This window comes from Euzebyella saccharophila (assembly GCF_014855495.1).
Classification (GTDB): Bacteria; Bacteroidota; Bacteroidia; order Flavobacteriales; family Flavobacteriaceae; genus Euzebyella; species Euzebyella saccharophila.
Map to the genome: position 1 here is coordinate 692,057 of NZ_JACYFJ010000001.1, position 57,671 is coordinate 749,727.

Annotated in this window: 59 protein-coding genes and 1 tRNA gene (2 of these 60 running past the window's edge); 22 read left to right on the forward strand and 38 right to left on the reverse strand. The window is 40.2% G+C overall.

The window, feature by feature from the left end; all coding sequences use genetic code 11:
* From IL355_RS02795 to IL355_RS02825, 7 genes are all read right to left on the reverse strand, one after another.
* Positions 1–131 carry the beginning of a DUF5690 family protein gene (locus tag IL355_RS02795; RefSeq protein ID WP_192460671.1) on the reverse strand. 1,168 nt of this gene lie to the left of the window's left edge, so the window shows 131 of its 1,299 coding nt (coding positions 1–131); it begins with the start codon at positions 129–131; its stop codon lies beyond the left edge, outside the window.
* A gap of 581 nt (positions 132–712) precedes the next feature.
* Positions 713–2,221 (reverse strand): ATP-binding response regulator, encoded by a 1,509-nt coding sequence (locus IL355_RS02800; protein WP_192460672.1) that lies wholly within the window; start codon positions 2,219–2,221, stop codon positions 713–715.
* Positions 2,214–2,711, reverse strand: a complete 498-nt coding sequence (locus tag IL355_RS02805; protein ID WP_192460673.1) for a Rab family GTPase — start codon at positions 2,709–2,711, stop codon at positions 2,214–2,216. The genes IL355_RS02800 and IL355_RS02805 overlap by 8 nt, the downstream gene beginning before the upstream one ends.
* The gene (locus IL355_RS02810; protein WP_225621092.1) at positions 2,698–3,519 is read right to left on the reverse strand and encodes a cell envelope biogenesis protein OmpA; all 822 of its coding nucleotides are present in this window, start codon (positions 3,517–3,519) and stop codon (positions 2,698–2,700) included. Before IL355_RS02810 ends, IL355_RS02805 begins: the two co-directional genes overlap by 14 nt.
* Before the next feature lie 58 nt (positions 3,520–3,577).
* Positions 3,578–3,934, reverse strand: a complete 357-nt coding sequence (locus IL355_RS02815; RefSeq protein WP_192460674.1) for a fructose 1,6-bisphosphatase — start codon at positions 3,932–3,934, stop codon at positions 3,578–3,580.
* 237 nt (positions 3,935–4,171) lie between these two features.
* A tRNA-Ala gene (locus tag IL355_RS02820) sits at positions 4,172–4,248 on the reverse strand.
* Positions 4,249–4,319: 71 nt separating this feature from the next.
* Complete coding sequence (locus IL355_RS02825) at positions 4,320–5,120, reverse strand: universal stress protein (protein ID WP_192460675.1); 801 nt, start codon at positions 5,118–5,120, stop codon at positions 4,320–4,322.
* Positions 5,121–5,174: 54 nt separating this feature from the next.
* Here IL355_RS02825 and IL355_RS02830 point away from each other — a divergent pair, with 54 nt between their 5' ends.
* The 4 genes from IL355_RS02830 (at position 5,175) to IL355_RS02845 (ending at position 9,369) form a co-directional block, all read left to right on the forward strand.
* Positions 5,175–5,675, forward strand: a complete 501-nt coding sequence (locus tag IL355_RS02830) for a GNAT family N-acetyltransferase (RefSeq protein ID WP_192460676.1) — start codon at positions 5,175–5,177, stop codon at positions 5,673–5,675.
* A 9-nt stretch (positions 5,676–5,684) separates the two neighbouring features.
* The gene (locus tag IL355_RS02835; RefSeq protein ID WP_192460677.1) at positions 5,685–7,019 is read left to right on the forward strand and encodes an MATE family efflux transporter; all 1,335 of its coding nucleotides are present in this window, start codon (positions 5,685–5,687) and stop codon (positions 7,017–7,019) included.
* Between the two features lie 31 nt (positions 7,020–7,050).
* The gene (locus IL355_RS02840; protein ID WP_192460678.1) at positions 7,051–7,818 is read left to right on the forward strand and encodes an enoyl-CoA hydratase/isomerase family protein; all 768 of its coding nucleotides are present in this window, start codon (positions 7,051–7,053) and stop codon (positions 7,816–7,818) included.
* Positions 7,819–8,169: 351 nt separating this feature from the next.
* Entirely contained in the window at positions 8,170–9,369 is a 1,200-nt protein-coding gene (locus IL355_RS02845; protein WP_192460679.1) for a CehA/McbA family metallohydrolase domain-containing protein, read from the forward strand.
* A gap of 1 nt (position 9,370) precedes the next feature.
* On the opposite strand, the gene IL355_RS02850 is transcribed toward IL355_RS02845, so the two are convergent.
* A complete protein-coding gene (locus IL355_RS02850) occupies positions 9,371–10,015 on the reverse strand; it encodes a 2OG-Fe(II) oxygenase (RefSeq protein ID WP_317175466.1) in 645 nt (214 codons plus the stop codon).
* An 88-nt stretch (positions 10,016–10,103) separates the two neighbouring features.
* Between IL355_RS02850 and IL355_RS02855 the strand changes: the two genes are divergently transcribed.
* A complete protein-coding gene (locus tag IL355_RS02855; RefSeq protein WP_192460680.1) occupies positions 10,104–10,556 on the forward strand; it encodes a 6-pyruvoyl trahydropterin synthase family protein in 453 nt (150 codons plus the stop codon).
* Positions 10,557–10,595: 39 nt separating this feature from the next.
* On the forward strand, positions 10,596–11,363 hold the full coding sequence (locus IL355_RS02860; RefSeq protein WP_192460681.1) for a UDP-2,3-diacylglucosamine diphosphatase: 768 nt from the start codon (positions 10,596–10,598) through the stop codon (positions 11,361–11,363).
* Here the strand turns inward: IL355_RS02860 and IL355_RS02865 are convergent, their stop codons facing one another.
* From IL355_RS02865 to IL355_RS02880, 4 genes are all read right to left on the reverse strand, one after another.
* Positions 11,364–12,623, reverse strand: a complete 1,260-nt coding sequence (locus tag IL355_RS02865; RefSeq protein WP_192460682.1) for an MFS transporter — start codon at positions 12,621–12,623, stop codon at positions 11,364–11,366.
* Between the two features lie 358 nt (positions 12,624–12,981).
* On the reverse strand, positions 12,982–14,670 hold the full coding sequence (gene recJ / locus IL355_RS02870) for a single-stranded-DNA-specific exonuclease RecJ (RefSeq protein WP_192460683.1): 1,689 nt from the start codon (positions 14,668–14,670) through the stop codon (positions 12,982–12,984).
* 97 nt (positions 14,671–14,767) lie between these two features.
* Positions 14,768–15,121, reverse strand: a complete 354-nt coding sequence (locus IL355_RS02875) for a four helix bundle protein (protein ID WP_192460684.1) — start codon at positions 15,119–15,121, stop codon at positions 14,768–14,770.
* Positions 15,122–15,161: 40 nt separating this feature from the next.
* On the reverse strand, positions 15,162–15,590 hold the full coding sequence (locus IL355_RS02880; protein WP_192460685.1) for an OsmC family protein: 429 nt from the start codon (positions 15,588–15,590) through the stop codon (positions 15,162–15,164).
* 51 nt (positions 15,591–15,641) lie between these two features.
* Between IL355_RS02880 and IL355_RS02885 the strand changes: the two genes are divergently transcribed.
* Positions 15,642–16,244, forward strand: a complete 603-nt coding sequence (locus IL355_RS02885; RefSeq protein WP_192460686.1) for a carboxymuconolactone decarboxylase family protein — start codon at positions 15,642–15,644, stop codon at positions 16,242–16,244.
* 62 nt (positions 16,245–16,306) lie between these two features.
* On the opposite strand, the gene IL355_RS02890 is transcribed toward IL355_RS02885, so the two are convergent.
* From IL355_RS02890 to IL355_RS02905, 4 genes are all read right to left on the reverse strand, one after another.
* Complete coding sequence (locus tag IL355_RS02890; RefSeq protein ID WP_192460687.1) at positions 16,307–16,876, reverse strand: uracil-DNA glycosylase family protein; 570 nt, start codon at positions 16,874–16,876, stop codon at positions 16,307–16,309.
* A 5-nt stretch (positions 16,877–16,881) separates the two neighbouring features.
* Positions 16,882–17,226 (reverse strand): HopJ type III effector protein, encoded by a 345-nt coding sequence (locus tag IL355_RS02895; protein ID WP_192460688.1) that lies wholly within the window; start codon positions 17,224–17,226, stop codon positions 16,882–16,884.
* A gap of 3 nt (positions 17,227–17,229) precedes the next feature.
* Positions 17,230–17,901, reverse strand: coding sequence for a 16S rRNA (cytidine(1402)-2'-O)-methyltransferase (gene rsmI / locus IL355_RS02900; RefSeq protein ID WP_192460689.1), 672 nt, complete (start codon positions 17,899–17,901; stop codon positions 17,230–17,232).
* A gap of 87 nt (positions 17,902–17,988) precedes the next feature.
* Positions 17,989–18,702 (reverse strand): hypothetical protein, encoded by a 714-nt coding sequence (locus IL355_RS02905; RefSeq protein WP_192460690.1) that lies wholly within the window; start codon positions 18,700–18,702, stop codon positions 17,989–17,991.
* Between the two features lie 174 nt (positions 18,703–18,876).
* Between IL355_RS02905 and IL355_RS02910 the strand changes: the two genes are divergently transcribed.
* The 6 genes from IL355_RS02910 to IL355_RS02935 all read left to right on the forward strand — a co-directional run bounded on the left by IL355_RS02910 (position 18,877) and on the right by IL355_RS02935 (position 25,710).
* Entirely contained in the window at positions 18,877–19,527 is a 651-nt protein-coding gene (locus tag IL355_RS02910) for a thymidine kinase (RefSeq protein ID WP_187456748.1), read from the forward strand.
* Complete coding sequence (alr, locus tag IL355_RS02915) at positions 19,514–20,623, forward strand: alanine racemase (RefSeq protein ID WP_192460691.1); 1,110 nt, start codon at positions 19,514–19,516, stop codon at positions 20,621–20,623. The genes IL355_RS02910 and alr overlap by 14 nt, the downstream gene beginning before the upstream one ends.
* 90 nt (positions 20,624–20,713) lie before the next feature.
* The gene (gene mscL / locus IL355_RS02920; protein ID WP_192460692.1) at positions 20,714–21,127 is read left to right on the forward strand and encodes a large conductance mechanosensitive channel protein MscL; all 414 of its coding nucleotides are present in this window, start codon (positions 20,714–20,716) and stop codon (positions 21,125–21,127) included.
* 195 nt (positions 21,128–21,322) lie between these two features.
* The gene (locus IL355_RS02925) at positions 21,323–22,312 is read left to right on the forward strand and encodes an aspartate-semialdehyde dehydrogenase (protein ID WP_192460693.1); all 990 of its coding nucleotides are present in this window, start codon (positions 21,323–21,325) and stop codon (positions 22,310–22,312) included.
* 166 nt (positions 22,313–22,478) lie between these two features.
* Complete coding sequence (locus IL355_RS02930; protein ID WP_192460694.1) at positions 22,479–24,635, forward strand: prolyl oligopeptidase family serine peptidase; 2,157 nt, start codon at positions 22,479–22,481, stop codon at positions 24,633–24,635.
* 85 nt (positions 24,636–24,720) lie between these two features.
* Positions 24,721–25,710, forward strand: coding sequence for an ABC transporter ATP-binding protein (locus tag IL355_RS02935; protein WP_192460695.1), 990 nt, complete (start codon positions 24,721–24,723; stop codon positions 25,708–25,710).
* 6 nt (positions 25,711–25,716) lie between these two features.
* Here IL355_RS02935 and IL355_RS02940 read toward each other — a convergent pair whose 3' ends face one another.
* Together IL355_RS02940 and IL355_RS02945 are read right to left on the reverse strand one after the other, a co-directional pair.
* Positions 25,717–28,188: a TonB-dependent receptor domain-containing protein gene (locus IL355_RS02940; protein WP_192460696.1), complete on the reverse strand. Its 2,472-nt coding sequence runs from the start codon at positions 28,186–28,188 to the stop codon at positions 25,717–25,719.
* A 75-nt stretch (positions 28,189–28,263) separates the two neighbouring features.
* On the reverse strand, positions 28,264–29,082 hold the full coding sequence (locus tag IL355_RS02945; protein WP_192460697.1) for an AraC family transcriptional regulator: 819 nt from the start codon (positions 29,080–29,082) through the stop codon (positions 28,264–28,266).
* Positions 29,083–29,310: 228 nt separating this feature from the next.
* Between IL355_RS02945 and IL355_RS19355 the strand changes: the two genes are divergently transcribed.
* The 3 genes from IL355_RS19355 (at position 29,311) to IL355_RS02960 (ending at position 31,384) form a co-directional block, all read left to right on the forward strand.
* A complete protein-coding gene (locus tag IL355_RS19355) occupies positions 29,311–30,159 on the forward strand; it encodes an AraC family transcriptional regulator (protein ID WP_192460698.1) in 849 nt (282 codons plus the stop codon).
* Between the two features lie 264 nt (positions 30,160–30,423).
* Complete coding sequence (locus tag IL355_RS02955; protein ID WP_192460699.1) at positions 30,424–30,969, forward strand: carboxymuconolactone decarboxylase family protein; 546 nt, start codon at positions 30,424–30,426, stop codon at positions 30,967–30,969.
* A 37-nt stretch (positions 30,970–31,006) separates the two neighbouring features.
* A complete protein-coding gene (locus tag IL355_RS02960) occupies positions 31,007–31,384 on the forward strand; it encodes a cupredoxin domain-containing protein (protein ID WP_192460700.1) in 378 nt (125 codons plus the stop codon).
* A 51-nt stretch (positions 31,385–31,435) separates the two neighbouring features.
* On the opposite strand, the gene dinB is transcribed toward IL355_RS02960, so the two are convergent.
* Positions 31,436–32,536 (reverse strand): DNA polymerase IV, encoded by a 1,101-nt coding sequence (dinB, locus tag IL355_RS02965; RefSeq protein WP_192460701.1) that lies wholly within the window; start codon positions 32,534–32,536, stop codon positions 31,436–31,438.
* Positions 32,537–32,564: 28 nt separating this feature from the next.
* On the opposite strand from dinB, the gene IL355_RS02970 reads away from it, so the two are divergent.
* From IL355_RS02970 to IL355_RS02980, 3 genes are read left to right on the forward strand one after another with little or no spacing between them, the layout of a single operon-like run.
* Positions 32,565–33,233, forward strand: a complete 669-nt coding sequence (locus IL355_RS02970; protein WP_192460702.1) for an NAD(P)H-binding protein — start codon at positions 32,565–32,567, stop codon at positions 33,231–33,233.
* Positions 33,230–33,697 (forward strand): CYTH domain-containing protein, encoded by a 468-nt coding sequence (locus IL355_RS02975; protein ID WP_192460703.1) that lies wholly within the window; start codon positions 33,230–33,232, stop codon positions 33,695–33,697. Before IL355_RS02970 ends, IL355_RS02975 begins: the two co-directional genes overlap by 4 nt.
* The gene (locus tag IL355_RS02980; RefSeq protein ID WP_192460704.1) at positions 33,691–34,191 is read left to right on the forward strand and encodes a YciI family protein; all 501 of its coding nucleotides are present in this window, start codon (positions 33,691–33,693) and stop codon (positions 34,189–34,191) included. The genes IL355_RS02975 and IL355_RS02980 overlap by 7 nt, the downstream gene beginning before the upstream one ends.
* Positions 34,192–34,229: 38 nt before the next feature.
* Here IL355_RS02980 and IL355_RS02985 read toward each other — a convergent pair whose 3' ends face one another.
* From IL355_RS02985 to IL355_RS03070, 18 genes are all read right to left on the reverse strand, one after another.
* Entirely contained in the window at positions 34,230–34,802 is a 573-nt protein-coding gene (locus tag IL355_RS02985; RefSeq protein ID WP_192460705.1) for a TetR/AcrR family transcriptional regulator, read from the reverse strand.
* Between the two features lie 10 nt (positions 34,803–34,812).
* Positions 34,813–36,213, reverse strand: coding sequence for an efflux transporter outer membrane subunit (locus IL355_RS02990; RefSeq protein ID WP_225621094.1), 1,401 nt, complete (start codon positions 36,211–36,213; stop codon positions 34,813–34,815).
* Positions 36,214–36,223: 10 nt separating this feature from the next.
* Positions 36,224–39,376 carry an efflux RND transporter permease subunit gene (locus IL355_RS02995; RefSeq protein WP_192460707.1) on the reverse strand — a complete coding sequence of 1,051 codons (3,153 nt, stop codon included), beginning with the start codon at positions 39,374–39,376 and terminating at the stop codon, positions 36,224–36,226.
* Positions 39,377–39,398: 22 nt separating this feature from the next.
* Positions 39,399–40,475, reverse strand: a complete 1,077-nt coding sequence (locus tag IL355_RS03000; RefSeq protein WP_192460708.1) for an efflux RND transporter periplasmic adaptor subunit — start codon at positions 40,473–40,475, stop codon at positions 39,399–39,401.
* A gap of 18 nt (positions 40,476–40,493) precedes the next feature.
* Positions 40,494–40,979, reverse strand: coding sequence for a GbsR/MarR family transcriptional regulator (locus IL355_RS03005; RefSeq protein WP_192460709.1), 486 nt, complete (start codon positions 40,977–40,979; stop codon positions 40,494–40,496).
* Positions 40,980–41,079: 100 nt separating this feature from the next.
* The gene (locus IL355_RS03010; RefSeq protein WP_192460710.1) at positions 41,080–41,481 is read right to left on the reverse strand and encodes a hypothetical protein; all 402 of its coding nucleotides are present in this window, start codon (positions 41,479–41,481) and stop codon (positions 41,080–41,082) included.
* A gap of 9 nt (positions 41,482–41,490) precedes the next feature.
* Positions 41,491–42,510 carry a phenylalanine--tRNA ligase subunit alpha gene (gene pheS, locus IL355_RS03015; protein WP_192460711.1) on the reverse strand — a complete coding sequence of 340 codons (1,020 nt, stop codon included), beginning with the start codon at positions 42,508–42,510 and terminating at the stop codon, positions 41,491–41,493.
* 164 nt (positions 42,511–42,674) lie between these two features.
* Positions 42,675–43,301 carry a carbonic anhydrase family protein gene (locus tag IL355_RS03020; RefSeq protein WP_192460712.1) on the reverse strand — a complete coding sequence of 209 codons (627 nt, stop codon included), beginning with the start codon at positions 43,299–43,301 and terminating at the stop codon, positions 42,675–42,677.
* Positions 43,302–43,362: 61 nt separating this feature from the next.
* Complete coding sequence (locus IL355_RS03025) at positions 43,363–44,955, reverse strand: SulP family inorganic anion transporter (RefSeq protein ID WP_192460713.1); 1,593 nt, start codon at positions 44,953–44,955, stop codon at positions 43,363–43,365.
* Positions 44,956–45,031: 76 nt separating this feature from the next.
* The gene (locus tag IL355_RS03030) at positions 45,032–45,334 is read right to left on the reverse strand and encodes a hypothetical protein (RefSeq protein ID WP_192460714.1); all 303 of its coding nucleotides are present in this window, start codon (positions 45,332–45,334) and stop codon (positions 45,032–45,034) included.
* 57 nt (positions 45,335–45,391) lie between these two features.
* On the reverse strand, positions 45,392–46,150 hold the full coding sequence (locus IL355_RS03035) for a tetratricopeptide repeat protein (protein WP_192460715.1): 759 nt from the start codon (positions 46,148–46,150) through the stop codon (positions 45,392–45,394).
* An 8-nt stretch (positions 46,151–46,158) separates the two neighbouring features.
* A complete protein-coding gene (locus IL355_RS03040) occupies positions 46,159–47,940 on the reverse strand; it encodes a BatD family protein (RefSeq protein WP_192460716.1) in 1,782 nt (593 codons plus the stop codon).
* Positions 47,941–48,804, reverse strand: coding sequence for a tetratricopeptide repeat protein (locus IL355_RS03045; protein WP_192460717.1), 864 nt, complete (start codon positions 48,802–48,804; stop codon positions 47,941–47,943). It abuts the gene before it with no gap.
* Complete coding sequence (locus IL355_RS03050) at positions 48,804–49,850, reverse strand: VWA domain-containing protein (protein WP_192460718.1); 1,047 nt, start codon at positions 49,848–49,850, stop codon at positions 48,804–48,806. The genes IL355_RS03045 and IL355_RS03050 overlap by 1 nt, the downstream gene beginning before the upstream one ends.
* 19 nt (positions 49,851–49,869) lie before the next feature.
* Complete coding sequence (locus IL355_RS03055; RefSeq protein ID WP_192460719.1) at positions 49,870–50,868, reverse strand: vWA domain-containing protein; 999 nt, start codon at positions 50,866–50,868, stop codon at positions 49,870–49,872.
* The gene (locus IL355_RS03060; protein WP_225621095.1) at positions 50,868–52,532 is read right to left on the reverse strand and encodes a hypothetical protein; all 1,665 of its coding nucleotides are present in this window, start codon (positions 52,530–52,532) and stop codon (positions 50,868–50,870) included. Before IL355_RS03060 ends, IL355_RS03055 begins: the two co-directional genes overlap by 1 nt.
* Positions 52,532–53,398 (reverse strand): DUF58 domain-containing protein, encoded by an 867-nt coding sequence (locus IL355_RS03065; protein ID WP_192460720.1) that lies wholly within the window; start codon positions 53,396–53,398, stop codon positions 52,532–52,534. The genes IL355_RS03060 and IL355_RS03065 overlap by 1 nt, the downstream gene beginning before the upstream one ends.
* Before the next feature lie 88 nt (positions 53,399–53,486).
* Entirely contained in the window at positions 53,487–54,488 is a 1,002-nt protein-coding gene (locus tag IL355_RS03070) for an AAA family ATPase (RefSeq protein ID WP_187456719.1), read from the reverse strand.
* A gap of 157 nt (positions 54,489–54,645) precedes the next feature.
* On the opposite strand from IL355_RS03070, the gene IL355_RS03075 reads away from it, so the two are divergent.
* The 3 genes from IL355_RS03075 to IL355_RS03085 all read left to right on the forward strand — a co-directional run bounded on the left by IL355_RS03075 (position 54,646) and on the right by IL355_RS03085 (position 57,543).
* Positions 54,646–55,518, forward strand: coding sequence for an aldo/keto reductase (locus tag IL355_RS03075; RefSeq protein WP_192460721.1), 873 nt, complete (start codon positions 54,646–54,648; stop codon positions 55,516–55,518).
* 9 nt (positions 55,519–55,527) lie between these two features.
* Positions 55,528–56,286, forward strand: a complete 759-nt coding sequence (locus IL355_RS03080; protein WP_192460722.1) for an SDR family NAD(P)-dependent oxidoreductase — start codon at positions 55,528–55,530, stop codon at positions 56,284–56,286.
* Positions 56,287–56,406: 120 nt separating this feature from the next.
* Positions 56,407–57,543, forward strand: a complete 1,137-nt coding sequence (locus IL355_RS03085; protein ID WP_192460723.1) for an ATP-binding protein — start codon at positions 56,407–56,409, stop codon at positions 57,541–57,543.
* Here IL355_RS03085 and IL355_RS03090 read toward each other — a convergent pair.
* Positions 57,540–57,671, reverse strand: partial view of a carbohydrate kinase family protein gene (locus IL355_RS03090; RefSeq protein WP_192460724.1) — the 3' portion only. Its footprint extends 822 nt past the window's final position; only the last 132 of its 954 coding nucleotides appear in the window; the start codon falls outside the window, past its right edge; the stop codon is at positions 57,540–57,542. The two genes, IL355_RS03085 and IL355_RS03090, sit on opposite strands and share 4 nt — an antisense overlap.

The following is a 57,671-nucleotide window of genomic DNA, read 5'->3' on the forward strand; positions in this document are numbered from 1 at the left end:
CCCAAGAAGGAAAGATTCTCAAATGTGGCCACCGTAAAGGGTTTTCTAAAGGCATACATACAAAAGTAGGTGCCAAAAGAGGCCAGAGATCCATATAGGATGAAATTGATATTTTTTTGGTTGATTTTCAACTTCTATTCTTTACAAATAGTAAATAATAAAATACAATATTCGAAATATATTTACAAATAGTAAATATTATAACGTTAAGAAATACTTATGCACTATTTAAGTTAAAGTGAATTTAGGGATTTATACCAGAAAGAATGTAGATATAGAGAAAGAGATAAGCTATAAAAAAAACAAAGGGACATTTCAAGTAAACTTGAATGTCCCTGGGGGAACATTATTATAGACTACTTTCCTAACCCTATACCATAGCCTATAATTGTTCGGGTCTCCTTCAATCCAAAAAAAGTCAACCAATCACTACTAAAAATCCAAACTGTCTAAGTAAAGGGGGAACTTTACTTTATTCTTTTTTAGCGCTGTTTTTCCCGGGATTTACAGATTCGCTATTTCTTTAGCTTTAAAACATGGTTAGTGTCAGTATAGCTTAGTACTATATTTTCTAAAGCTTTGTAAAAGTAGGGGGAGTGTTACAAAACAAAGAATCTGAAATCACAAGTTGTAAAATATCGATGAAAGGTAGTATTAAATCGACAAAAAACATAATTATAAAGAAAATTCCTACATTTAATAATGTTGCTATCTATTTTAGAAGCTTGTATATATTTGTGAGCAATTCCTTATCGTCAAAAGGTTTGGAGAGTACCACGTTCATTCCGGCTTTTTTGTAGGCTTTAATTTGAGCTTTATAAGAATTGGCAGTAATACCAATAATGGGAATGGATTTAATATTCTTAAATGGAAAGCCTCGAATAACTTTAGCTAATTGATCTCCCGTAATATTTGGAAGATTTACATCCATTAAGACAATATCGTAACTTTTGTTTACAATTTCTTGCATTACCAAGGCACCATCGCTAACAATATCTATAAAAAAATCGCCAGTGTCTATTAGTGACTTTAACAGACTGGTCTGTACTCCTTCATTGTCTTCCACTAACAATACCTTGTATTTTTTTTGTTTTTGGACTGTATTCTTTTTTGATGTTTTTTCAGATGTTTCCTTTTCCGGATTATGAAGAGGAAACTGCAGGTTAACATCAAAGAAGAAATGTGAACCTTTTCCTGAGGTTGATTCAATTTGAATTCTGGAGCCCATGAGGTTGAGCAGTCCTTTTACAATTGAAAGACCCAAGCCCACACCCTCCGTATTTCCCAGTTGTTCGAAGCTTTCTAAGACTGTTTCTAATTTTTCCTCCGGAATGCCAATTCCGGTATCCTTTACTCCCAAACGTAAATTGACCTTGTTGGCCCTTCTTTGATTTTGAATCGCATATAAAATTATTTTACCGTTAGGGGTATATTTTATGGCATTATCACATAGGTTGGTAAGTACTTGCAATAGCCTTAGGCGATCACCTTCAATATATTCAGGAATGCTTTCATCTGCCGTAATGGTAAAAATCAATCCTCTTTCCTTTGCCCTTGTGTTATACGTGAGCTTTAGGAATTCGATTAATTGTTTAAAATTAAATACGGTAGGATTTAGGGCAAGTTTACCTTTGGAAATCATGGCCAAACTTAAAACATCCTCTAACATGAGTTTAAGGTTGGAAGTAGAGTCTTTTAATACGTTTAGGATATTGCTCTGTTCGTCATCAAGTTGACTTCTTTGGAGTATGTTGGTGAGGGCTATGATATTGGTAAGAGGGTTTCTTAGTTCATGGCTAAAGTTCTGTATAAAGTCATTTTTGAAGCGTTCCCTTTCCTCTAGTTCATGATTTTTTAATAGGATGAGCTCAGAATCAATAATAGATTCATTCCTTGCTTGTGCAATGGATTGATAGGATACATAATGTTCAGTAAGGTTTTCTATGGCAATGAGAAATTGGCCGTTTTGTTTAGTAATTTCAATATCAACGGTCAATTCTTCTGCAGAATTACCCAACTGAACGCAGTGAAATATGGTCTTTTTTCGATTGGGTCCTATAATATCTGCAATGCTGAAAAAGAACGGGTGTATTTCACCAAGGTCTTTTCCTTTCTCGGCCTTAAACAAGGTTTGATCACTTTCAATTACCTTGCCCTCTAAGTCCGTGAGGATAAATTGAAATTTATTGTTCTTGTAATTCTCCCTAAATTCCTTAAGCATTGATAGCTAGCATTTTTGCCAATTCTTCAAATAGTTGATTTACCTTATGTCCCGTTTTGGCACTCGTTATATAATCGTATGATATATTTTTTTCCGATAAGACTTGATCTAGCTCTTTTGCGTCTACCAAATCAGATTTATTTCCTACAATTTTCACCGGTACATCATTGGTCTTTTCTTTTAAGGTAATTAAGTCTTTCCCCAAATTTTGAAACGTGGTTGGTCTGGCGACATCAAAAACAAAGATAATTCCATGGGAACCCAAAAGATAGGATTCCCTTATATGTGAAATATCATCGGTTCCTTCCAAATCCCATAGAATAAGGGTTACACTCTCATCTACAGAGAACTCAATGGTTTTTTTGGTGATGTGTACCCCTATGGAAACTTTATAATTATCAGAAAAGCTATCCTCTACAAAACGACGGATTAAAGAAGTTTTGCCTACTCCAAAATGGCCTAGAACAACTATTTTCTTAGAGATCTGCATGACCAAAATTTTGAGCTAATTGTTGATTGATTCTTTCTGTATTCAAAGTGTGATAATCTTCTTTTTTAGTTAGGTTTTCAAAGAAATCGAATATGAGGTCTTGAACCTTATCCTTTGCTTGGGTTGTGTAATTTCCGGAAAGTACAATAGCTATGTAAAATCGGTTAAAGCTCTGAAGGTGAATATGGTAAAGTTCATAATCTATAAGCTCCAGATTTTGGTCTTTTCTTCCAAAAGCATCCTCAACAAAACTTTTTATGGCAGTTAACATACCAGATATCATATCCTCATCTATGGTTTCCGTAACGGAATAACTGGCTTTTAAAATTCCGGAATCCTTTTCGATCAACAGTACTTGTTCAATTTTTGAAGCAGCGAGTTCATCAATAATTTCCTTTTTCGTAGAGGAACTATTGAACCATGTTTTTATCTTATTCTTAAAACTGAGTTGCTTATTGATTTTCTCCGAAAGCAATTTGATTTCATGGGCTATATATTTTTTGATCATTTTGCCTAAAATGGGGAATAGTGCCTCTACCACCTCATCCTTATTTTTTTTGATTTCGGTTTTAAGCGCGGCCGTAATGGTAGGGCCTAAGGTAGTAGGTATGCTAGTTTTGAATTCCTCCAATTGGTCATGTATTATAGGGTCCACTTTATGGGTAAACTTCTGCTTGTCATTGAGCGTGCTTTCCAAGTTTTCTAATCTATGGGCAATCTTTTCAATATACACACTGTCCTCTGCGAAAAGAATATCCTTTAAAATTTGAATTTTTTCGTTTTCGTTCATCAGCGCTTTATTGCCCAAAAGCAACTATTTTTAATTCTAGGGGGAGTGTTTTATGAGGATAACCTAAATGAAGAAATTACTTTTCACTTACTTTCTCTCCTAGGTCTATCAGTAATTTACCCAGTAGTTTTTTGTCTACTTTTTCGGTTTCTAAGGCTTCAATTTTATCTTCTACCTTGTCTTCAAGCTCCGTTATTCGAATGTTAACATCGGTTGCCACATTGTCTATGGCCGTTTTTAGATCTTGCCTTACCTCCTCAATTAGTTCTTCTAAAATTTTCTTTTTGTCAAGAATATCTTTTTTAAGTGTTTCAAACTCAGAGTCGTAGGTTTTTATGTTTTCGCCAAAAATGAGGTTTTTGATGATTTCAATCTTGGATGATGCCTCATCTTCAGTGCCATTAAGCTGTACCACCTTTTCGTTCTTACTCATGTTATGTGTCTTTTGGGTATAGAGATTTCTTTGATAAATCAATGCTAAAACGGGGGAGAGCTGTTCAAAGGAATGACCTCTATAAGCGTGACTCCCTTTGTTTTAAACTACTAATATAGGAAAATAATCCATGCAAATTATATGAACGATATTACGGAAACCCTGTCTTTTATAGGGGGTTGAAATAGAGAATGTTGAAAAGTCCAAAAACAAAAAAAGCACCGCTTACACGATGCTTGGTGGAGAATACCGGAGTCGAACCGGTGACCTCTTGCCTGCCAGGCAAGCGCTCTAGCCAGCTGAGCTAATCCCCCGTTTTTGGATGCGCAAAGGAAATACATTTTCACAAAGTATCAAAATACTTTATGAGGTTATTTTTTGGCGCTTAATCCTTTTTAACACTCAACACAAGAACTGGAATACGTGCCGAGAATTCCGATTTTTGGATGGTATTCTTTTCCCATAACTTCTTGAAAAAGCCGCGTTTGCGCCTAAAAACACATAAAACATCAGGGTGCTGTGCCTGCATATGCTCCAACACGCCAAGGTATGTGGTAGGTGCCTCTGTCAAGGTCAACTGCGAACTAATATCCATTAAAGCGGTATTTACTTGCAAGTCATCATCGGTATAACCAGGTGTTTTTACCAATAACAAATTCACTTTTGCACCAAATTTGTTTTTTATTTCAATCAACGGATTTAAAATGCGCTTTCTTTTTAAGATACCGGACTTAAATGCCGTAAGTATGTTTTCAAAAGGTTGATAATCCATCCCTCGGGGTACTATTAAGGTAGGTATATTGGTTCTTTTGATGATCCTGCCAGAAGTATTCCCTAAGAAAAGCGCTTCGTTAATTTCATTGCTTCGGGGAGCCATAATAATCAAATCGATACCCAGTTCTTTATTGATGTCGTTGAGCCCGTCAACAATGTCGCCATTGTATGAGGCAATTTGAATATCTACATTCTTGGCATCTACCTTTTCAATGATTTCCTTCAGGCGCTCAATACCGCTTTCTGCCACCTTTTCGGTTACGTTGGATAACCCTTTTCCTGCACCGACCGAAACACTAAAAACTTCCATCAAAAATATTTTTGAAGAAAATTCAGTCGCAAAATCAATAGCGTATTGTAAGGTTTGGTGGGCATCGGGTGAAGTGCCGATAGGTACAAGAATGTGTTTCATGGTTTATCTGTTTTAACCTTAAATTTACAATTTAATTGCAACCTACCTAATGAAATGATCCGACTAGCAAACAAATCTGATATTCCTGAAATCCTTGAAATGACCGGTGCCTGTGCTCAACACATGATTTCCAATGGCATCTACCAATGGAACGAGCACTATCCTTCTGAAAAGGCCTTTGTAAAAGATATTGATAGGGGCGAATTATATGTTTTGGTAATGGACGAAAAAATCATCGGTTCCATTGTTATTTCCACATTAATGGATGAGGAATATGTGCCCATAGAATGGCTAACACCCAATGGAAATAGCGTTTACATCCATAGATTGGGTGTACATCCAAGAGAACAGGGAAAAGGTTGCGCCCAGCAAATGATGCAGTTTGCGGAAGAATATGCCCGTAACCAAAATTTTGTTTCCGTTAGACTTGATACCTTCAGCCAGAATAAGCGTAACCAACGATTTTATGAAAAACGCGGGTTTCAACGTTTGGGAGACATATTTTTTCCAAAACAGAGCGAGCATCCTTTTCATTGTTATGAATTAGTGCTGTAACTTGCGCGCTTGAAAGCGAAAATCAACTTTTCATCCATCAATAAACTGGCAATTCCCGCTACGGTAGCAGGAATTGCGGAACCGCTTTTATCAATTACCGATACCGCTATTGTGGGCAATATACCTGTAGATGGGTTGGAGTCTTTGGCAGCTGCTGGAATCGTTGGTTCTTTTTTGTCGATGTTGATTTGGATTTTAGGCCAGACCCGTAGTGCCATTTCGGCCATTATTTCGCAATACTTAGGTGCAGGTAGGTTGGAAGAAGTAAAAACCCTGCCCGCTCAAGCCATCTATTTGAATATCGCCCTTAGCATTCTCATTTTGCTTTCTACCATTTTTGTGGTACGCGAAATATTTGAGTTGCTCAATGCCTCGGGTAAGATATTGGAATATTGTATTAGTTATTATTCCATAAGGGTTTGGGGCTTTCCGCTAACGCTTTTTGTTTTTGCTGTCATGGGAATTTTCAGGGGGTTACAGAATACGTACTATCCCATGCTCATAGCTATCACAGGTGCCATTTTAAATATTGGCCTCGATTTTTTGTTGGTCTATGGCGTTGACGGATATTTAGAACCCATGTATTTGGAAGGTGCTGCTTGGGCCAGTTTAATTGCCCAAGGCATAATGGCTATTATGGCTTTCGTGCTGCTTTTGGTAAAAACGGATATTAGCTTAAAACTTCAGTTGCCGTTAAATAAAGAATTGGGCCGATTGGTAGTCATGAGCCTGAATCTGTTCGTTAGGGCTCTGGCCTTGAACACCGCACTGATTTTGGCCGTAAGGGAAGCCACGGATTTAGGGGCCCAGTACATTGGTGCACATACCATCGCCATTAATATATGGTTGTTTTCGGCCTTTTTTATTGATGGGTACGCTGCTGCAGGGAATATTATGGGAGGTCGCTTATTGGGAGCACAGGATTATGCGGGCTTGTTTACCTTGGCAAAGAGAATCATTAAATACGGACTACTCATTAGCTTGGTTTTAATGCTTTTTGGATTTGTTTTTTACAAGCCAATCGGCCTGTTATTCTCCAAGGAGACTTTGGTGCTGGAAACTTTTTATACTGTATTTTTCATTGTAATCCTCAGTTTACCCATGAACACCGTGGCCTTTGTTTTTGATGGCTTGTTCAAAGGTTTGGGAGAAATGAAGTATTTGAGAAACACCCTGCTCGCCGCTACTTTTCTTGGTTTTGTACCTGTTTTGTTTTTGGGAAAGTATTTGGATTGGGGGCTCTACGGAATTTGGGCGGCTTTTACTATATGGATGGTCATTCGCGGAGGTGCGTTGGTTTGGGAGTTTAGAAGAAAGTTTCTGCCCCTCTTGCAAAATAGTTAATTTTAAGGTACATCTTTAAACTTCAATTTTTATGGGAACCGATAGGGAAAACGGAAGTCTCTACACCAAAATAGACGGAAAGGTAGCAACGGTAGAATTCGGCCACCCGGCCGGTAATTCGTTTACGGCAGAACTGCTGAATAGGTTGGTCAAAGAACTCGATCAGCTTTCAAATAATGATGCCATTACGGTGATTGTTTTAAAATCAGAGGGAGAACGCGCCTTTTGTGGCGGGGCTTCTTTTGATGAACTATTGGCGGTTTCCAATTTGGAGGAAGGTAAAGTGTTTTTCAGTGGGTTTGCCCATGTAATCAACGCCATGCGTACCTGTAAAAAAGTGATTGTCGGTAGAGTGCAGGGCAAGACAGTTGGCGGAGGTTTGGGCCTGGCGGCGGCATGTGATTACGTTTATGCCAGTGAAGCAGCAGCCATACGGTTATCAGAGCTTTCAATAGGGATTGCCCCTTTGGTGATTGCCCCGGCGGTAGAACGTAAAATTGGCACCGCGGCATTATCAGAACTTTCATTGGCCCCAACCGAATGGAAAAGTGCCTATTGGGCACAGGAAAAGGGACTATTTTCAAAGGTGTTCGATAGTTTAAAGGAATTGGATAAGGAACTGGATTTCTTTGCTAACAAATTATCGGGCTACAACCCGGAAGCCCTTTACGAGTGGAAAAAAGTATTATGGAACCAAACCGACCATTGGGATGAGCTTTTAGTGGAAAGGGCGTCCATTACCGGAAAATTAGTACTTTCCAATTTTACAAAAGAGGCATTAAACAAATTTAAAAAATAGACAATGGCAGAATATTTAAGTGGAAACCTGATATTTTTAATTTTGGCCGTGGTAGTCGTGGTCGTTTATATTATCAACAGAATCAGAGGAAATAAAAAGTTCAAAAGGTAATAAGTTAGGGTTACCATCGTTCTTCCATAAAAACATACTTAATGGATATTCTTACATTCCTGAACGGAGACCTTATTTTCCCCCTGCTGGCCCTCTTTGTAGTGGTAATTTATTTTTTTAATCGAGTTCGAGCACGTCGCAAGTACAAGCGTTAAGTTTTAGTCTCTGTGTACTTAATGCTAAATTAAAATTGGAAGTCCGTTATATTGCTATATTTGGTAACCACCAAACCGCAATAGCATGAGAGTCTTACCATTAGTTCTAGTTTCTTTCTTTGTAGTCATCAGTTGTACCGAAAAAAAGGCACCCAAAGCCAAACCTCAAAAATGGTTCAAGGGCAATTTGCATACCCATTCCTATTGGAGCGATGGAGATGAATTCCCCGAGGTAATTTTAGATTGGTACAAAAATCACGATTATCAATTTTTAGCCTTATCGGATCATAATACTATGGCCAAGGAAGAAAAATGGATTGCCATTCGGGAAAATTCCATTTATCAAAAGGCGTTTCAATCTTACTTGAAAACGTATGGTGAGGATTGGGTCAACTATAAAATCGATTCAGGAACTACCAGGGTAAAGCTAAAAACCTTTAAAGAATACAGTGAGTATGCCCAATTGGCCGGTGAGTTTTTGGTAATCCCCTCTGAGGAAATTACCGATAGGTTTGAGGACAAGCATATTCACATGAATGCCACCAACATACAGGAAATGATAAGTCCAAAAGGCGGAAATAGTGTCTTGGAGACCATGCAAAATAACTTGAACCAAGTTTTGGAGCAACGCCAACGTACCGGTGTTCCTATGATTCCGCATATCAATCACCCCAACTTTTTCTACAGTATTGATTTGGAGGATATGAAGGCCTTAAATGGTGAGCGGTTCTTTGAGGTGTACAATGGGCATCCTATGGTGCACAATATGGGCGATTCCGTTCATATTTCTACTGAAGAAATGTGGGATTTGATAAATATCGATTATCTCGAAAATAATAAACAATTGATGTATGGCCTGGCAACGGACGATTCCCATAGCTATCACCAAATAGGAAACAAGTGGAGCAATGCCGGCCGCGGTTGGATCATGGTTCAATCAGATACACTTTCCGTTACTAGCTTAATCGGGGCCATGGAAGCGGGTCATTTTTATGCCAGTACGGGAGTGACTCTAAAGACGGTTACCATGGATGCTAATGTGTTAACCGTTGAAGTAGATGCACAACCCAATGTGGATTATGAAATTACCTTTATTGGGTGTGAAAAAGGCGCCTCTGAAACCAAAGTTCTGCATACGGTAATTGGGGCCAGCGCTTCCTATGAGCTGGATGAAAATTTATTATTTGTTCGTTCAAAGGTTGTATCCACCAAAAAACAGGAAAACCCCATTGAGGAACTGTTTTTTGAAATGGCATGGACGCAGCCAGTACAGTTTATGGAGTAACTTACTGCGTTTTTAACCAGCCGGTAATGCTCAAACGCTCTCGGTTGGCAGGTTTTACTTCGTGTTCCAGTATACGGCTTTCAAAAATAACCGCCCTTCCCGGAAATGGATAGATGCTTAGGGGTTTTTCGGCTCCGGCCCCATCCTTTAAATAAATGACCAATTCCCCGCCATGTTCCGGTTGCCAGTCGTCCTCATTCAAATAACAAACAATGGATAGCTTTCTACGGTCATCATTTTGAAAGGCATCCAAATGTCTTTTGTAAAACTTACCTTCCGGATAGAGTGCGTAGTGAAACTCCTTCCTGAAAATACCTAAATAGCAAGTACGGTTCAGGTATTGTACCATGTCGTTTATCCTGCTAAAAAATAACTGCTGTGGGCCGTTGGCAGTGGTTTCGTCCATCCAAAGAATAAAATCACCTCTAATACCACTTTTAATAATCTCATTGGTGCGGTTACCAATGGCCGCCTTTTTAAATTGGTCGTCTTCATATTGCCAAAGTAAATCGTTTCGCAAAAGGGCAACGGTAGATGCGGATAAAAAATTATCCATTACGCAATAGCCTTTTTCAAGCACATCTGTAATGATGGTTTCGTAAGTGGCGTCTTCCAATGTAATTGGCTGACCAATAGGTTCTTTCACTCGAAGGGTTTATAAAAAATCGGGCAAATGTAATCTAGAAATCAATTGGTTTTTTAAAATCTCTACCTTTGCCGAACAAAATGTTTTTATGGCCAATATTAGGATTACCAAACAATTTAATTTTGAAACGGGACACGCGCTCTATGGGTACGACGGAAAGTGTAGAAATGTACATGGGCACAGTTATAAGCTCTCAGTTACGGTCATAGGTCAGCCAATCACAGATTCTTCAAACGTTAAATGGGGTATGGTCATTGACTTTGGTGATCTTAAAAAGATTGTTAAGGAAGAGATTGTAGACAAGTTCGATCATGCTACGGTCTTCAATAAGAATACACCTCATATTGAATTGGCCAATGAATTGATCAGTAGGGGCCACAATGTTATTTTGGCAGAATATCAACCTACCAGTGAGAATATGGTCATTGATTTTGCCAAGAAAATTGGCGACAGGTTACCCGATAACATCAAACTACATTCCTTAAAGCTTCAGGAAACCGATACTTCCTATGCGGAGTGGTATGCAAGTGACAATTCCTAAATTCTAGCTTATCTCACTAATATCTATATTTGCCCAAGTATGAAAACCATAGACCTTCCACCGGGCAAAAAAGTGTATTTTTCTAGTGACAACCATTTGGGAGCACCTACTATGGAGCAGAGCTTGCCACGGGAAAAGAAGTTCGTGGCCTGGTTGGATGCTATTAAAGAGGATGCGGGAGCTATTTTTTTGCTGGGCGATTTGTTCGATTTTTGGATGGAATACAAAACGGTGGTGCCCAAAGGTTTTACTCGTACATTGGGGAAATTGGCGGAAATCTCCGATGCCGGAATCCCCATTTATTTCTTCGTGGGCAATCATGATCTCTGGATGAACGGTTATTTTGAGGAAGAATTGGGTATCCCTGTCTTTCACAAACCGCAGCAGTTCAAAATCAACGGAACTACTTTTTTTATTGGGCATGGAGACGGACTCGGGCCAGATGACAAAGGTTTTAAGCGAATGAAAAAGGTGTTTACCAACCCCGTCGCGCAGTGGTTTTTTCGTTGGTTGCACCCTGATATTGGCGTCCGCTTGGCAAAACATTTATCGGTTAGCAATAAATTGATTTCCGGTGATGACGATGCCAATTTTTTGGGAGAAGAAAAAGAATGGCTGGTGCTCTATGCCAAAAGGAAATTGGAATCCCAACACTACGATCATTTTATTTTTGGTCACCGGCACTTGCCCTTGGAAATTGATCTTAACGGAAAATCCGAGTACACCAATTTAGGCGACTGGGTAAATTACTATACCTATGCCGTTTTTGACGGAGAGTCCTTAAGCTTGGAAAAGTTTGAGAGGTGATTATTCCTCTTTCTCATGTTCTTCAATATCCCTTGATAAATCGAGTCTTCTAAAAGTAGGCGAAACAAAAGCAGTGGCGCCCACAGTTAAAAGGGTCATGCATCCCCCAAAAACAACAGCGGTAACGGTACCCATCAATTTGGCGGTAAGTCCGCTTTCAAAAGCACCCAACTCATTGGAAGACCCCACAAACATAGAATTTACTGAAGCCACTCTACCTCGCATATGATCCGGAGTTTTTAGCTGAAGAATGGTTTGCCTAATAATCATGGAAACTCCGTCAACGGCCCCACTTACGAAAAGAGCAGCTACAGAAAGCCAAAAATAGGTGGATAGGCCAAAGACAATCATACAAATTCCGAAACCAAAGACGGCCAAAAGCAGTTTTTTTCCGGCGTTTTTATGCAAAGGAAAACGTGTAGAACCCAACATGGTAATAGCGGCCCCTACGGCGGGTGCGGCCCGGAGAATACCAAAGCCTTCGGAGCCTACATGCAAAATGTCTTGCGCATAAACCGGTAACAGGGCAACGGCTCCCCCAAATAGTACGGCTATCATATCCAAAGTCAAGGCACCTAAAATGGCCTTTGTGCTGAAAACAAAGCGCAACCCTTCTTTTAAGCTTTGAAAAACGGGTTCCCCAATTTTAGGGTTGAGAATAGGCTTTCTTTTGATTTGTGAAAGACTGATCAGGGCAAGTACCGAAAAACCAAAAATTAGGCACATGGACCAATGTACTCCCATCCAGCTGATGGAAAATCCCGCCAAGGCCGGACCCAAAACTGCGGCCAATTGCCAAGTGGTACTGCTCCAAGTGGCGGCATTAGGATAAATCTTTTTGGGTACGATTAAAGCAATTAAAGAAAAGATGGTGGGGCCTATAAAAGCGCGAACAATTCCCCCTAAAAATACCAATCCGTATATATTGTATAGGATGACCTGTTGAGATAGGTGTAGCTCAATGGAAGGCCAACTCAACAAAAACAACCCCAAACTAATAATGGAAAACCCAAAAATGCACTTGACCAACAAATTCCGCTTTTCTTTTTGATCCACTACATGGCCGGCAAAAAGAGCCGTGGAAACTGCGGGAATTACTTCCATCAGACCTATGATTCCTAAAGAAAGCGGGTCCTTGGTCATGGAATATACCTGCCATTCGATAACGATAAATTGCATGGACCAAGCAAAAACCATCGCAAAACGGACCAATAAAAAAATGTTGAATTCTCTATAACGAAGGGCTGCGTATGGATCCATAATCGCTAGTTGCGTATGAAATATGGGACAAAGGTATCAACTCTGCACGAGGAAAATCATAAAGAACAAAAGAAATACGCCTGACGTACTCAAAAAGTTAAAACCGACTACCCGGTCGGAAAATTAGTTTCTCCCATCCGTATATTTCAATAAGGCTATCGATAAACGGTAAGATTTTCAAACTCAAATTAACGAAACATCAAGCCTTGAGGTTTGTGGAAAATTAAAACCGACCAAGCGGTTGGTTAAACGGACGTCCTTGGATTGCGGTTTGTTGCTATTAAACTATGCTGATGCCAAGTGAATTTAAAAATTCAGTCTATGAAGCACCATAACATCCATGCCCTGCTGCTTGTTCCTACTTAATATCCCTCAATTTCAGTTGAAGACTCACATTTCCTTGCCATTCGTTTTCATCCAGAGAAAAAGTGGCGCTAAACGGTCGTTGGTTGGCAATCAAGTTTACCTTGTCTCCTAGATTAAAACCGATTCCACCAATGGGGGTACTTCCATTTTGCGTGACCGTTACTTTTAAATGGGCCTGGTTCTCACCAACACCCTTTCCCCAACCGGTATCCCTTAAATTTTCGGCCATAAAGACCGGGGTCATATTACCTGGGCCAAAAGGGGCGAATTGTTTGAGAATGCGCATCAACTTGGGCGTGATTTGTTCCAGTTCGATAGGCGCATCCACTAAAATCTCCGGAGTTAATAGTTGTGGGTCGATAGTTTCTTGAACCACTTTTTCAAATTGTTCCTTAAAATTCTCGAACTGCTCTTCCAATAGGGTGAGTCCTGCCGCATATTTATGTCCTCCAAACTGTTCAATACAATCGGCACAACCTTGCAAGGCATTGTACACATCAAACCCCTTTACCGAACGTGCCGAAGCGGCTAATTTATTTCCACTTTTGGTAAAGACCAAAGTGGGGCGGTAATAGGTTTCCGTCAATCGCGAGGCTACAATACCAATAACCCCTTTGTGCCATGATTCTTTATAAACGACGGAAGTAAAACGTTCCTCCTCCTTATTATCCAGAATTTGCTGAAGTGCTTCTTCGGTAATTTCTTGGTCCAGCCCACGGCGGTCCGTATTAAACCGTTCTATTTCTGCTGCGAAAGTGGTGGCTTGGTCCAAATCGGTTTCCCGTAATAGGTTGACGGCATGCTGGCCATGCTCCATTCTACCGGCTGCGTTGATTCGAGGAGCGATGATAAAAACAACATCGGTAATAGTCAGCTCCGTTTTTTTGACTTGGGCGATAATGGCCTTGAATCCCGTTCTCGGGTTGGAATTGATTACTTTAAGACCGTAGTAGGCCAACACCCTATTTTCCCCGGTAATGGGTACGATATCAGCACCAATGGCAGTGGCCACCAAGTCTAAATAGGGGGTGAGGTCCTCTATAGTTTCCCCCTGTCGGGATGCCAAAGCTTGCACTAGTTTAAATCCTACGCCACAACCGCACAGTTCGTCATACGGGTAGTTGCAGTCATCACGCTTGGGGTCTAGTACCGCTACTGCGTCCGGAAGTTGATCTCCAGGTCGGTGGTGGTCACCGATAATAAAATCGATATTTTTTTCTTGGGCGTATTTCACTTTGTCAATCGCCTTTACTCCACAATCCAGCGCAATGATGAGTGAAAAACCATTGTCGTGCGCAAAATCGATTCCTTGAAAAGACACCCCATACCCTTCGGTATATCTATCTGGGATGTAAGTGGCAATATTCGGGTAAAAGCTTTGTAGATAGGAAGAAACCAAGGCTACGGCCGTAGTACCGTCCACATCATAATCCCCATAAATAAGAATGTTTTCATTGTTGGAAATGGCTTTTTCTATTCGGGAAACGGCCACATCCATGTCTTTCATCAAAAAGGGGTCGTGCAAATCCGACAGTTGCGGTCGAAAGAATTTTTTGGCTTCTTCATAAGTGGACACCCCACGTTGCAACAGAAGATGCGCCACCAATTCCTCCACCTTAAGGGCTTCAGCTAGGGCACGTATTTTCAGTTCTTGCGGTTTGGGTTTTATGGTCCAGCGCATGGGTAAAGTTAAAGTTTCAAGTTCAAGAAGCAAGACTAAAGCTCAAGACTAAAGCTCAAGTTCAAATCTTAAGTTCAAGTTTAAAAGTTCTAGTGGTCTATTTTTTGTTTTTTATGATGGTGGCTATAATCTTTGTTAACTGTTCTACTTCGTCTAATAGGTATTCTCTTTTGGTGGTGTTACCGTAGCCGATTTTATTCAATATTTTAAGGTTTACCCTAGATTCTTTCAATTCTTTTAAGGAGATACTTGCCTTATGGATATAGTCCCTAACGGTATTTGTACCCTGGGCTTCACCAAAATTTAGAGCGGAACTTCCACCCGAGCGCAACAACTGATTTCCGTAATAGTCGCCCGTAAAATCTTTGGGCAATTCACTACAAAAAATAGCAATATCAGCAGCAAAATTTACCAACCTGTCCTCTAGATCGTATTTCTTGTCCTCTGACACTAGCGATTTGAACTTAAAACTTGAACTTTAAATTTGTTTTTTAAACATGATGAAAAATAGTCTTAATTTCCATTTTAGCAAATTGTCGGAACATTTCCATAACGCCACAGTACTTTTCTACGGAAAGATCCACTGCACGTTGTAATTTTTTCTCTGCAAGGTTGGAGCCATGAAAGTGGTATTCAACTACGACCGAATCATAAAATTTTGGGTGCTCATCAGTTAAATTGGCAATGGTTTCAATATGAAAATCATCTACTTCCAACTTCATTTTTTTGATAAGTGCCGCCACATCTAGTCCGGAACAACCTGCGAGACCGGAGAGCATAAGGGCCTTAGGCCTGAGTCCTTTTCCTTCGCCTCCATCATCCGGACTTGCATCTATGTTAAGGGTTAAACCGGATGGGTTCGTGCTTTCAAAAGCCATTTTTCCTAACCACTTGGTGGTAATATGATTTGTGCTGGGCATAATTTTTTCGTTATTTGTTCAACAACAAAAATAACTTAAACTAAAGACTTTATGGCCCTAGTAACTCCCCTTGATCGCAACCATGATTTGGAAACCAAGCAATTAGCGGAATTCTTTAACGAAACCTTGGGCTTTTGCCCCAATTCGGTTTTGACCATGCTGCACAGACCCGCCATATCAAAAGCCTTTATTAATCTTAATAAGGCGGTAATGGCGAATGAAGGTAGGGTCACTTCGGCCTTAAAACGCATGATTGCCTGGGTAAGTAGCAATGCTACAGGTTGCCGATACTGTCAAGCACACGCCATTAGGGCCGCGGAACGCTATGGTGCGGAGCAGGAACAACTGGACAATATTTGGGAATATAGAACGCATCCGGCCTTTTCGGAAGCAGAAAGGGTGGCGTTGGACTTTTCCCTAGCGGCCTCACAAGTGCCCAACGCGGTGAACAAAGAAATTAAAGACAGTCTCTATCAATACTGGAGCGAGGGGGAAATTGTTGAGATGCTGGGTGTTATCTCCCTATTTGGCTATCTCAACCGTTGGAACGATTCCATGGGAACTTCTATAGAAGAAGGTGCCGTAAAAAGCGGTAATCAATATTTAGGCAAACATGGTTGGGAAAAAGGGAAGCATGATGGGAGTGTTTATTAAAACTTAGTTTGGTAATTTAAGTACACTACTAAAGTCACCTTAAGGGGAAAATAGGTTATATCTCAAAGAATAGTTGCAATCAGTTCTCTCAACTCTGGCAACACATCAGTATCGAACCACTGATTTTTAACCATCCAAAAACGGTTGACAGGCGAAGGGTGCGGTAACGGAAAATAGTGAGGTAAGAAATCCTTATATGAAGAAACATTCTCGGTAAGGTTTTTTTTGGAGATGGTTTTTAAATACCTGTCTTGGGAGTATTTTCCAATGAGTAAGGTCAGTTTCACATTTTGTAAGTGATCCCAGAAGGGTTCATGCCAAAGGGGGGCGCATTCTTTTCGTGGTGGTAAATCTCCTGTTTTTCCTTTACCGGGATAGCAGAAACCCATGGGTAAAATGGCAAAATTATTAGGGTTGTAAAATTCCTCATCCGTAACACCCAACCACTCCCGTAGTTTTTTGCCGCTGGGGTCGTCCCATGCTTTATGGTGGTTATGTGCTTTTCGGCCAGGGGCTTGGCTTACCAAAATAATTTTTGATTTTGAGGTGCCCGCTATTATGGGTCTAGGACCCATAGGTAAATGCTCGCTGCAAACCGTACAATCACGAATTTCGGAAAGCAACTTTTGCATCAATATTATTTTTTCTTTAACGGAAATCGGTCAAAATGGACTCCTCCAAAACCTGTTTTCATAAAGTTTCTAATATTCTGGTGTCCTTTGCCGTTAGGGTCTTCAAGCACATCGTCAAAATAAAAACCACCAAAACAAGCCAAGGTTTCTTCTTTACTTAAATTTTGGTCGTAAGCAAAGGCCAATAACTTACATGAACCCGAATTTTCGTCTGCCTTATTTGTCATTTCCCCGTTTTTAAACGAGGTAGGCTCAAAATAATAGTTTGCCTCAATAACCGCCATGGTATCGCTGAATTCCAATGTTTCAGGCGATTCTTTTAACTTTTTTAAAAATCCCGGTATATGCATGTTTTATTTTTTACCCTCTACTATGATTACAATTTCGCCTTTGGGAGGTTTTTCGGTATAATGTCCCATAATTTCCTGTAAGCTGCCTCTAACTGTTTCCTCGTAAAGCTTGGTCAATTCTCGTGATACGGAAGCATTTCTGTCGGAACCCAAATATTCGGCTAAATGCCCTAGCGTTTTTACCAATTTATAGGGAGATTCATAGAAAATCATGGTTCTGTTTTCTTCGGCTAAAATTTTTAATCGAGTTTGTCTTCCTTTTTTGGGAGGAAGAAAGCCTTCAAAAACAAATTTGTCATTGGGGAGACCACTATTGACCAAAGCGGGCACAAAGGCCGTTGCTCCTGGCAAGCACTCTACCTCAATGTTGTTTTCCACACAGGCACGGGTCAATAAAAATCCGGGATCGGATATTGCCGGTGTGCCTGCATCAGAAATTAGGGCAATGGTTTCACCACCTTGCAAGCGTTTTACCAATTGATCAACTGTTTTATGCTCATTGTGCATATGGTGGCTTTGCATGGGACTGGCAATTTCAAAGTGTTGAAGCAACTTTCCGCTTGTTCTGGTGTCTTCTGCCAAAATAAGATCGACTTCCTTTAGTACACGAATGGCCCTCAAGGTCATATCCTCTAAATTACCAATAGGGGTAGGAACTAAGTAAAGTTTTCCCATGTTCATAGTTTTGGCAATAATAAATAAAAAAGACCGGAACCCCTATTGATTTGGACTTCCGGCCTTACTATTTTTTTGTTGGTGGTTTTAACTAAAACGCCTTTCGATTAATTGCATAAAACGCTCAACATATTCCTCTTTTCCGTTCCAATGGTTATAATCTGGTTTTACCATGTTTTCTATAAATGAAACAGAACGTTCGTGGCTGTCAATAGTGTTTAATTGAGAGAGCACTCGGTTATAATCTTCTGTACTGCCTTCAAATAGATGCTTTACAAAGGCTAAACGATTATTGAGGTCCACCTTTATTTCTTTGGTGTTGAACCTGTCATTTAGGGATTTTGCCAGATTTTCCTGTTTTGATGTGGCTTCCGCCGGGGGCATAAACAATTCCTTGTCATTTTTCATATAATCTGGTTGTGAAAGGAACTCCTCCAAAACGTTATCCAGAGGCTTGTCATTAGTGAGAGGCACTTCTTCGCCGTTGGGCATCTCTGAAACTATATCTTTTATGGTGTCCATACCGGGAATCATGATATCCTCTTCATGCGGATTGTTTTCTGGAACGGAAGAATTGGCACTAAGGACGGCCGTGGCCATTTTCTCAAACTTATCCGCAATGACGTTCTTAGAAACATCAATTTCTACATCCTTTAATTTTTCTTCAATGAATTTTAGGACAGCCAGTTTTTCATAGAGGTCCTTGGCCGCCCTGTAGAGATCATCTAAATCGCTCATGTCCCGGCTTGTGATGATATCCGTGGACAACTTTCGTAATTCTTCTTTTAATTTTCTCTTCATCGGTCAAATTTTTTAAGCCCTATTTTACAGGAATGCTATGTACAAAGTTGCTAACTTTAGGCTTTCAACTAAACATACGTTTTTTTCACCCTACATTTGTGATAGCAAAATTGCTTGAACAAGTACTGTACCAATAGGAACGAAAAAGCATGTATTTTCGTCTAAAATTACAAAATGTTTCTCGAAAACACCGTTAATCACAAAGAACAATTCGGGTGGATCGAAGTCATCTGTGGCTCCATGTTCTCCGGTAAAACAGAAGAATTGATCCGTAGGCTAAAACGGGCACAGTTTGCGAAGCAAAAAGTGGAAATTTTTAAGCCTATGGTAGATATTAGATATGATGAGGAGAAGGTGGTTTCCCATGACGCCAATGAAATACCTTCAACTCCGGTACCGGCAGCAGCCAATATTAGAATACTGGGGGATACCTGTGATGTGGTGGGCATAGACGAAGCTCAATTTTTTGATGATGAGATAGTTACTGTCTGTAACGATTTGGCCAACAGAGGGGTAAGGGTTGTGGTGGCCGGATTGGATATGGATTTTAAAGGAAATCCCTTTGGGCCAATGCCTGCCTTGATGGCCACTGCGGAGTATGTTACCAAAGTGCACGCTATTTGTACACGTACGGGTAATTTGGCCAATTATAGTTATCGTAAGTCTGCAAATGATAATTTGGTGCTTTTAGGAGAGACGGAAGAATATGAGCCTTTGAGCAGAGCGGCATTTTACAAAGCTATGTTAAAGGAAAAGGTTAAAAAGATGGATGTAGAAGGAGAAGAAGTAAACCTTAAAACTAAAAATACGGATGCCAAAAGCTAAGGAAACGGTTCTTGAGATCGATCTTAAGGCCTTAGCGCACAATTACGCTTTTTTAAAGGCTAAATTAGTACCCGAAACTATGTTTTTGGGGGTGGTGAAGGCATTTGCATACGGAAGCGATTCTATAGTTATCGCCAAAAAATTACAAGAGCTGGGTGCAGATTATCTGGCAGTTGCCTATACAAAAGAAGGAGTGGCCCTTCGCAAAGCGGGAATTACCCTGCCTATTTTAGTTCTCCACCCTTTACCCACAAGTTTTAAAAAAATCATTAAGCACAGGTTGGAGCCCAATATCTATTCCTTTAAAATCTTAAAGGAATTTATGGCAGTGGCCGAAAAAAGGGGAGAAAAGAAATATCCTATACACATAAAATTCAATACAGGATTGAACCGATTGGGATTTGTGGAAGAGGATGTGGACGAAATCTGTAAACTTGCAGAATCTCAAGATGCAATTGAAATAGCATCTGTTTTTTCACATTTGGCCGCTTCGGAAGATTTGAACGAAAAGGAATTTACGTTAAGGCAGCTTTCCATATTTGATAGCATTTCAAATAAAATGCGCGCTAAGTTGTTGCATAAGCCTTTTAGGCACACACTAAATACTTCCGGTATCATCAATTATGGTAAAAGGGCGCAATTTGAAATGGTCCGCAGCGGAATTGGACTGTATGGTTACGGAAACGAAGCCGCTGTAGATAAGGAGTTGATGCCAGTAGCCACCTTAAAAACCATCATATCGCAAATTCATGAGATCAAGGCAGGAGAATCCATTGGTTATAATAGAAAGTACAAGGCAGAAGCTTCAATGGTCACGGCCACTTTACCTGTAGGTCATGCAGATGGCATTGGTAGAATTTATGGCAATAGGAATGGATTTGTCTGGATCAACGGAAAAAAAGCTGAAATAATTGGTAACACCTGTATGGATATGATTATGGTGGATGTAACGGGAATAAATTGTCAAGCTGGAGACGAAGTCATTGTTTTTGGTCCTAAAGCCAGTGCGGAAGATTTAGCCAAGGGAGCCTCTACTATATCGTATGAGTTGCTAACGGGAATTTCCCAACGGGTGAAGCGTTTGATTTTAGAATAAAAAAAAGTTTTTAACATTTCCTGTGAATAGGTTTTTTTAAGTAATTTGCAGAGAACTATAAATAATTAACATTTAAAAAACACATAAACCATGTTTAAAGAATTTAAGGATTTTATCATGACTGGCAACGTTATTGATTTAGCAGTTGCTGTAATTTTGGCCGGAGCCGTAGGCTTGGTCGTTAACGGATTCGTAAACGACATAATGATGCCTATAGTAGGTTATTTTGCCGGTGGAATGGATTTTGCCGATATGAAAGTCATACTTTCAGAGGCCGTTGTTGCTGCCGATGGTACGGTTGAAAAGCCAGAAAGTGCTATTCGTTACGGTGCATGGATCAACTCCATCATCAACTTGATCATCGTTGGTTTTGTATTGTTCATGATTGTAAGGTCTTACAATAAAGTTCGTACTCCAGAAGTGGTTGAAGAGCCAGCTCCAGCAGGTCCTACAGCAGAAGAACTTCTTGCTGAAATTCGTGACGAATTGAAAAAGAAAAACTAAGGCATAACCGGGTCTTTGGACTCGGAAACCGCTACACTAATATAAAACCGCCAGTGAGTCCCTCAAATTCACTGGCGGTTCTTTTTTGTCAATTTGTTATTTTTAAAACAAATTGTTATATATTTAAATATTTTATGTCTTGCGTTTGCTAACTCGTTGGTCTTGCACTACATTTGCGGCTCTAAATTAAAAAAGATGAAAGTAGCTGTTGTTGGCGCCACTGGAATGGTGGGCGAGGTTATGTTAAAGGTGTTGGCTGAACGCAAGTTTCCCATTACCGAATTGCTATTGGTGGCATCCGAGCGGTCAGTAGGTAAAAAATTGAGTTACGACGGTAAAGAATATACGATTATTGGATTGGCCGATGCGGTAGCACAAAAACCGAACATCGCCATATTTTCTGCAGGAGGTGATACATCACTCGAGTGGGCACCCAAATTTGCTGAAGTTGGAACTACTGTGGTCGATAATTCTTCAGCCTGGAGAATGGATGCAACCAAAAAATTGGTGGTACCGGAAATTAATGCCGATGTACTTACCAAAGAAGATAAGATTATCGCCAACCCTAACTGCTCTACCATTCAGTTGGTCATGGCCTTGGCTCCTTTGCACAAAAAATATAAAATGAAGCGTGTTTTGGTATCAACATACCAATCGGTATCAGGGACGGGAGTAAAGGCGGTGCAACAATTGGAAAATGAAATTGCCGGAGTAGAGGGCGAAATGGCCTATCCTTATCCTATTGGCAGAAATGCACTGCCCCATTGCGATGTTTTCTTGGAAAATGGCTACACGAAAGAAGAAATGAAATTGGCACGTGAACCACAGAAAATTTTGGATGATAGAACATTCTCGGTAAGTGCTACTGCCGTACGTATTCCAACCGCTGGTGGACACTCGGAGTCCGTGAACGTAGAGTTTGAAAACGATTTTGATTTGCAGGATGTGCGTCAATTGTTAAGCGAAACCCCCGGTGTAGAGGTACAGGATAATCCTCAAACCAATACCTACCCAATGCCTATCTACGCCCATGATAAAGATGAGGTATTTGTTGGCCGGATCCGTAGAGATGAAACCCAACGAAATACCTTGAATATGTGGATTGTGGCAGACAACCTAAGAAAGGGTGCGGCAACCAACGCAGTACAAATTGCAGAATACTTGGTGGCCAATGAATTGGTGTAACATCATTTAGATACCTAATTTTACGTTAAAACCCGTATCATTCAACAAATGTGCGGGTTTTTTTATTTTACTTTTGAGTGCTTCGATTCAAAAATCGGATGCAAAAAATAATGCCCTTTTTGACCTCGTAGTTTTATAATGAGTTCAGTTTATTAAAATCGTTCCCATGAAAAGAACTTTACTTCTTCTATCAGCAACCTTGATCATAGTTTCATGTGAAAATCAACCCTCAAAAAATAAGATTGAAGTGACATATCCTACAACAAAGAAAGTTGATACCGTAGACACTTATTTTGGTAATAACGTTGCTGACCCCTTCAGATGGTTAGAAGATGACCGAAGCGAGGAGACAGGAGAATGGGTAAAAGCACAAAACAAGACTACCTTCGGCTATTTGGAAAAAATTCCTTTTCGAGAGGATATCAAAAACCGATTGGAGAAACTTTGGAATTTCGAAAAGCTTAGTGCTCCCTTTAAAGAAGGTGATTATACCTATTTCTATAAAAATGACGGGCTACAAAATCAATATGTGGTCTACCGTAGTAAAGATGATGGAACACCCGAAATTTTTCTGGATCCCAATACGTTTTCAGAAGATGGAACCACTTCTTTAGCAGGTCTTAGCTTTACCAAAGACGGCTCATTTGCCGCTTATTTGATTTCTGAAGGAGGTAGCGATTGGCGCAAGGCCATCATCATTAATGCCAAAACCAAGGAGGCCGTTGAAGACACCTTGGTTGATATTAAATTCAGTGGTATTTCGTGGTTGGGGAACGAAGGTTTCTTTTATTCCAGTTATGATAAACCGGAGGGGAGTGAACTTTCTGCCAAAACGGATCAACACAAAGTATATTACCACAAACTGGGTACCCCACAAAAGGAAGACAAAGTAATTTTTGGGGCTAAGCCTAGTGAAAAACACCGGTATATTGGGGCGTCGGTAACAGAAGACCAAAAATACCTTTTGGTATCCGCGGCGACTTCCACTTCCGGAAATAAGTTGTTCATTAAAGATTTGGGAGGTTCCAATTCAGAATTAGTGCCAATTGTCAATGATACGGAATCGGATAATTACGTGATAGACAATGTAGGCTCAAAACTGTACATCGTTACGAACCGAAATGCTCCCAATAAAAAAATCGTTACCGTTGATGCCAGCAATCCTGGTGTAGAAAATTGGGTAGATTTTATACCCGAAACAGAAAATGTACTTTCACCGGGTACCGGAGGCGGTTATTTCTTTACCGAATATATGGTTGATGCTATTAGCAAGGTATATCAATACGATTACGAAGGAAATTTAGTGAGGGAAATTAAATTGCCCGGTGTGGGCAGTGCTTCCGGATTTGGGGGTAAGAAAGAGGATAAGGAATTCTATTTTTCCTTCACCAACTACATTATGCCCGGTTCCTCTTTTAAATATAATGTAGAAACGGGGGAATATGAACCCTATTGGAGTCCTGATATCGATTTTGATTCTTCTGCTTACGAGAGCAAGCAAGTGTTTTACACCTCCAAGGACGGTACAAAAGTGCCCATGATCATTACCCACAAAAAAGGGTTGGAACTGAACGGTAAAAATCCCGCGATTTTATATGGCTACGGCGGTTTCAATATTAGTTTGACACCTTCTTTTAGTATCGTAAACGCAATTTGGCTCGAGCAAGGCGGAATTTACGCCGTACCTAATTTAAGGGGTGGTGGAGAATACGGTAAAAAGTGGCATGTGGCAGGTACCAAATTGCAAAAGCAAAATGTATTTGATGACTTCATAGCTGCTGCAGAATATCTAATTGACAAAAATTATACCTCTTCCGATTATTTAGCCATTAGGGGAGGAAGCAATGGCGGATTGTTAGTGGGTGCTACCATGACCCAGAGACCCGATTTGATGAAGGTGGCCTTACCTGCCGTGGGTGTTTTGGATATGCTTAGATACCATACCTTTACCGCCGGCGCTGGGTGGGCCTATGACTACGGTACCGCTGAGGATAACGAGGAAATGTTCCGGTATCTAAAAGGATATTCTCCCTTACACAACGTAAAGGAGGGGGTAGCTTACCCCGCTACCTTGGTGACCACGGGCGATCATGATGACCGTGTGGTGCCGGCACATAGCTTTAAATTCGCGGCCGAACTGCAATCGAAACAAACAGGTGACAACCCAACCCTAATACGAATCGAGACCAATGCAGGTCATGGTGCCGGAACACCGGTAAGTAAGACTATTGAGCAATACGCCGATATATTCGGTTTTACGCTTTACAATATGGGATATCAAGAATTACCCAACCAAGCGGTTTTAAAGGAGTTCAAAGAATAAACGGATAAAGAACCTTTTATTCAATAATCTACCGTATCCTCCGTTTTTAATTTAGTGGAGCTTCTGTCTTCCATAAGAATTCTATATGCTACAAGTAGACCATGTATCTTTTTCTTACCCTGACGGGGAAAGTGTTTTGGAGAATATCAACCTCCGTATCGCCAAAGGCGAACACATTTCGGTTATAGGCGAAAGTGGCTGTGGAAAAAGTACCCTGCTCAAAATTTTATACGGACTTTTAGATATCGAAGTCGGGGAAGTTTATTGGGACGATACCCAAATTCTTGGTCCTGCCTATAACTTGGTCCCTGGGCAGTCATTTATGAAATACTTGGCGCAAGACCTTGAATTAATGCCATTTACGACGGTTAGGGAGAATATTGGGGAATTTCTCTCTGTATTTGAACCCGAGCAGATGGAAGAAAGGATACAAGAACTGATGGAATTGGTAGAAATGACCCAATTTGCAGATACCAAAGTACGATACCTAAGCGGCGGGCAGCAACAACGTGTGGCTTTGGCACGAGCACTGGCCCAAGAACCCAAAGTGATGCTTTTGGACGAGCCTTTCAGCCATATCGACAACTTTCGGAAAAACAGTTTGCGACGTAATGTTTTTGGATATCTAAAAAGGCAGAAAATAACCGTAATTACGGCTACCCATGACCCTATGGATATGCTTCCGTTTGCGGATAGGGTCGTGGTTTTAAAAGACCGATTTATTATTGCAAAGGATACTCCGAAAAATCTTTACGAAAGACCGCAAGACCTGTATATCGCTTCATTGTTCGGGGAAGCCAACCGCATTCCTATAAACATTTTAAAATCGTATGCGGATACCAAAAGACGCATCATCGTGTATGCCCACGAGTTTAAGGTTTCGGGTAAATCAGGTTTAGAGGTGGTCGTAAAAGGCTCATACTACATGGGCAGTTATTATATGATTGGTGGTATTTATGAGGGACATGATATATTCTTTCATCATCACCAGCCCCTAGAAGTAGGTAAAGCCATCTTTTTAAATATTTCGATTGAGACCATCAATCAACGTATGGTCGCGCCAACGAATGTTTAGAGCATACTAAAACTCCTTCTTCCCAAACTCGCTATCGATAAATTTCGATTTGTTCTTGTTGTTGTTAAAGTTGTAAGATAGGTTGAGCAAGACCATATCTACCTCGTACACGTAATTGGTCGTGGTAAAAAACTCGTTATCGCGATAGGTCATGATACGTTGTTCATTGGAACCTAACAGGCCGGCATCTATATTTTGCCATTGTAGGGTGGCGGTGAGTCTCTTGTCTAAAAACGATTTTTTGAAGGTGAGGTTGGGCGAATAGAACCGGGAATCCTCCCCTTGGGCGGTTACCATTTCCGATAGGTAGTTAAAAGTGAACTGCAAAGAAGTGGTCTCCGATAGGGAATAGGTGCTGTTGAGGTTAATGGAATATACGAACGTATCAGTATCTACAGGACGGCCATCGTACGCGCCATCAATAGCATAATTGTAAAGGTTGACACCAATAAAATTGTTCCAGTTTTTCAACGGCTTAAGTTGCGAACCGATTTCGAGTCCGATTGCCTTTGATTTGCCCACATTGGAGTAAATACGGTTAAGGATGGTGTCATTATAAATAGTGTTTACGCGATTCACCAGATTTTGGGTACTTCTATAATATGCCGTAGCAAATAGGGAATTTCCACCCTCAAAACTTTGGGTAATGCCCAACTCTACTAAGTCAATAAATTCAGGTTTTAGGGTAGGGTCACCTTGTTCAAGGGTCTCAGAGTGTTCTCGCTCCGGAAACGGATTCATTTTAAAGGTGGTGGTTCTTTCTACACGCTTACTATAAGCAGCCTTTACTTTGGTTCGGTCAGACATGCTGTATTGTACCGAAGCCGTTGGAAAGGGTTTTACGTAATCGTAGGTATAGGTAGTATCGATAATTCCTACTTTGTCCCTCAGTTCCAATTCACGGTCCATGGCCTCAATTCGCAAACCGGCAGCATACTCCCATTTGTCCCTGGCTCCATTTAATTGTACATAGCCCGAATGAATACTTCGTTGTAGATCTACCTCACTTGAAAATTCCGGCACCAATTCAAAAACGTTGCCCGTTGATTCGTCTTTTCGCTCGTAAACAAAGTCGCCTGTATGGTCTAAGTTTCGGTACTGATAGCCTGTTTCCAATTGTGCGAATTTAAATGGTTTTGCGGCATAATCGATTTGAAACCTAAATCCGTTCAAAGGGTTGTCATTGGTGTTGTATTCTTGTTGATAGACGATGTTTCTGTTGGGCTCCCCAAGGTTGTCACTTTCGGTAGGTCCACCCAAAAGAGTATATTCATAAAGAATGGAAGTGGAAAGACGAGAGTTATTTTTAAAGGTATGGGCGTAATCGAAACTTCCTAAAGCAAAGTCGCTTTTCCGGGTACGCAGGTTGTGGTTATAATATTGAAAGGTGTATAATCGGTCGCCACCGGAGGCGGGTGTAATGGCATGGTTGTCGTAATAAACGATATCTGCCAAGCGGTCTTTTTGACGCTTACCGGCATAGAATCCCAAAGAAAAGGTATTCAAGTTATCGGGCGTATAGTCTACGGTAAACCTTCCACTGTAATTGGTTTCATCAAAACTACGTTCACCAGTTGAAGGAAATTGTGTGAGGGTATCGTTGATAATGGTGAAAACATCTCCTTCACGTCTTCCTCCCAAATCATTGCGCTGAAAACTAGCGCCTAAAGAAATATTCCAGTCTTCTTTTCTAATGTTATAAGTCGCATCGGCACCATAGCGTTGGTGGTATTCATCATTGCCGTAAGTTTCTATGGAAGGAAAACCGCCTTTTACGTTGATTTGGGCAAATGAACCGTCTGTCGCTCCCTTTTTGGTAATGATATTGATAAGGCCAGCCTTGCCCTCTGGGTCGTATTTGGCGGATGGTGCGGTTATGACCTCTACCCTTTCCACGGCGTTCGCCGGAAACTGGTTAAGAAGGTCCGATGCATTGCCCTGAACCGGATTTCCGTTCAACAGCACCACAAAGCCAGAGCTTCCGCGAACACTAATCTCCCCCTGGGCGTCTACAGTTACCGAAGGTATGTTTTTAATAATATCGGTGGCATTGCCCCCCAAACTGTTCTGAAACTTATTGGCATCAAAAACTTGACGGTCAATTTTGTTGATTACCGTAGCCCTTTCCCCTTGAATGACCACCTCTTCGAGCACGGTGCCCCCAATCTTAAGGGGAATACTTCCTACGTCCACCGGTTTACGGTTCTGTACTTTGATGTTCGCAATCGTTTTCGTTTCAAACCCAATAAAGGATGCTTCTAGGTAATAGGTGCCGTTTTTCACATTTTCGATGGTAAAAACCCCATCCATATCGGTAATGACCCCAGTAACCAATTCTTTCGATTCTTGATTAAAAAGTGCCGCTGTGGCATATTCTAATGGATAGTCATTTTCCTGGTCAATAATTTTACCCGTCACCTGTGCCGTGGATATAAAGGGAAGTACGACGAGCAAAAGCAAAAAAGAATATTTGTTCATTTTCAATCAGTGGTTTGGATTTCGATTGCCGAAAGTAGTATGGCCACCTTTTGAATTAGGGTATGTATGAAAAATTTAAGGTACGAGGGTTTCTTTTTTGAACTGTAATGGAGTTTTTTGCTCGAATCTTTTAAAAAATTTAACAAAGTGTGACACATCTCCGAAGCTGAGGTTATAGGCAATCTCGGTTGCCGAGAGATCGGTGTACAATAATTGGCGTTTGGCTTCTTTAATTATATGTTCAGCGATGACGGTTGAGGCCGTTTTATCAAATTTACGTTTGCAAATGGCATTTAAATTCTGAGAAGTAGTGTTGAGGGCTTGGGCATAATAACCTACATCGTTTTTGAGTTCTTTTTCCAAAAGTTCGATGAATAGGTTGTCTATTTCTCCTAAAGTTTGCTTTGGAGATGCCGGGGCGAAGGATAGAATTTTAGATAGAATGGCCTTGAGGATACCTTCCATAATAAAATCCCGTTCGGCACCCAGCGATTTCAGTTCCTTACAGGCAATTTCGAATAGGGGAGAAAGCGACGTATCGCCTTTTGTAAAAATGACACGATGGTTCTCAAGGGCATTTAATTGTAGATTAAGATGCCTGTCCAAGGTCTTTTCTAGAAAATCTTCTTTAATGATGATGACAAAACCTTCAGGAATCGAGTCGATGGCCCAATGGTGTACTTCATCTTTTTTGACCACAAATGCCATAGGGGGTTCTATGGGGTATCCCTCCTCATCCATATAATGCGTACCCGTTCCCTTGGTAAAATACACCAGCTCTAAATATTTATGATGACGGTGTGGTCTGGTATAGCGCTTGTTGACATCAAAAGGTTCTATTTTAATGTTTTCAAAGGCGGAAATTTTGGTATAGGTTTGAATTTCAGTACGCATCAAAAAAACTAGCTTAATTGGTAGTTGGCGCCATCAATTTAGCTGGTCGCTTACAGGGTAGGAGTAAAAGTACAAAACGAAATTTGCATAAGTGTACGACAGTGTCTTTCGTAACAATTTGGATTTTTAATCAATAAATTATAGGCCGCTGCTCTATGTTAAGAACAGAAGCTTTGTAAGTAGTGAACGCTTTTCTAGACCAATAAAACTATAAACTACTTTGAAATCGTGCACTTAGAATTTAAGGATCCGCAGCTAAAGGCCATTTTAGGCATTACCGACGATATTAAGAATGATGAGCGTCGTTTCTCAAATACCGAGAACACCATCAAGTTTTTTTGGAACCGTAATCAAGAGCCAACAACAGTTGAAATTGACGGTTTGCAATTGAATCTCGAGCCCAATCAGATAGTTTCCGTTACCTACCTGCAGCACATATCTTTTAAAAATACACACTTACCTCTTACCGCATTTTTGTTCAATAGGGAGTTCTATTGCATCATTGATCATGATAGCGAAGTGTCTTGCAATGGTATTTTGTTCTTTGGTACTCAAGATATTCCTATCGTTAGCATTCCATCTGAATTACAGCGGCGTTTTGATATGCTATACGAAACCTTTCTAGAAGAGTTTAGCACGCCTGATAAGATTCAGGGCGCTATGCTGCAAATGCTTTTGAAGCGCTTGATCATTATGTGTACCCGATTGGCGAAAGAACAACTGATTGTTAAATCGTTAAACAATGACCAGATCGAAGTTGTCAGAAAGTTCAATTTTTTGGTCGATATACATTATAAGGATAAAAGAAAGGTAAGCGATTATGCCGAGATGCTGCACAAATCACCTAAAACACTTTCCAACCTTTTTTCCATATACGGACAAAAATCACCGCAACAGATAATTTTAAACCGATTGGCGCTAGAGGCCAAAAGGCTCATCCACTTTACTGATAAGCAAAATCAAGAAATTGCTTACGAACTTGGTTTTAACGACCCCGCTCATTTTAGCAAGTTTTTCAAGAAACTTACCCAGCTTACACCTTCTCAATACCGAGAATCATTGACTTTAAAAGCCTAAGGGAAATTTAGGCAAGCGTTCGGGAAATTCATCATAACCCCTGCCCTCTCTTTGTTCACATCTTTGTACTGTAAAAATAACAAAGCAATGAGCAACAAAGAAAATTCACTATTCAACCTCATTTCGATTTTCACTAATAATCGAGCGACTCTCAAAAGAAAGCTAAATGCCTCAGCACATTGTGAAAAGGCATACCATCACGATTTCTATTGTGTTACGGCAAAATCGTTTTAACCCAATTATCAACAATTTAAATATAGTATTATGAGCAATTTTAAACCCTTAAAAAGAGAAGAAGTAAACGAAGCCAATCAGGCTATTTTTGACAACCTTGAAAAAGCCGTGGGCTTTGTACCCAATTTGTACGCTACCTACGCACATTCTAACAATGCCTTGGCCAATTATTTAAATTTTGCGAATACCAAAACTTCATTGAACGCTAAGCAAAAAGAAGTTGTCAACCTCGCGGTTAGCCAAGTAAACAACTGTGAGTACTGTTTGGCCGCCCACACAGCAATCGGAAAAATGAACGGTTTTACAGATGAGCAAATTTTAGAGTTGAGAAGTGGTAAGGCTTCCTTCGATTCTAAATTGGATGCCTTGGCAAAATTTGCCAAAAATGTTACTGAGAATAGAGGTGCAACCGATGAAGAAGTAGGTAACAACTTTTTGAATAACGGATGGACAAAAGAAAACCTCATAGACGCTATCGTTCTTGTAGGTGATAAAACCATCAGTAACTACGTACATAGCACCACTAAGATACCAGTAGATTTTCCCGCTGCACAACCTTTAGAAGCAACTGTTTAATTCTAATCGCTAACATAAATCTTAAAAAATAAATATCGTGAAAAACATTCTATTGATTTTAGCTGTCGTTTTCGGATTCAACGCAGCTTTACAGGCACAAGACACCCAAACAAAGACCATTACCTTGGAGCAAACGCCAGGTGAGTTTACCAAAAAACAATTGACCGTATCAGAAGGTACGTACGTATTTGAAATTGTAAACAATGGTATCGACCACAATGTAGGATTTGTATTGGTAGAAAAGGGAAAGGATATTTCAAAGCCCGAAAACCACGTTCAAACCGCTTATGTAACGGCACCGGTAGCTACCGATTCTAAACAAAATTCAAAGCCAACGGTATTGAGCAAGGGCGAGTATGTATATTTCTGTCCGTTGAACCCTACTGCGACCGATAATATTTTGGTTGTACAGTAATAAATAGAATAGTATAGTAAAACGGCCTTTTAAACAAAGGCCGTTTTTTTGCTAAAATTCAAATTTGAGCTGTACCGATACCGATTCTTTTTTTTCTTCCTTTTCGTTTTTGTCCGTGTTGAGGTTGGAAAGGGAAATGCCCAGTAACCTAACGGAATTCTTCATTTCTTCTTGGTACAGCAATTCTTTTGCAGTTTCTAAAATCAGGCTTTTATCGGCTATGAAATAGGAAAGGGTCTTGCTACGCGTGTTCAAGGTAAAGTCACTATACTTTATTTTTAAGGTAATGGTCTTTCCCGCAATCTTCGATTTTTTCAACCTCCTTTCCAGTTCTTCGGCAATACGCTCCAGACGTTCCAGCATAAAAATTTCACTACTCAGGTTTTCGCTAAAAGTGCGTTCGGCCCCTACTGATTTAGGAATGCGATGCGGTTTTACGGCACTGTGGTGAATGCCGCGTACCACGTTATAGTAGTAACTGCCGCTCTTACCAAAATTTTCTTCCAAAAAATCTAAGGACTTCTTTTTTAGGTCCGCTCCAGTGAAAATGCCCAATTTGTACATCTTTTCGGCAGTGACCTTTCCTACTCCATAGAACTTTCTAATGTCCAAATCCTCGAGAAATTGCAGTACTTCAGAAGGGTTCACCGTTTTCTGTCCGTTGGGCTTGTTGTAATCACTGGCCACTTTGGCAATGAACTTATTAATGGAAATTCCCGCGGAAGCGGTAAGTCCGGTTACCTCCAAAATACGCTGTCTAATTTCCTTGGCAATCACCGTAGCGGAGGGGTTTCCCTTTTTGTTTTGGGTAACATCCAGGTAAGCTTCATCCAGCGAAAGCGGTTCCACCAAATCCGTATACTCAAAAAAGATATTTCTGATTTGTTTGGAAATCTCTTTGTAACGGTCAAAACGAGCTTTGACAAAGATGAGCTCTGGACATTTTTTTTGGGCCAGTACGCTGCTCATGGCGCTACGCACCCCAAACTTTCGGGCCTCATAACTTGCTGCAGAGACAACACCCCTTTTAGAACTTCCGCCCACGGCAACAGGTTTTCCTTTGAGTTCAGGATGGTCCAATTGCTCTACGGATGCGTAAAAAGCATCCATATCCACATGTATGATCTTTCGGTTGTCAAATTCATTGGACATGCTGTAAAATTACGCTATATTTAGTTGGATGGAAGAGGAGAAAAAGACTGCGATTGTTCTGGGTGCCACCGGACTTACGGGAGGTAAATTATTGAAACTATTATTGGCGGATAATCGCTATCAAAAGGTAAAACTGTTTTCTCGAAGCTCGGTGGAAATACAACATGTGAAATTAGAGGAACATTTGGGCGATTTGATGAACCTTTCTAGTTTCAAAGAAGATTTTATGGGGCAGGAAGTATTTTGTTGTATTGGCACTACCAAGGCTAAAACACCCAATAATGCGCTGTATGAAAAAATCGATTATGGTATTCCCGTGGAGGCGGCAAAATTGTGTGTGGAGAATCAAATTCCCACATTTGTGGTAGTTTCTGCTTTAGGAGCTGATGCTAAAAGCAAGATTTTCTATAACCGCATCAAAGGTCAAATGGAAGAGGCTGTTTTACAGCAACAAATTAAGAATACCTATATTTTGCAACCTTCTTTGATAGGAGGAAATCGGCAGGAAAAAAGGTTGGGCGAATGGCTTTTTAAGCAACTGATGAAAATCGGCAATCTGTTGTTGGTAGGAGGGTTGAAAAAATACCGGTCAATTGAGCCCGATTCCATTGCTCAATGTATGCTGTGGGTGGCCAATAACGACTATCCGAATGGGAAGATAGAGTCTGATAAAATTAAAGTACTAGCAAAGCAGTGATAGAAATAGAACGAAAATTTTTGGTGAAGTCTAAGGAATATAAAGACCATGCAACTTCCAAAGAACGCATTGTTCAGGGCTTTTTAAATACGGACCCAGAACGTACGGTTCGAGTGCGAATTAAGGGCGATAGTGGATTTTTGACCGTAAAGGGAAAATCAAACCAAGAAGGAACCACCCGTTTTGAATGGGAGCATAAGATTACCGTTACCGAAGCCGAACAATTACTCATTCTTTGTGAAAAGGGTATCATCGACAAGACTAGGTATACGGTTCCCGTTGGAAATCATTTATTTGAAGTGGATGAGTTTTATGGTGATAATGAGGGCCTTACCGTTGCCGAAGTGGAACTATCCGCTGAAAAGGAACGTTTTCAAAAACCGGAATGGTTAGGAGAAGAGGTTACGGGAGATATAAAATATTACAATTCTCAATTGGGCAAAAAGCCCTTTAAAACATGGTAAAGATGAGGTGTTTTGTGGTATTGGTCGTTTTGTTTGTTTGCATGGCATGCCAAAAACAAGCAAAACAGGAGAATAAAGAAGTACAGGTTGTTGAGGAAATTAAAACTTCCGTTGCAGCTACTAAAGCCGAACTTATAGCAGAAGGCTATCAAATTTTCGATTATGTGGATGAAAAAACAAAGGATACGGTATTGATGCAGCAGTACTTCATTGCCTTTTTAAAAAATGGACCCAATAGATCTCAAAGCAAAACGGAAGCAGATAGTTTGCAAACCTTACATTTAGCACATTTAGGTAAAATGTATGAGCTGGGTTATGCCGATATTTCTGGACCTTTTGGAGACGATAGCGCTATACGCGGAATTACCATTTATAATGTTCCTACCCAAGAAATGGCAGATAGTTTGGCCAATGCAGACCCTATGGTAAAAGCAGGGCGTTTACAAATTGAGATTCACCCGTGGTGGGCCGCCAAAGGTTTTGGATTAAGGTAGTGGGTGTTTAAAGTTGTTAGCTCTTATATTTTCAGCTATCAAGCCCTAATCCCTTGCAAAGGAACAATAACAAGATGCTCTAGTAATTCCTCGGTAGTATAATTGTCAAAAAATTCGCTGTGGGGCAATATAATTTCATCGGTACGTAAAAGGAATAATTCGCATATCAATTTAAGATTTATCCCTGGCCTAATTAGTCCTTTGGTTTTTGCTTCTTGTAATAAATCTAGAATATAGGTCCAGACAATTCCCTGCCTAAAATCATTATACAATTTAAAAGCTTCTGGATAGTATTTTTTGAGCCCAAAAAGAAAGGTAGGACTCAGGTTTCTTAATTCCTTAAGTCCTACCCTATATATCTGGATAATACGTTTAAACGGGTCGTTGTGCCCTTCACTTATTTCAAAAAAGTTACTCATTTTTAGATGGGTACGCTGTAACAAGTGGGCCACACTTTCTAAAACCAGTTCGTTCTTTGTTTTGAAATGGTTGTAGAGGGTTTTTTTAGAAATACTAAGTGCACGGGCAACATCGTCCATACTTACCCTTTTACAACCATATTTGGTAAAAAGGGAGAGTGCTTGTTCCAGTACCGCTGTTCTTTCTTGCACTACGTTATTTTTATTGCCAACCTCCACCAAGAGCACGGTATAACTCTACCGTTGCACTAAGTTGGCCGTATTTAGAATCGATGAGGTTCAATTCTGAGTTCAAGGCATTTTGCCTTGCCGTTAACACCTCTAGATAATTAGCCAAACCATTGTTCAATAATTCTTCGGAATAATCTTCGGCCAAGGAATAGGAATCCAATTCTTTTTCCCTTGCAGCAAGTTTTTTGGTTTCTGCCTCATAGTTATACAAAGCATTTGAAACTTCTTGCCCTGCGGTATGCAAACTCTTTCTATAATTTAAAAGTGCTTGTTCCTGCTGTGCCTTTGCTGCTTCTAATTGGGTTCTTAGTTTACGCTGGTTAAACAAAGGCTGGGTCAAGGAACCAACCAATGAGGAAAATAGGGAACTGGCATCTATAAAATTGTCCAATTCCAAGCTTTGAAAGCCTCCCTGCGCCGTAAGTGTTAAACTAGGATACATACTGCTGCGCGCTACATTGGTCAATTCAAAAGCATTTACCAATGCATATTCTGCCTGTATTACATCTGGTCTGTTGGCTAGTAATAAAGCAGGAACACCAGTATTTAAATCCGTATTTATTTCTTGGTCTTCAATAGAAGTTCTTGCAATTGAATGAGGGGCTTCGCCTAGCAATAAACTAAAGCTATTTTCTAACAATTTAATATTGTTCTCCAAATCAATAAGAATTATTTCTGTGGTGTGTACCTGAGCTTCGGTCTGTTTTACCGCAACTTCCGTAACCTGGCCGGCATCTTTTAAGGCAATTGTGGTTTCTAGGCTACTTTTGCGTGCCTCAAGTGTTTCTTCAGCCACTAATTTTTGGCGGTCTAGCGCCAATAACTGATAATACAAATCGGCAATGTTGGCCACCAATTGCGTTTTTACTGCTTGGTGTGCTGCAACACTTTGTAGATAGTTGGCATTGGCGGCGCGTTTATTACTACGAATTTTACCCCAAACATCGGCCTCCCAGGAAAGGGTTCCGGATAATTGGTATTGCTCAATAGCTTCGCTAAAAATACTACCAAACTGACTGTTCTCTGAGTTTTTGGTGCGTGTAGCACTTGCCGTGGCAGATAAGGTTGGAAAATACCCTGCCTTACCCTGTTTTAAATAAGCTTCTGCACTTATTATACTTTGTAGGGCTATACGTATGTCCAAATTATTGGTAAGTCCTTTTTCTATATGCGATTGCAATTGGGTATCGGTAAAAATATCCTTCCAAGAAACCTGGGCCATAGACACACTATCTTGTGGTAATTGGTCCGTTCTATACAGTTTTTGGGTTTCCACATCTGGTCTTTCGTAATTCTTGGCCACAAAACAAGATTGCAGCACAAGCGGAAGTACCAAAATGACTATGAATTTTATATTGTTTCTTTTTATCATTGTTTTGGGCTTAAGCATTAAGGGCTTTTTCTTGATTTTCGGTTTTAGGTGCTCCGCTAAAACGTTCTTGTAAGGCTTGGAAAACCACAAAAAGAACAGGGACAACAAAAACTCCTAGAATGGTACCTATAAGCATACCTCCAACGGCGCTCATACCAATAGAACGGTTACCAATGGCACCTACACCAGAGGACAATGCCAATGGAAGCAAACCGAAGATGAAGGCGAAGGACGTCATTAAAATGGGTCTAAAACGTGCTTTGGCACCATCAATGGCCGCGTCCCAAAGTCCCATTCCTTCCCTACGCCGTTGCAATGCAAACTCCACAATTAGAATGGCATTTTTTGCTAATAGTCCAATAAGCATTATCAAAGCAATTTGGAAATAAATATTATTTTCCAAACCGCCTAAATTCACGAAAAGAATGGCGCCCGCTAGTCCAAACGGTAAGGAAAGCAAGATGGCAAACGGTAAAATATAGCTTTCGTACTGTGCACTTAACAAGAAATACACAAACACCAGACTCAAAATAAATATTACGATTGTAGTACCGCCAGATTTGCTCTCTTCTCGAGTTAATCCAGAGTACTCATAGGTATAGTTGTTGGGTAATACCTGCGCCGCAACTTCTTCAATGGCAGTAAGGGCATCACCCGTACTATAGCCAGGGTTGGGTACCCCTGTTACTTTTACAGAACTTAAAAGGTTGAATCGTTCTACGGATTCCGGCCCATAAATCTTTTTTAAGTTGACAAACTGGCTTACCGCTACAGATTCGCCATTGGTGTTACGAACATAGATTTTATTCAAGCTATTTTCGTTGGCACGATCTTCAGGTTTTGCCTGGATCATTACGCGGTACTGTTTCCCAAACTTGTTAAAATCTGTTGCGTAAATGCCCCCATAATAACCTTGCAAGGCATTAAATATATCAGTTGTAGAGAAGCCTGCCATTTTAATTTTCTCCACATCTACTTCCAATTCGTATTGCGGAAAATTAGGACTAAACTGTGAAATGGCGTATTGCACTTCCGGTCTTTGATTTAAGGCGCCTAAAAATTGATTTTTCACGTCGTCTATCTCTGCCCAATCTGCGCCACCCTTACTTTGGAGTTGTACTTCAAAACCAGACGAAGTACCAAATCCTTGTATACTAGGAGGTGTAAAGTAAATAATCTGGGCATCTTTAAATTGTGCCGAAACCGCAAAAAGTTTGGCCAATGTTGCTTCTACGGAAAGGGAATCGGCCTCACGCTCGCTCCAATCCTGTAATTTCATGATAGAGAATCCATAAGATCCCGCACTAACCCGGTTTAACAAACTGAAACCGGAAACGGTAAGACGTTTATCAATCACATCCATAGATGCATATATGGAATCCAGTTTCATCAAGGTTTCTTCGGTTTTTTCTAAAGTGGTACTTGGTGGCATGCTCACGTTGGCAAAAATGATACCTCTATCCTCATTAGGCACAAATCCGCTAGGAGTGCTTTTAAAAAGGTATACGGCGAGACCGGAAAAAATAACCAACAATCCAACGGCTAACCATTTTCTCTTAATCAGCGTGTTTACCGCACCGGTATATTTATCGGTAATTGCATTAAAACCTCTATTGAAGCCGTTAAAGAAACGGTCCTTTAAATTTTGCTTCTTACCTTCTTCATGCGTATGTGGCTTAAGAAACAAAGCAGCCAAAGCCGGACTTAAGGTTAAGGCGTTTACTGCGGAAATTAAAATAGCTACCGCCAAGGTAATACCGAACTGTTGGTAGAATACCCCAGAAGTACCTTGAATAAAGGAAACCGGGATAAATACCGCAGACATAACCAAGGTTATGGAAATAATGGCTCCAGAAATTTCGCTCATGGCTGATTTTGTAGCGGCTTTTCCACTTTCGGCACCCTCTTCTAATTTGGCATGTACTGCTTCTACCACTACAATGGCATCATCTACCACAATACCAATTGCCAAAATCATTGCAAATAAGGTGAGCATGTTTATAGAGTAGCCAAAAATTTGCAGGAAGAAAAAAGTTCCCACAATGGCCACGGGCACCGCAATGGCAGGAATTAAAGTGGACCTAAAATCCTGAAGGAACAAAAACACCACAATAAACACTAGGATAAAAGCCTCAATAAGGGTTTGTACCACATGGTCTATAGAAGCATCCAAGAAATCTTTAGTGTTAAATGGAATTACATAATCCAGACCTTCTGGAAATTCCGCTTTACTTTCCTCTAAAATACTTTCAACCTCTTTGATTATTTCGGTAGCATTGGAACCCGATGTTTGGTATACACCAACCGCTACCCCAGGAGCACCCATCCCGTAGTTTTTACGGGCGTAATTAAAAGCGCCGAGTTCAATATCCGCTACATCTTTCAAGCGTAGGAAACCACCATCCTCCGTAGTTTTTAGGATGATGTTTTCATATTCTGATACTTCGTCCAATCGGCCTTTGTACTTCAAAACATACTCATAAACACCATCTGCATTTTCGCCAATTTTACCGGTGGCGGCTTCACGGTTCTGCTCTGCCAATGCTGCTTGAATGTCTGAAGGAACAATGTTGTAGGAAGCCATTTTATCCGGGTCTATCCAAATACGCATGGAGTAGTCCTTAGAGCCAAAAACGTTAACGTTACCAACTCCGTAAACCCGTTTTAATTTGGGCACAAGATTAATTTTGGCATAGTTTTCTACAAAGGTGGCATCATAATTTTCGTTCTCTGAGAATATGGAGAAGAACAGCAAGGAACTGTTCTGCGTTTTTTGGGTAGTTACACCAGTTGCAATTACTGATTCTGGTAACACACTATTGGCCCTAGAAACCCTATTCTGTACGTTTACCGCTGCAATGTCCGGGTCTGTGCCCAATTCAAAATAAACGCTAATACTGGCAGAACCATCATTACTTGCCGTGGACGTCATATAAGTCATGCCTTCCACACCATTTATTTGCTCTTCTAGCGGAATTACAACACTATTCAGTACCGTACCGGCATTTGCACCGGTGTAGGTAGCTGTAACCTGTACGGTAGGTGGCGCAATTTCAGGATACTGCTCTACCGGTAAGGTAGTAAGGCCAAGTACCCCTAGGATTACGATGATAACGGATATTACGGTAGAAAGTACCGGTCTATCTATAAATTTTTGAAACATATGTCTGTTTTTTTAGGGGCTTTTATTTTGTGATAGGGGCTATTTTTTGACCACTTTTTAGCTTAGAAACACCTTCTGTAACCAAGGTATCGCCCTCTTCAAAACCTTCTGTAACTATATAGTTTTCCTGGGTTTGGTCTATGATGGTAATTGGCTTGCTGGTCACGGTATTATCATCGCCAACCACATACACCATTTTGTTGCCCTGCAGATCAACCGTGGCCGTCATAGGAATAACAAAAACGTCTTTCCGTTCTGCGGGAATCTTTATTTCGCCGGTACTACCAGAGCTTAAAATAAGATCAGGGTTCTTAAAATCCGCACGTAAGGTAACGCTACCGGTAGTACTATTGATAATATTGTTAACCATGGCAATTTTACCCTTGTGTTCATAAGGCTCACCATTAACCATGATCAGTTCTACTTCTGGAGCCCGGTTAACATCAATGGTACGGCCTTCTTTGGCCACACGTTGCTTAATTTCCAATAATTCTTTTTCGTTTAAGGAGAAATACGCACGTACCTCACTAATGTCAGAGACTGTAGTTAAAGGCGTTGTGGTGGTAGCACTAACCAGCGTACCCACTTTAAAGGGAATGTTACCAATGTATCCGTTTACAGGGCTGGTAACCCGGCTATACCCAATATTGGCCGTAACGCTTTGGTAGCTGCTCTTTGCTTGTTCCAATTGTGCTTTGGCAGTTTCTAACTGTACGTTGCTAATAATGTTTTTATCTACTAACGGCTTTAGTTTATCTACCTCTACTTGTGCGGCATTTACAGCTGCTTTTGCTGCATTGGCATCTTGGGTTAAGGATTCGGTTTCCAATTTAAAAAGTAACTGACCCTTTTTTACTTGCTGCCCTTCTTCCACATAAATTTCTTGAACAAAACCAGAAACTTTTGGTCTAATTTCTACGTTTTGCTTCCCTTCCAAAGAAGTGGAATAAAGGTCATAAGTAGTAATATCCTGTTTTTTAAGTTGGGTTACTTTTAATGACGGTGCGCTTTGTTGAGGAGGAGCTCCTTTTTGATCTTCCTTACAACTTACAAAAAGGACAAGGCTGGCCAGTACGGTGTATATGGTTCTTACATTCATGATATCTATTGTTCTGCTTTAATCTTCTTTAAATGATTTAAGTTTATCTATACTTTGATTGAGCAATTTTTCACTTTCGGTCACAAAGTTTAAATAGACCGAAGTTTTAGGTTGATTTTTTTTGTGTTTTTCCGGATTGTATTGCTCGTGGTAGTCATTGATTTTGTAGATAATTTCTTTTTCGGCCTGAAATAGCTTTAACCGTTCTTTTAGTTTATTTAAAAAGAACGTACCACTTTCCGAAACCTTAAAGTAGCGCTTGCGGTCTCCCGGTTTTGTAAAATAGGAGATGATTTCCATTTTCAATAACAGGTTAAGAGCGCTAGAAATAGAACTTTTACTGGCACCTCTTCGGTGTTGGCAGTCTTCAAAAGTCAACCCTTCCTGCTCCGTTAAAACCAAGCTGGCATATAACCTAGCGGCCAATGGTGGAATTTGGTACATGTTTTCAAAATGCACCCCTAGGTCTTCTATAAGTCGCTTTTTTACTTCTTCTCTAGACATAATTTATTTAAATGCCGAGCAAAAGTACGGTTGGTTCGGTAATAACCGAACTAATCAAAACTAAAGTTTTGTTAAAATAAATTTCTAATTAAAAGGGTACTTAGGGCTTTTGTGGAAAGATTCCTTCTTTTTCTATAAGCGGAATAGTGGTAAGGCTGTTTTCAGTAATTGTGTTCTTTTGAAAAAGAAATTTCTTTTCATAAAGTTTTCCTTCCGCAAAAAAAGTGACGAAGAACTCGTTGGTCAAGGCCAAAACTTCTTCTTGAAGGACTTCGATTTTCGCGAATGACCTAGGACCCAATGTTCCCAATCCATGCCGCATGGTTGAGGTTTTGATATCTCCGTCATAACCCTTGGATACCACTATGGCCATTTCAATGGCGTCTTTTCTGTTATTGATAAGATATGCATTCCAGTCCTTGGAAAGAAATTCATCGTTCCATTCACGAATAACGGCCACATGTACGTCCTTGGCTATTGGAATTTCAATATCCTTTTTCATAGTAAAATGCTAGAGGGCACTTTTAAATTGCTCTAAAAAACGTAGGTCATTTTCGCTAAGCAAGCGGATATCCGATATTTGGTGAAGTAGCAGTGCAATTCGGTCTATTCCCATACCAAAGGCAAATCCAGAATATTCTTTGGAATCAATGCCGCAATTATCCAATACATTGGGGTCGACCATTCCACAGCCCATGATTTCTAACCAACCGGTACCTTTGGTCATGCGATAATCAGTTTCTGTTTCAAGCCCCCAATAAACGTCTACCTCCGCACTTGGTTCCGTAAAAGGAAAATAAGAAGGCCGAAGTCGGATTTTTGATTTTCCAAAAAGCTCGGTGGTAAAGTACTGTAATGTTTGTTTCAAGTCTGCAAAAGAAACATCCTTGTCAATGTATAGGCCTTCCACCTGATGGAAAAAGCAGTGTGAACGAGCTGAAATAGCTTCGTTTCTATACACTCTACCGGGAGAAATGGTACGAATGGGCGGTTTGTTGTTCTCCATATACCTAACCTGAACGGAGGAGGTATGGGTTCGTAAAAGAACATCAGGATCTGTTTGAATAAAAAATGTATCCTGCATGTCCCTGGCCGGATGATATTCGGGCAGGTTCAGTGCGGTAAAGTTGTGCCAGTCATCTTCAATTTCCGGTCCTTCCGATACATTGAAACCAATTCTTGAGAAAATTTCAATAATTTGGTTCTTAACAATAGAAATAGGGTGTCTTGCTCCCAATTCCAACGGCTCCCCTGGTCTGGTAAGGTCTCCGAAAATTCCTTTCTCCTCAGATTGGGTTTCTAAGGCAGATTTAAGCTCGTTAACTTTATCGGTAGCGGCAGTTTTGAGATGGTTAATAGTCTGCCCAAATTCTTTTTTCTGCTCGTTGGGAACATTTTTAAATTCTGCGAAAAACTGATTTAATAAACCTTTTTTTCCCAAATATTTAATTCGAAAAGCTTCCACTGCTTCGGTAGTATCGGCGGTGAATTTTTCAACTTCTGCAATGTGCTCTTTTAATGTATCGATCATGGCATGGACTAAAGCCGCAAATTTAAGATATTTTACGGAACAAGATTTTCGTTTTAGGTAAACAAATCTTTTTCATTGGGAAGGTTTAATTTTCTAGTCTTAAATCAAAAAAAGGCCAATGATATTTCATTGGCCTTTCTGGTATAGTAATACCTCAACTAGTTTTAGTAAAAGGTGACGCTACCATCTGAGATATCGTACATGGCACCAACAATTTTAATTTCTCCTTTTTCCTCCATATCCTTAAGGATTACGCTTTGGCTACGAATATTTTCAAGGGCAAGCTCTACGTTTTTCTTGGATACGGCATCAACAAATTCCAAGTTTTTAGAATTTCTCATTTCTTCCTCTTTGGGTTCCTTGACCGCAAAAACTGCAGGCTCAATTTTATTGATAAGCGCAGTAAGATTACCCATTCGAGCATGATCACAGGCACCCTTAACGGCACCACAGGACGTGTGACCCAAAACGACTATAGTTTTTGTTCCTGCTAATTTGCAAGCAAATTCCATGCTTCCTAAAATATCCTGATTGATAAAGTTACCGGCTATACGTACACTGAAAATATCTCCCAAGCCTTGGTCAAAAACCAATTCTGCTGATACCCTGGAATCTATACAGCTAAGGATAGTCGCAAACGGAAATTGGCCATCTTTGGTATCGTTCACCTGCTCCAAGAGATTTCTATTAGCTTTTAAATTGGCTTGAAAACGCTCATTTCCTTCCTTTAAAAAAGTAATTGCTTTTTCAGGCGTCATAGTGGCCTGTGTTTCTTTAGTATGTGCTTTCATTTCTATGTCTAATTTTTTTATTTCGTAATAAATAGGTTTGTGTAAGTTAATGATAGAAAATTTAACTTAGGCTTAAATTGGATTTTGGTTTTTGCTTGAAGAATTCCACGAAACTTTCCGGATTTTCCACAATACCTCTTTTAGAGACCAATTTAATATCAATATTGCGTTCCTTGGCTTTAATGATGAAATCTTCTAAAATTTCAATGATATCATTGTCCAAATACCTTGTTTTCAATACATCTATTTCCAAAAAGGTGTTTTCGGGTAATTTGTCCAACTCCTTTAAAATGGCACCTTTGTTGAAGAAGGTAACTTCCTCCGCCAATGTGATTTTTACATGATCTTTTCCTTCAGAGGATTCCTCCATATGTAAGAAGTGTGAGTTTTGATAGCTTTTGATCAAAATAACTACAATACCAACGGCCAATCCTAGACCAATTCCCCAAAGAAGGTCAATAAATACAATTCCTAAAATGGTTACAATAAATGGGACAAATTGTTTCCATCCAAGATTGTACATTACCTTGAACAACGCAGGTTTCGCTAATTTATATCCAACAATAAAAAGGATAGCCGCTAAAACAGAAAGCGGAATCATATTTAATAGGTTAGGAATAAGTATGACGGAAATCAATAGAAAGAATCCATGAATAATGGCAGACATTTTAGTTCTACCACCTGATTGGATGTTTGCAGAACTACGCACAATTACCTGAGTGATTGGAAGACCACCGATCATACCGGAAACAATGTTACCTGCACCTTGTGCCAATAATTCTCGGTTGGTGGGGGTTACATTTTTATGTGGGTCCAACTTGTCAGTAGCTTCAACACAAAGCAATGTTTCCAAACTTGCCACCAATGCAATAGTGAAAGCCGTAATCCATATTTGCGGATTGCCTATGGCGGAAAAGTTGGGAAAACTAAATTGACCGAAAAACGAATCAATATCATCAGGAACCGGAACACTCACCAAATGTTCTTTGGATATACCCAAAACTTCATGATCTTTTGTAGCAACATAATATAGGATACCCACAACTACAGCCACTACAGGACCTTGGATCAATTGAAAGATTTTCCCTTTTTTACTAAGTACATTGTTCCAAAGAATTAAAATAGCAAGACCAACAATGGCAATTAGTGTTGCGCCTGGACTAATATTGTTTATTGAATTCAGTATTTCCGAAAAGGTATTTTCACCGTCTACCTGAAAAAATGCCCAGTCCCCTTCTGGGTCTGAATCATACCCAAAGAAATGCGGAATTTGCTTTAAGACAATGATGATACCAATACCGGTGAGCATTCCTTTTATAACGGAAGAAGGGAAATAGTATCCAATGACCCCGGCCTTAAGAATTCCGAACAAAATTTGAATAACACCACCTATAACTACCGCAACCAAAAAATTCTGGTAACCTCCCAGTGCGGTAATGGCTACAAGTACAATGGCTGCAAGCCCTGCTGCAGGACCGCTTACCCCAATTTTGGAGCCACTAAGGGCACCTACAACAATACCACCTACAATACCGGCGATCAATCCTGAGAATAATGGGGCCCCACTGGCCAATGCAATACCTAAACATAGTGGTAATGCTACAAAGAAAACAACTATACTGGCTGGTAAGTCGCTTTTAATATGCTTGAACATAAAAATAAATTTTTATCCTATTCTTCATTTGAAGAATGGACAGGTTAGTCAATAATAAATAAAAAATGGAAGGTCTTTAAATGACTAACGATTGCTCGGGTGGGGGAGAAATAATCTCTAAGCTAAGCTCAAAGTGTCCTAACATACGATAATGGTCAAATTTGGACTCATTATCGCAGAAAATAAGAGCATAATCCATGAAATGCTCATTTACAATTTTTTCCTCGGAGGGCGATTTTTTGCCCAATTCCTGTTGTTCTTCCTCATTGATATTGGTTACTACAATAGGATTGTCTACATCACAAAGTGTTATGACGCTTGGAGCGGCTATAGCAAATAGCCAAAGGACAAGAAGTGTAAAGCGGGCAAAACTTTTCATAGTCCGTGAGTGAAGGACAAATATAATAGCTTTGTACCCTTTTCTTTGTTAAGAAAGTTAAAAATCTTTAAGCACCTTGATATCTTCGGAAGGAATCCAGCCTATGGAACCATCGGGGAGTTGTATTTTTTTCCACTCATTAAGCTCGTCCAAAACATTTACTTTGGTGCCTTCGTGAAGTTCAAAAGCTTCCTGGCTTCTATTATTCGGTTCTGATTTTACACTGCTTTCACCGGCAAAAACAATAGCGGGCATGTCCCCCTTAAATTCGTTGTACTGTAGAAAGGCAAAAACAAAGGCCAAGGCTGCTACAAAAACGCAGACCATGCTACTAACAAATGCCAATCGCTTTCTGGAAGAATACCGGAAATAGTAGAAGGCAATGTATAGCAAAACAAAAAGGAACATAAAAATAACGGCGAGGTACGCCCATTGATCAAATGAAAACTGCCCTACAATATAATTATATATTTTTGATAACCCCGTCTGCGGTAACGTCTCAATTGCGTCCAAAGTCATGTTTTGGGCGTATGCAAGATTGTTTTTTATTTCAGGGTCGTTAGGCTGTAACAACAGGGCTTTTTCGTAATAATAAATGCTGGGGGCAATTTGGTTCAATTTATAATATGCGTTGCCTAGGTTGTAATAAAGCTCTGCAGAATGCATGCCGTTATCCAGTATTTTTAAATAACTATCAATGGCATTTTGATATTCTCCTACATTGTAAGCATCGGTAGCGGTTTTAAACAACGCATCGTTTTGAGAAAAAGCATTAAAGCTAACGACAAAAAGAAATATGCTTATAATTTGTTTCATGGTTCTCCTTACAATTGCTTGTCCAATAGGGAAATTACTTCACTTGCCTTATCGTAGTCCTGTTGCATTTGCACATTTGAAAATGGACTGTACCTTGCCATTTCGCAATTTTTTAGCAAGGAAATAAAACTCTCTATAGTCTCTTCATCAACATTCTTTTCTGAAAGCAACGTCGCAATTTTTTCTTTGCTGAATTCCGATGTTTCAATCTTTAGTTTAGCTTTTAAATAATTGTGAAGAGCCTTTTCCAAGGCTACATAAAATGCCTCTTTTTGACCTAATTCCTTTCTTGCTTTGGATAGATATTTTCTCGCTAATTTATTTGCACGTCTTATTCTGTTGCCCACTACATCTCCGGCTATGGCCTCTCGTTTTTTACTAAAGGCTATTGCGGCGGGAATTAATAACAGGGGTAATAGTAACCAAAGATAAAAGCATGTAGACCCAAAAAAGTAGTTGGAGCCAATGGCCGTTAAATTTGGGTTCAGTTTAATGAAATTAAATTGGTCTCCGGTAGTGACCACCTGTTTGTTAGAAGAGTTGGTAGTAGCGTTGGAAGCGGCTGCATTTAAGGGGCCCTCCTTTACATTAATTACAATTTCATCTGAATTTATTGTCTTATAGCTCTCCGTATTAGGATCAAAATAACTAAAGGAAATACTGGGAACTGGATATTTTCCCTTAAATGAAGGTACAATGGTATAATGGTTACTTACCTTACCTTGAGATCCCGATAAAGTGGTTCGCACATCTTCATTGAACTCCGGGTCGTAAACCTCTAGAGAGCTAGGTAAATTTGGTTCCGGTAATTGGAATAGTTTCAAATTTCCCTTTCCGCTTACCTCCACGATTGCTTGTAAGGATTCTGATGCGTTTAAAGCTGTTTTGTTGGTAGTAACGGAAAAATCAAAGTTGCCCACGGCACCACTGAAATTTACCGGCTTGCCTTGTTCCGGAAGTGCTTTTACATTGATGGTCCTTCTTCCGGCAGATACCGTTTTATTTGTTTGGGAATAAATTCTACCGCCAAAAAAATCACGCTTGTTGGTGGGTACATCAACGGTAACATCAAGAGAAAGTGGCTCAATTTCCAGTTTTCCTGATTTTTGGGGATATAGAACCACCCGTTTTAGTACCACATACCTATAGGGCTTTCCTTTGTAGGTACCGTTTTCTGCGGATAGTCTCCTGACCGGTATATCTTGACTCCAAAAGTTATTGTATTTGGGGTTGTCCAACGGTTGATAATTAGAAACACTAATGGAAGGCGCCACATACAATTTGTAAACTACACTAAGGGCTTCATTAAGGTACGGACTCGCTTTAGACACCTCCGCAACCAAGTGCAGACTCTCATCCGCTACATCATCTACGGTCATTTGATCGCTAGGTTTGTCTACAGCCGCTGTGACTTCAACTTTTTTAGGTACCGATTTATAGGTTTTTCCCTCAATTACGATAGACGCTTGTTGAATGGTAAAAGCACCCCTAGCAGTTGGCGCAAGCGTATAGGAATACGTTTTGGAATAACTTCGAACTCCATTTATCCAAGAGGAACTTATGGACTGAGAGGGCCCCATGAGCACCCTAAATCCTTCAAAGTTAGGAGGTACAAAATTATCACCGTCTTTGTTCATGGTAAAATCTACCCTAAGACGTTCATTGAGACCAAGTTTTTCCTTACTCAGTTTCATTTCAAAAGTAACGGCTTCATTGTCTTGGGCATAAGTACCCAAACTCACTAAAGCGGTCAAAAAGAAAGCCAAGATATTTTTAAATACCACAGACATCTACCAATCCTTTTCGTTTTTAACCTTTACCCCTTGAACTTTTTGGGCGTCTATTTTTTCCTGAACCTTTTTCTCTTCGTTTTGCATAGCTTCCAACAAGTTTTGAACCTGTTGCTTGCTTAATTGATTAGGTCTGGGTTGCTGCTGCTGAGGTTGCTCCTGTTGATTGCCGTCTTCAGGCTTTTTATTTTGCTCCTGCTTATCCTCACCGTCTCCTTCCTTGTTTTCGTCTTTCTGTTGGTCATTCTGGTCACCTTCATCTCCCTCATCCCCCTTGTTCTCTTGATCTTGATCCTGGTTCTCCTCTTGATTGTCTCCTTGGTCCTTGTTTTGTTCTTGATCCTTTTGATCGTCCTTGTCCTGTTGTTGGTCTTGGTTATCTTGGTTTTGTTCGTTTTCTTCCTGTTGCTTTTTCAACATTTCCTTCGCCAAAGCCAAATTGTAGCGCGTTTCGTCATCCGTTGGATTGTTCCTTAGGGCCTCTTTATAAGCTTCCACCGCTTTTTCATATTCTTTACGCTTCATAAAGACGTTTCCCATATTATGATACGCTCTGTGCTTGTCCGCTTTGGTCGTAGCAAATTCTCCAGCTTGTTTAAAACGACCAAAAGCCTCACTAAAGGTTTCCTTATTGTAATAGGCATTGCCCAGATTGTAAGGGGCGGCAGGGTTTTGTTCACTTTTGGCAATAGCCCTTCTATAATCTACTTCGGCATCTACAAATTTATCTTCGGAAAGTAATTTGTTACCGTCCCAAGTGTAATTTTTAGATTCCCTAAGATTGCGCTCATTTTCTTTATTTGCGTCCTCTTGTGCAAAGCAAAGATTTGAGAAAATGATAAGGATGAAAAAATACTTTTTCATTACTCTTCGGTCTTTTCGTTAAACAAATTCAACTTTTTCAACCATTTGGTCTTCTTGTCCAATACGAATATGTCTAAAAATAGAAATAATAGGCCTAGGGCCAAAAACCATTGAAATTGGTCTTTGAATTCTGCAAACTGCTTGGCCTCAAATTCCTTTTTATCCATTTGTAATAACTGTTCCTTTATAAATTCTACCGCATCTTCCGTATTGGATCCATCAATGTATTCACCATCACCTTCACTGGCGATTTCCGTAAGAACCTCTTCGTTTAAGCGGGTAATGACCACCTCTCCCTGAGAATCCTTTTTTAAGCTTTCTACAACACCGTTTCTTTTAATAGGGATTGGTGCTCCCTTTGTTTTTCCCACACCAATGGTGAAAATGCGAATTCCTTCTTCCCTCGCGTTTTCAACCGCATCCTGTACGGCACCCTCGGAATGGTCCTCTCCATCTGATATAATAAACAAAACCCTATTGGTCTGCTCTGTATCATTGTAGTAAGTAGTGGCCAATTCTATGGCCTCATTGATAGCTGTACCCTGCGAGGTGAGCATATCCGTATTCATACTTTGCAGGAACATTTTGGCAGCCCCATAATCCGTAGTTATTGGTAGTTGTGGAAAAGCTTGCCCGGCATAGGCAATAATCCCAATGCGGTCACTGGCCAATTGATTGATAATTTCCGAAACCAATCGCTTGGCTTTTTCCAAACGGTTGGGTGCAATATCTTCTGCCAACATACTTTTGGAAACATCCACAGCAAATACAATGTCTACCCCTTCCCGTTTTACGGTTTCCAGTTTTGTTCCAATTTTTGGATTTACCAATCCCAGGGTCAAAAAGGCAATACCCAAACAGAAAATGAACAATTTAAGTCCGGATTTATATCGGGAACGAGTTGGGGTAAGTCTTTTTAGGAGGTGAAAATCTGCAAACTTTTTTTGAGTTCGCTTTTTCCATAGTTGCAATAGGACGAACAGGACTACCAGTACCGGTATGATACCTAGCAAATAGAAATATATTTTCTCGTCAAACTGAATCATGTTCCTAACTGTCCAAAAATTAAATAAAACTCCTGAAAAGAGTATTTCTTAATATCCATTCCAATAGTAGCAAACCTCCTGCCAAAAGTACCCAAGGTCTAAATTTCTCCTCGTATTTATAATATTTAAACTCTTCTATTTCTGTTTTTTCAAGCTTATTGATCTCATCATAGATGGCCTCTAGCTTTTCGTTGTCCGTAGCTCTAAAATATTGACCGCCCGTAACAGTTGCAATATCTTTTAAGAGCTCCTCATCAATTTCTACTTGACGCATTCCGTACCTATAGGAACCATCTGCGTTATAAGCAATGGGTGTTAAGGCGTTGCCATTAGTGCCCAGGCCAATGGTGTATGTTTTAATACCAAATTCAGTGGCCAAATCCGCAGCTGTTTGAGGTTCAATAAATCCAGAATTGTTGACCCCATCCGTGAGTAATATAATCACTTTGCTAGAAGCCTTGCTTTCCTTCAATCTATTAACTGAAGTTGCCAAACCCATTCCAATAGCGGTACCATCGTTTAGTTGGCCGTAGGTTATCTCCCTTAGCGAGCTCAGAACTATTGACTTGTCGCTGGTAATGGGTGTTTTGGTATAGGCTTCACCCGCATAGGCAACAAGCCCAATCCGATCATTGGGTCTTTCCCTGATAAATTTTGCAGCAACCTCTTTTAGGGCAGATAGTCTATTGGGCTTCAAATCTCTTGCAAGCATACTGGAAGACACATCAATGGCCATAACAATATCGATACCTTTGGTGGTTTTGGTGCGGGTAGAGATGTCTTCTGTTTGCGGTCTTGCCATAGCAACAATAATAGCAGCCAAAGCCAATAACCTTAATATAAATAGCAGTGGTCTTAATCTGGGCAAGAGCCCAGTAGAGGTAAAGCCCTTAATGGTAGGAAGCTTTAATGAAGCCTGTTGCTCCTTGCGTTTGTAGAAATACCATAGCACTGCCAAGGGTAGCAATAATAGCAACCAAAACAGTTCTGGGTTTGCAAATGATATATTCTCTAGCATTAAATCTCAGTTTTTACTTCGAGCGTACTTAAAATCCTATCTACAATTTGTTGTGCATAGGCATCATTTTCCAACCAAGTAAGAATTACCTGTTGCTGGAAACCCTTGCCGCCAAAAAGTATAATGCTGTATTCTCCTTGTACTAAATCCTTTTCTTCCGGTACCGGAAATTTTCCGCTACCATACACCTTTATGCCCTTAACGCCTGTCAAGGTGGTAAATTCTTCCTGTTTTGTAATGATGTTTTTAGCACCTTTATCCTCTAAGTTTTGTATGAAGGCTTCTATGGATGCCTCAAAATTGGGTTCTTCTTCTCCAACAAGAACAGTGGATGTGGTGCCAACGGTAAAAAGGGCATCAGGATCTCTATACATGAAAATCTGAAGTTCCTGTACACTGGCCTTCATGTCCGGTGTTAGTTCTGTTTCCTGCCTTCTTAATATTTTAGGACTTTCCAAGCTTACCGGAGGGTAGCCATAGGTGCTGGCAACCCATTCGCCTTCCAATAATTTTTTGGTAGGATGGCCCAAAACGGTATCCTTTACGTTGGTAAAACCAAAGTAGGCAATGGAGGCCCCAATGGTCAATAGCAATAGTCCTATTGCAGAATAACCTGCGATGGCAATTCTCTTTTTCTGCTTTTTTCGCTCCAATTCTTCTTGGTATTCCGCTTGTTCCAGAAGTTCCTCTTCCGTAGGTTCCGGAAGGGCATCGTGTGTCTTGATGACAATTTCTTCTATGGCCTTTCTATCTTGTTCTGCAACAGAAGTTTCCGGTTTGGATTTCGCGAACTTCACCAAATCCGCTGTTTGTAGAATTCGTCTAAACTGGTTGAGAGTGTCATTGTCCAGTTTTAGCTCCCCAGCGTCCTTGAGCATTTCCAGTTTGGCGATAAGCTCATCTGTAGTGCTTTCCAATGCTGTCACGTGGGCGTCTTCCTCCAAATAGGAACGTACAATATTGGTTAGCTCTGAATAGTATTCCTTGTATTCGTCTTGTATTAGGTATCTGGAGTTTTCAAGTTTTTTTAGCTCCAATAAAGCCCTGTCATATGGAGGAAGTAAGGCTTCTTTTTCCTCTTCAGTAAGCGGTTTTTTTCTAATAAAGAACCAATAAACAAGTCCCCCTAAAACACCCAGAATAACCAGAACCAACAAAAGCCACTTCCAGAAATCCGCATGGCTTTTTTCAACTTCCATTAAAGGTTTAATGTCGTACATCTTTTGGGCAAGGGTGTCCACGGCAACATCGGCCACTCTTACTTGGGTAGAATCTGTAAAATAACCTTGTCCGTCTATTTCTATGCGTTGGGCGGGAACTTTGTAAAGGCCAGAATCAAACTGGGTTAGTGCATACCTCTTTTGTAAGGTCATGCGGTCTTCCTTTCTTGTGGTATCCGTAGCAAAGGCCTCTACAGTTTCCAGAGGGGAAAATGTTTGACCATCCGGAAATACGACAGTGGAAATGGTATCTGTTTCAACGATTACCGTAAAGTTGATTTGCTCGCCAATTTTAATGGTGGTCGTATCTAGGGTAGAACTTACTTTGGGGGCTTGTTGCGCATATGAACCAATGGCAACTAACAAAATACAGCCAACCGATAAAAGCGCTCGCTTAGCCGTGTAGTATAGGGGTAATAGTATGTTTATATTAAGATCCTGCATTAACCTCTACGCTTAAAGTAACCCAATAATTTTTTAACATAACTCTCATCTACCCTACAACTAATAACTCCGCAACCGGATTTTTTAAAGGTATCGTTAAAATAAGTGACCCGCTGGCGGTAATAATTGCCATAGGCTTTCCTAACACTTTTGGATTGGGTATTTACCAACTGGAATTTTCCTGTTTCGGCATCCTGTACCTGTACCATTCCCAGATTGGGAATTTCCTCTTCCCGATGGTCAAAAACACGAATTCCCGTAAGGTCGTGTTTGTTTCCGGAGATTTTCAAAGTTTTCTCATAATCTTCGGCAATAAAATCAGAAAGCACAAAAACTATTGCCTTCTTTTTCATCACACTACTCAAAAACTTTAGAGCCTCTGCCAGATTGGTACGGTTACTTTTAGGCTTAAATTCAAGTAATTCCCTGATGATTCTTAAAACATGGCTCTTCCCCTTTTTTGGAGGAATAAAAAGTTCTACTTCATCAGAAAACAAAATTAGACCGGCTTTATCATTGTTCTGCAATGCGGAAAAGGCCAAAGTGGCACTTATTTCCGTAATTATTTCTTTTTTAAATTGGTTGGTAGTACCAAACATTTCAGAACCGCTTACATCTACCAAGAGCATCATGGTAAGTTCCCGTTCTTCCTCAAAAACCTTTACATATGGTTCATTATAACGGGCGGTAACGTTCCAATCTATATTTCTTACGTCATCACCAAATTGGTACTGCCTTACTTCGCTAAAGGTCATACCGCGCCCTTTAAAAGTGGAGTGGTATTCCCCACCAAAGATATGATCGGAAAGACGTCTGGTCTTTATCTCGATCTTTCGTACTTTCTTTAGGAGCTCTTTGGTATTCATGTTCTGGTCAAAAGCTAAGCTTACAATGCTCGGCCGTAATTTGTTTTATGCCGAGTTTGTTCATCCGGTAGGCGGGAAATTCGGTTTTTTAGGGAACCTCAATCTCGTTTACGATCCTATTGATGATTTCTTCTGAAGTGATATTTTCAGCTTCGGCTTCGTAAGTAATTCCAATTCTATGTCTTAGTACATCATGAACAACGGCCCTAACGTCTTCAGGAACTACGTAGCCCCTGCGTTTAATAAATGCAAAACATTTGGCAGCATTGCCCAAATTGATACTTCCCCTTGGTGAAGCTCCAAAACTGATCAGTGGTTTTAAGCTTTCAAGATTATACTTTTCTGGATATCTGGTGGCAAAAATTAAATCGAGAATGTATTTTTCGATTTTTTCGTCCATATAGACCTCTTTTACGGCCTGTTGTGCACTAAGAATTTGCTTAAGGGTTACCACAGGTTTCACCGTTTCATAAGCACCCAATAAATTTTGGCGCATGATCAATTGCTCCTCGTTCATTTTAGGGTAATCGATCACGGTTTTAAGCATAAAACGGTCTACCTGGGCTTCCGGTAAAGGGTAGGTACCTTCCTGTTCCACTGGGTTTTGAGTGGCCATAACCAAAAATGGCTTGTCAAGCACAAAAGTTTCATCGCCAATGGTTACCTGTTTTTCCTGCATGGCCTCCAATAAGGCAGATTGTACCTTGGCCGGTGCACGGTTAATTTCGTCCGCGAGAACGAAATTCGCGAAAATAGGTCCCTTTTTTATGGAGAAGTCATTCTCCTTCATGTTGTAGATTAGTGTTCCCACCACGTCTGCAGGCAACAAATCTGGAGTAAACTGTATTCTACTGAAACTTCCTTTTACTGCTTTGGATAACGTATTGATGGCCAACGTTTTTGCCAGACCCGGTACACCTTCCAAAAGAATATGACCCTGTCCCAAGAGACCGATCAATAAGCGCTCCACCATATGTTTTTGGCCTACTATGACCTTGTTCATCTCTAATATTAGCAAATCGATAAAAGCACTTTCTTGAGCTATCTTTTCGTTTACCGCACTAATATCAACAGTAGTATTTTCTTCCATATAAAGCTAAAAATTACGGTTTGGGGTCGGTTGTTTTTTGAATAGTGTGCAAATTGAAAATTTATTCATTGCTTAGCTGTTAACAATTGGTTAAAAAATCTTGTAAACCCCTATTTTTGTGAAGTTTTTAAGTGATTTGTTTTTAATTTAACAGCCCATGCAAAATAACATTTTTTATTCTAAAATTATTGCCGGAACCATGACTTGGGGAAGTTGGGGCAAGCAATTTTCTACCCAAGGGATGAATGCGGTGTTGAACCACTGTTTTGAACTGGGAATCACTACATTTGATCACGCCGATATTTATGGGGACTATACCAATGAGGAGCAATTTGGAAAGGCCTTGGCCATAAGTGGTATTGCTAGAACGCAGTTACAATTAATTAGTAAGTGCGGTATACAAATGAGCGGCTCCCGTAAAAACAAGGTGAAGCATTATGAGTACTCCAAGGAATATATTATTTGGAGCGTGGAAAGGTCATTGGGAAAATTACAAACGGAGTATTTAGACTTGCTGTTGCTCCACAGACCAAGTCCGTTGTTGGAGCCTGAGGAGGTTGCCGCTGCGGTAGCGCAACTAAAAACACAAGGCAAGATCATGCAGTTTGGGGTATCCAATTTTAATCCTGGGCAGATTGCAATGTTGGAAACGGCTGTTGCCGTGGAAGCCAATCAAATTGAGTTTTCCCTAACCCAAAACGGTGCGCTGTTAGATGGCTCTTTGGATGATTGTAAAGCCAACAGTAGAATGGCCATGTCTTGGAGCCCTTTGGGCAGTTATTTCAAGAAAAGTACCGATGTTACCTTGAGAATAAAAAAGTGTCTTGCCGATTTTACCAAAAAATACAACGCCACGGAAGACCAACTACTTTTAGCTTGGGTATTAAAACATCCGGCCAATGTGAGCCCTGTTGTAGGTACCGCAACCTTATCCCGCTTGGCATTGGCTCTTGGGGCTACCGAAATAAATTTGGAATTGCAGGACTGGTTTTTATTATTGGAGGCAGCAAATGGACAAGAAGTCCCTTAAAAACAAAAAATGGAGAACAAAACAGTATTGATTACAGGAGCTACAAGTGGAATTGGCCGTGCAACTGCCATCCTTTTTGCGGTTAAAGGATTTAGACTTGTACTATGTGGTAGGCGCCAAGACCGGTTAGAAGCCTTGCAGCTTGAATTGGGCAAAAAGACACAGGTTCATATTTTGAATTTTGATGTTAGGGAAAAGGAAGCCGTTAAGAACGCTATTGCAGGTCTCCCCAAAGAATTTTCCAAGATTGATGTACTTATCAACAATGCTGGAAATGCCCATGGTCTAGACCCTATTCAAGAAGGTATCGAAGAAGATTGGGACGCTATGATGGACATCAATGTAAAAGGTTTGCTATATGTATCCAAAGCGATTATTCCCCAAATGACCGAACGTACATCCGGTCACATAATCAATATTGGGTCAACCGCTGGAAAAGAAGTATATCCCAAAGGAAATGTGTATTGCGCAAGTAAGCATGCGGTGGATGCCTTGACTACTGGAATGAGAATTGATCTTAACCCATTTGGGATCAAGGTAGGTGCGGTAAATCCCGGTGCAGTGGAAACGGAGTTTAGTAATGTTCGGTTTAAGGGCGATGATGCCAAAGCGGATGCTGTTTATATGGGTTTTGACCCTTTGGTTGCGGAGGATATTGCCGAAACACTCCTATTCGTAGTAACCAGACCTTCACATGTAAACATTGCAGATTTAGTCATTACTCCCACCGCACAGGCTTCTGCAACTGTCTTTAATAAAGATGATTAGTGAGAAAACCGGATGTTTGGATACGCAAGTTTAAAATATCCTGAAATAATTCTAAAAAACAGGTTAAAGAAGCAAAAGTCTGTAACTTCATTTATATCTTCATAGGAGATTCTCTCTTCTATGATCAATAAGCGTTTACTTGTTAAAAACCTTCTCGCACATAATGATGAGAATAGTTTTTATGATAAGAAGCGTTTTATAGATATAGGTCAAAAAGAGGGGAAGGCCAAGTTTTTAAAGCATGTTTGTGCGCTGGCCAATAGCAACCCATCCAATAATTCATATATCGTAATTGGGGTTGAGGATGAGGATAACAAAATTATTGGGGTCGATTTTTTTGACGATAGCAAGATTCAAAACCTAGTGAATGCCTACTTGGTCAATCCACCTTTAATATCTTATGAGAATATTCCTTTTCCGCATTTGCCCGAAGGGAAGGTTGTTGGATTGGTCACCATTAAATCAATGGGGAAAGTATGTTCACTTCGTAAAAACATCTGGAAGTATTACGGGGGAATGGTATTTTTTAGGGAAGGAAGTATAAGCATGCCCAAGGCCTTTGATGTGGTTTTAAAGGATATAAATTCCGAAGTAGTTGCAACCATAGAGCAGCATGCTAGAAACAATATAGAACTTACACTTGATGGTGTTGTGGATTTCTTGAATCACAGGCACAAGGATTTAGAAAGTGAATATAAGGTCTTTAAGGAACAGTTTGTAGTCTGTTGGGCCGGGAATATGAAAAAGGTGAATGGACAAGCCTATTATTCTAGAGTGGATATTGAGCTCATCAATGAACAAGTAAAACTTTTTTACTCCGCTTTAGATGAGGTATCCATAGACTACAACGATGATTCCTTTACCACCATAGAATACGTACAACTAGGTTTGGGCTCCAAACAAGGTTACTATCCCTTAGAAAAGGTGGTCATTAATTTTAATGATAATGGAACCTATCAAATTACTGGTGATTTGCTCTTTGATCCTCCTAAGTATGATCGAAAAACGCTTTATCATATTTTCAATGCCAACAATGCACTGCTGCGTAAGTTGGATGGTAATATTGCTTTGAACAAATCCGAAAAGGCAGATTTGGTCCACCTTCCTGATACCTATCTTATTAGTTATTTAAATGGATTTGAAGAGGCCAAGGAACGCTTGGAAGAAGCTAGGCCTCTTTTAAAACAATATGATAGAACTATTTATCAATCTTTAAAAGAAGTTTTGCGTATTTTAAGAAAGGTAAAATATAACTAAGAAAGCCTGTTTTCTACTTCGTCAAGGGTCGGTAATGATGGAATTGCACCATAATTAGTGGTAGTAACCGCTCCAGCTACGTTAGCTTTTTTGATCATATCCAATAATTGATCGGAATTTTCTAGAAT

Bases quoted from the DNA above. Each gene is read 5' to 3' on its own strand.
- IL355_RS03085 (WP_192460723.1), top strand. From the start codon at position 56,407: ATGATCAATAAGCGTTTACTTGTTAAAAACCTTCTCGCACATAATGAT.
- IL355_RS03060 (WP_225621095.1), bottom strand. From the start codon at position 52,532: ATGCAGGATCTTAATATAAACATACTATTACCCCTATACTACACGGCT.
- IL355_RS02905 (WP_192460690.1), bottom strand. From the start codon at position 18,702: ATGAAGAGAAAATTAAAAGAAGAATTACGAAAGTTGTCCACGGATATC.
- IL355_RS02855 (WP_192460680.1), top strand. From the start codon at position 10,104: ATGGCCAATATTAGGATTACCAAACAATTTAATTTTGAAACGGGACAC.
- IL355_RS02860 (WP_192460681.1), top strand. From the start codon at position 10,596: ATGAAAACCATAGACCTTCCACCGGGCAAAAAAGTGTATTTTTCTAGT.
- IL355_RS03030 (WP_192460714.1), bottom strand. From the start codon at position 45,334: ATGAAAAGTTTTGCCCGCTTTACACTTCTTGTCCTTTGGCTATTTGCT.
- IL355_RS02865 (WP_192460682.1), bottom strand. From the start codon at position 12,623: ATGGATCCATACGCAGCCCTTCGTTATAGAGAATTCAACATTTTTTTA.
- mscL (WP_192460692.1), top strand. From the start codon at position 20,714: ATGTTTAAAGAATTTAAGGATTTTATCATGACTGGCAACGTTATTGAT.
- IL355_RS03040 (WP_192460716.1), bottom strand. From the start codon at position 47,940: ATGTCTGTGGTATTTAAAAATATCTTGGCTTTCTTTTTGACCGCTTTA.
- IL355_RS02995 (WP_192460707.1), bottom strand. From the start codon at position 39,376: ATGTTTCAAAAATTTATAGATAGACCGGTACTTTCTACCGTAATATCC.
- IL355_RS02825 (WP_192460675.1), bottom strand. From the start codon at position 5,120: ATGAAACACATTCTTGTACCTATCGGCACTTCACCCGATGCCCACCAA.
- IL355_RS03010 (WP_192460710.1), bottom strand. From the start codon at position 41,481: ATGAAAAAGGATATTGAAATTCCAATAGCCAAGGACGTACATGTGGCC.
- IL355_RS02830 (WP_192460676.1), top strand. From the start codon at position 5,175: ATGATCCGACTAGCAAACAAATCTGATATTCCTGAAATCCTTGAAATG.
- dinB (WP_192460701.1), bottom strand. From the start codon at position 32,536: ATGTCCAATGAATTTGACAACCGAAAGATCATACATGTGGATATGGAT.
- IL355_RS03070 (WP_187456719.1), bottom strand. From the start codon at position 54,488: ATGGAAGAAAATACTACTGTTGATATTAGTGCGGTAAACGAAAAGATA.
- IL355_RS03020 (WP_192460712.1), bottom strand. From the start codon at position 43,301: ATGAAAGCACATACTAAAGAAACACAGGCCACTATGACGCCTGAAAAA.
- IL355_RS02885 (WP_192460686.1), top strand. From the start codon at position 15,642: ATGGCCCTAGTAACTCCCCTTGATCGCAACCATGATTTGGAAACCAAG.
- IL355_RS03050 (WP_192460718.1), bottom strand. From the start codon at position 49,850: ATGATTCAGTTTGACGAGAAAATATATTTCTATTTGCTAGGTATCATA.
- IL355_RS03025 (WP_192460713.1), bottom strand. From the start codon at position 44,955: ATGTTCAAGCATATTAAAAGCGACTTACCAGCCAGTATAGTTGTTTTC.
- IL355_RS02815 (WP_192460674.1), bottom strand. From the start codon at position 3,934: ATGAGTAAGAACGAAAAGGTGGTACAGCTTAATGGCACTGAAGATGAG.
- IL355_RS03080 (WP_192460722.1), top strand. From the start codon at position 55,528: ATGGAGAACAAAACAGTATTGATTACAGGAGCTACAAGTGGAATTGGC.
- IL355_RS02990 (WP_225621094.1), bottom strand. From the start codon at position 36,213: ATGATAAAAAGAAACAATATAAAATTCATAGTCATTTTGGTACTTCCG.
- IL355_RS02945 (WP_192460697.1), bottom strand. From the start codon at position 29,082: ATGCGTACTGAAATTCAAACCTATACCAAAATTTCCGCCTTTGAAAAC.
- IL355_RS02845 (WP_192460679.1), top strand. From the start codon at position 8,170: ATGAGAGTCTTACCATTAGTTCTAGTTTCTTTCTTTGTAGTCATCAGT.
- IL355_RS03000 (WP_192460708.1), bottom strand. From the start codon at position 40,475: ATGAATGTAAGAACCATATACACCGTACTGGCCAGCCTTGTCCTTTTT.
- IL355_RS03005 (WP_192460709.1), bottom strand. From the start codon at position 40,979: ATGTCTAGAGAAGAAGTAAAAAAGCGACTTATAGAAGACCTAGGGGTG.
- IL355_RS02805 (WP_192460673.1), bottom strand. From the start codon at position 2,711: ATGCAGATCTCTAAGAAAATAGTTGTTCTAGGCCATTTTGGAGTAGGC.
- pheS (WP_192460711.1), bottom strand. From the start codon at position 42,510: ATGATCGATACATTAAAAGAGCACATTGCAGAAGTTGAAAAATTCACC.
- IL355_RS02910 (WP_187456748.1), top strand. From the start codon at position 18,877: ATGTTTCTCGAAAACACCGTTAATCACAAAGAACAATTCGGGTGGATC.
- IL355_RS03045 (WP_192460717.1), bottom strand. From the start codon at position 48,804: ATGAAAAAGTATTTTTTCATCCTTATCATTTTCTCAAATCTTTGCTTT.
- IL355_RS02980 (WP_192460704.1), top strand. From the start codon at position 33,691: ATGGTAAAGATGAGGTGTTTTGTGGTATTGGTCGTTTTGTTTGTTTGC.
- IL355_RS02895 (WP_192460688.1), bottom strand. From the start codon at position 17,226: ATGCATATACCGGGATTTTTAAAAAAGTTAAAAGAATCGCCTGAAACA.
- IL355_RS02940 (WP_192460696.1), bottom strand. From the start codon at position 28,188: ATGAACAAATATTCTTTTTTGCTTTTGCTCGTCGTACTTCCCTTTATA.
- alr (WP_192460691.1), top strand. From the start codon at position 19,514: ATGCCAAAAGCTAAGGAAACGGTTCTTGAGATCGATCTTAAGGCCTTA.
- IL355_RS03075 (WP_192460721.1), top strand. From the start codon at position 54,646: ATGCAAAATAACATTTTTTATTCTAAAATTATTGCCGGAACCATGACT.
- IL355_RS03055 (WP_192460719.1), bottom strand. From the start codon at position 50,868: ATGCTAGAGAATATATCATTTGCAAACCCAGAACTGTTTTGGTTGCTA.
- IL355_RS02840 (WP_192460678.1), top strand. From the start codon at position 7,051: ATGGGAACCGATAGGGAAAACGGAAGTCTCTACACCAAAATAGACGGA.
- IL355_RS02800 (WP_192460672.1), bottom strand. From the start codon at position 2,221: ATGCTTAAGGAATTTAGGGAGAATTACAAGAACAATAAATTTCAATTT.
- recJ (WP_192460683.1), bottom strand. From the start codon at position 14,670: ATGCGCTGGACCATAAAACCCAAACCGCAAGAACTGAAAATACGTGCC.
- IL355_RS02955 (WP_192460699.1), top strand. From the start codon at position 30,424: ATGAGCAATTTTAAACCCTTAAAAAGAGAAGAAGTAAACGAAGCCAAT.
- IL355_RS02880 (WP_192460685.1), bottom strand. From the start codon at position 15,590: ATGCCCAGCACAAATCATATTACCACCAAGTGGTTAGGAAAAATGGCT.
- IL355_RS03065 (WP_192460720.1), bottom strand. From the start codon at position 53,398: ATGAATACCAAAGAGCTCCTAAAGAAAGTACGAAAGATCGAGATAAAG.
- IL355_RS02970 (WP_192460702.1), top strand. From the start codon at position 32,565: ATGGAAGAGGAGAAAAAGACTGCGATTGTTCTGGGTGCCACCGGACTT.
- IL355_RS02890 (WP_192460687.1), bottom strand. From the start codon at position 16,876: ATGCAAAAGTTGCTTTCCGAAATTCGTGATTGTACGGTTTGCAGCGAG.
- IL355_RS02935 (WP_192460695.1), top strand. From the start codon at position 24,721: ATGCTACAAGTAGACCATGTATCTTTTTCTTACCCTGACGGGGAAAGT.
- IL355_RS03035 (WP_192460715.1), bottom strand. From the start codon at position 46,150: ATGAAACAAATTATAAGCATATTTCTTTTTGTCGTTAGCTTTAATGCT.
- IL355_RS02925 (WP_192460693.1), top strand. From the start codon at position 21,323: ATGAAAGTAGCTGTTGTTGGCGCCACTGGAATGGTGGGCGAGGTTATG.
- rsmI (WP_192460689.1), bottom strand. From the start codon at position 17,901: ATGGGAAAACTTTACTTAGTTCCTACCCCTATTGGTAATTTAGAGGAT.
- IL355_RS02930 (WP_192460694.1), top strand. From the start codon at position 22,479: ATGAAAAGAACTTTACTTCTTCTATCAGCAACCTTGATCATAGTTTCA.